We start from the raw sequence: 56,302 nt of genomic DNA, 5'->3' as shown, positions 1-56,302 counted from the left end.
GGGCCCGGCGGCTGCGTCCTGTTGCGAAGTTTTGTGATGCGAAAGCAATTCAAGGACACACAATGATCGACTCGAAGACACACGCCACGCTCACGATCCCCGGCCACGCTGAAGGCGTTCAGTTGCCGGTCTACAAGGGCACCATGGGCCCGGACGTGATCGACATCCGCAAGCTGTACGGCCAGACCGGCATGTTCACCTATGACCCGGGCTTCATGTCCACGGCGTCGTGCAACTCGGCGATCACCTATATCGACGGCGACAAGGGCGAGCTGCTCTATCGCGGCTATCCGATCGACAACCTCGCACAAAACGCCGACTTCCTCGAAAGCTGCTACCTCCTGCTCAAGGGCGAGCTGCCCACGCAACAAGAGAAGGACGAATTCGTAGCCTCGGTGACGAACCACACGATGGTTCACGAGCAGATGCACTTCTTTTTCCGGGGGTTCCGCCGTGACGCACATCCGATGGCGATTCTGGTGGCGGCGGTCGGCGCGCTGTCCGCGTTCTATCACGACTCGCTCGACATCAATAACGCGAAGCATCGCGAGGTGTCGGCGATCCGCATGATCGCGAAGCTGCCCACGCTCGTCGCCATGGCGTACAAGTACACGATCGGCCAGCCGTTCGTGTACCCGCAGAACGACCTCTCGTACAGCGCGAACTTCATGCGCATGATGTTCTCGGCGCCGAGCGAAGAGTACAAGGTCAACGACGTGCTCGTGCGCGCGCTCGACCGCATCCTCATCCTGCACGCCGACCACGAGCAGAACGCTTCGACCTCGACGGTGCGTCTCGCGGGTTCGTCGGGCGCGAACCCGTTCGCGTGTATCGCGGCCGGTATCGCTTGCCTGTGGGGCCCGGCGCACGGCGGCGCGAACGAAGCCGCTCTGAACATGCTCGAAGAAATCGGCTCGGTCGATAACATCCCGAAGTTCATCGAGCAGGTGAAGGACAAGAACTCGGGCGTGAAGCTGATGGGCTTCGGCCACCGCGTGTACAAGAACTATGACCCGCGCGCGAAGCTCATGCGCGAGACGTGCTACGAGGTGCTCAACGAACTGGGCCTGCACGACGACCCGCTCTTCAAGCTCGCGATGGCGCTCGAAAAGATCGCGCTGGAAGACGAATACTTCGTGTCGCGCAAGCTGTACCCGAACGTCGACTTCTACTCGGGCATCGTGCAGCGCGCGCTGGGCATCCCGACTGCGATGTTCACGTGTATCTTCGCGATGGCGCGCACGGTGGGCTGGATCGCGCAGTGGAATGAGATGATCGCCGACCCCGAGCAGAAGATCGGCCGTCCGCGTCAGCTCTTCATCGGCGAAGCGCCGCGTGAGGCCAAGCCGATTTCGCAACGCTGATCCTCACGGCGCGCGCCGCTCCTGGCGCGCGTGCATTGCCTCCACGGGCGCCCGCACGTTCGATCGTGCCGGCGCCCGCAATTTTTTCCGCGCACGTTCCTTGCTCAGGCCGGGATTTGCCACCGATTTCGCGCGTACTCTTCCGATATCCGTCGCATATTCTTCGCGCATTCGCCGCCAACGTGTGCGCCGAAGCCACTACAATCAACCGCAAGCGAACCGTACCGTAACCCTTTGCATGGGACCCAGGAGGCACGCAATGCAGGATCCTGAAACACTCGGTGGCGTCACGCGCTCAAGCGGCGTGGATCATCCCGGGCAAGACGCGCGAGAACCCGACGGCGCGTTCATCACGCCCGAAACGCCCGAGATCGCAAGCGCCGACCAGCATGTGCTGAAGTCGGGCGGCACCTTCATCGTCAACGATCCGCTCGGCGACATCACCGGCATCGACGACGGCCTCTTCGTCAACGACACGCGTGTGCTCTCGTCGCTGCGCCTCACTTTCGGCGGGCGCGTGCCCTCGCTGCTCTCGGGCAGCGTGAGCAGCGACAACGCCGTGTTCACGGCGCACCTCACCAATCGTCCGCTGCCGCCGCTCGGCGGCACCACCACGCCCGAAGGCGTGATTCACGTGCAGCGCGAGCGCGTGCTCTCGGGCACGATGCTGACCGAGGCCATCGAACTTACGAACTACGGCACCGAAGACGCCGTGGTGCCGCTCTCCATCTCGTTCGCGAGCGACTTCCGCGACATGTTCGAAGTGCGCGGCTTGAAGCGCGAAAAACGCGGCACGCTCATGCCGCCGCGCGTGGAAGACGGCGAGGTGCGGCTCGAATACATCGGCCTCGACAAGGTCGCGCGCCGCGTGCGTATCGAGTTCTCGCCCACGCCCAGCAAACTGCTTGCCGATCGCGCCGACTTCACGGTCGATCTGCCCGCGCAGGCCTGCGTCTCGATCTATCTCACGGTGGCGATCGAAGTCGAGGCCTTGCCCGACGCCGCGCCCGGCACGCAGAGCGCGGGCATCTTCCAGCCGCCCCATTGCCTCGCGAACTCGGAGGAGCAGCGCGTGGGCCGCGCCGCCGTGCGCGCCGCGCTGGTCGACTCGCACATCGTGATGCGCGAACGCCGCCGCGCGGCGGCGCGCCTGCGTTCGAGCAATCCGCTCTTCAACGCGTGGATCAATCGATCGATCGCCGATCTGGGCCTGCTCACCACCGACCTGCCGACCGGCCCGTATCCGTACGCGGGCATTCCGTGGTTCTCCACGCCGTTCGGCCGCGACGCGGTCATCACCTCGCTGCAGACGCTGTGGCTCACGCCCGCGCTCGCGCGCGGCGTGCTGCGCTTTCTCGCGGAGCATCAGGCACGCGAGGACTCGGCGTTTCGTGACGCCGCGGTCGGCAAGATCATGCACGAGATGCGCAAGAGCGAAATGGCCGCCACGGGCGAAGTGCCGTTCGCGCTCTACTACGGCGGCGTGGACACCACGCCGCTCTTCGTCGTGCTGGCGGGCGCTTACGTCGAACGCACGGGCGACGTCTCGCTGATCGACGAGTTGTGGCCCGCGCTCGAGCGCGCAACGGCCTGGGTCGCAGGTGTGTGCGACCGCAACAAACTCGGTTTGCTCGACTACCGTCGCGAATCGGAAGGCGGCCTTGCAAACCAGGGCTGGAAGGACAGCCACGACTCGGTGTTCCATGCGGACGGCCGTTTCCCCGATGGCCCGATCGCGCTCGTCGAAGTGCAGGCGTATGCGAGCGCGGCGTTCGAAACGATGTCGCGTTTCGCCACGCATCGCGGCCAGGTGGAAGACGCGGCGCGCTACGCCGCGCGCGCCGCGAAAATCCGCCGCTGCGTGGAAGAGAAGTTCTGGATGCCGGAGTCGGAGTTCTATGGCATTGCGCTAGACGGTCACGGCGAACTCTGCCGAGTGCTGGCGTCGAACGCAGGGCATCTGCTTGCGTTCGGGCTGCCCCAGGAGGAGCGCGGCCGCGCCGTGGCGGAAGTGCTCGAATCGGCGCTGTTCCACACGGGCTGGGGCGTGCGTACGCTTGCGGCGGGACAGGCGCGTTTCAACCCCATGGCGTACCACAACGGCTCGGTCTGGCCGCACGACAACGCGCTGTGCGCGCGCGGTCTCGCGCGTTATGGCCGCAAGGCGGCGGCGGTGCGTTTGCTGCAGGCGCTGTTCGAGGCCGCAGTGACGTTCGACATGCGTCTGCCCGAACTCTTCTGCGGTTTCCCGCGCCGGCGCGGCGAGCCGCCCACGGCGTATCCGGTGGCCTGCCTGCCGCAAGCCTGGGCCGCGGGCTCGCCGTTCATGATGCTCGAGGCGTGTCTTGGCGTAACGATCGACGCGTCGCGCAACGAGGTGCGCGTCGAGCAGCCCATGCTGCCCGAAGGCATCGACTGGCTCGAAGTGGGCGATCTGCGTGTGGGCAACAAAACGGTGACGCTCATGTTCCGCCGCGTGGACGGCAAGGTCGTGGCATCGGCTGATCGCAGCGATGTGAAGGTGGTGGCGCTGCTGTGAGTGTTGGCGCGGGCTTTCAGGGCCCGCGCTTGCTCATCGATCGATACGCTGCAGTGTGAACTGCGGCGCGACGTAACCCGTTTCGACGCCCATCGTGTTGAAAATGCGCGGGGCGTCGAATTTACTTAGTTGTGCAAGCTGTTGCGTCGTGCCGATGCCCAGTTGCCTCAGCACTTCCACGACGGTTGCGTGGAGGGCGGTCAGATCGCCGTCCTCGATCTTCACTGCGATACCCAATGCCGGGCCGCCCGTATGCGCAGCGGTCGCCGCGCTCGCGCGCACGCCAATCGCATAACTGCCCGCCGCGCCCAGCTTGCCGACGAGCGCACCTTCGAACGCGCTCATGAGCGCCGTGCAGAAGCGGCCTTCGCCCGCCACGAGTTCAGGATACGACGTCATCGCGCGATAGATGCGGGCGAGCGCCTGCGAGCGCGAGTCGGTCGAAGCATTCGTATGATCCTGCGCATCGGCGAGTTTTACGAAAAGGCGCGCGAGCCGGTCGAGCGGGAAGGCCGGCGTGGGCAGATTGCAGCCGTCGATGCCCCACTCGACGCCCGCTTCCGGAAGATCGCAGACCTCGGCCACGACGCGCTTCACATGCTGCTGCAAGGGATGCGAAGGCAGATGGTAATCGGCCAGCGCCGCACCGATGGAGCGCGCGCCCGCGAGCATGCCCGCGTGCTTGCCCGAGCAGTTGCTGCACACCGCGCCCGGCGTGAAGTCGCGCTTGATCCAGGCCTTGTACACGGCGTCGGAGATTGGCGCATGGCCGCCGCAACGCAGGTCCGATTCCGAGGCGGACACCTTGGCGAGCATCGCGCGCGCACGTTCGATATGGCGGTCCTCACTGCTATGTGAGGCGCACATGAGCGCGAGATCGGCGTCGTCGAATTTAAAGCGCTCGAGCGCGCCTGTTTCGAGCACGGCGAGCGCCTGCGCGGGCTTGGCCGCCGAGCGCACGAGCGTCACGCGATGCGGGTCGCCGAACGCGTAGAGCAGGCGGCCCTGGGCGTCGACCACGGCGATATGGGCGACATGCGTGGTTTCGATGACACCGCCGCGCAGGACTTTTACGGCCGGTTGGGGAGCGCTCGTCGTCATGGTTCGTCTGCCTTGGTTCTCGGATGGGATCGTGGTGCGCGATCGATGTGCGATTCTAATCCGCGCATTAGCGTTAGCGCATTTGCCGCGCCACGCGGCACGCCGCGAGATCCCATGCGCCGCTGCCGACTGTTTTCAGCAGTATGGGCGTGCCATCCTGCTTCGCGCCGTCCGCCACGGCGGAGCCGATCGTGCGCACATTCGCCCAGTCGATGCCGGCTTGCAGCAGGTCGCCGGCTTCTTCGCGCGCGGCTGCCATGTCGTCCACGAACACGCGACTCGCGCGCACCGTTTCCTGCGCGATTTCGGCAGCGTCCGGCGTGAAGGCGCCAACGCCGATCACAAGCCGGTCCTGGCGCGCGGGGGCGTCGTACACGGGCGTCTTGCTCGTGGTCGCGGCGATGGCCACATCGACTTCGTCTGGCACCGCGCCGTGCGCGGGCGTCACGTGCACGCCAGACCGCGCAAAATGGGCGCGGAATGCGTCTTCGGACGCTTCGGTGCGGCCCTTCACGTAGAGCGTCGCCGCCGGATAAAGCTGGCCGATCGCCTCGGCATGAAAACGCGCCTGCTGCCCGGTGCCGATCACCAGAAACGCGCGCGGCGCGCCTGGGTGAAAGAGGCGCACGCCCAGCATGGAGAGCGCCGCGGTACGCCGCCCGGTCACGGTCGGGCCGTCGAGAAGGAACTCGGGTTGGCCCGTCGCGCCGTTGCACACCGTCACCGCGCCGAAGATGGTCGGCATGCCGAGCGCCGTATTGGCCGGGCACACGCTCACGAGCTTGTGGATGGCGATGTCGTCGGCGCTGGCGGGCATCGAGAGCATGACGCCGTTGCCCTTGAGCGGCACGCCCGTACGCACGGGCGCGTGAATGCGGCCCGCGTCGTGGTCCTGCGCGGCGGTGGCGAGGGCGTCGAGCAGCGCGCCGAAGTCGAGCAGGCGCGCCGTGGCGGCTGCGTCGTAAATCGCTATGGACTCCATCGAATGTTCTCTCCTGGTGAGTGGTTCGTGGGGCCGCGTGAATTGCGGCCCGGCCTCAAAATCGGTCGATGCGAAACGGTGCGAGATCGACGGCAGGTGCGTCGCGGACGATCAATTGTGCGACGAGTTCGCCGGTGAGCGGTCCGAGCGTGAGGCCCAGATGCTGGTGGCCGGTCGCGACGAACACATTCCGCGCGCCGGACATCTCGCCGATCATCGGCAGATAGTCGGGCAGCGTGGGGCGCTCGCCGTACCAGCGGCTCGCGACCTGGGGAGCGCGCTCGCCGGGAAAGAGCGTCTGGAATTGCTTGGCGAGCAGGTCGGCGCGACGCCAGTCGGGCGCGCCGCGCGCGCCGAGTTCGACGGTGCCGGCAAGCCGGATGCCTTGCGCCATTGGATTGCAGGTGAAGCCGCGCTCGACGAAGCTCACGGGCACGCGCAGCGTGTCTTGCGAAGGCGCGGCGAGCTGTACGTGATAGCCACGCTCGTTGGTCAGCGGAATCTTTGCGCCGAGTTGCTGTGCGAGATCGGCGCTGCGCGAGCCGGCTGCGATCAGCACCTTTGCGGCTGTGTGCGCTTCGCCGTTCAGCGTGACGACGACGCGGCCATCGGGCAGGGCGCGCAACGCATCGACGGCGGCGCTCGTGAAGCTCGCGCCCGCCGCGAGCGCGGCCTCGAAAATGCGCTCGACGACCCGTTGCGGATTCGTGACCGAAGCCATGCCGGGAAAGTAGCGCGCGTGGCTGATACGCGGCGTGAGCGACGGCAGATAGTCGCGCCGCACCTGCTCAGCCGTGAGATTCTCGTAGCGCACGCCGTGCCGGTCGAGCAGGTCGAGCTGCGCGCGTTCCGTTGCGTGCGCAACGGGTTGCTCGAACACGTAGAGCGAGCCGATGTCGCGAAAGAGTTCAGCGGCGATGCGCTGATTCAGCAGACGGCGCCAGGCTTGCGCCGCGCCGGTCACGAGGCTGGCGAGCGCGCGCGTATTGCGCCGGAAGCGCGGGCGCTGCGCCTGCGCGGCGAACTCCAGCACCCACGGCGCCATGCGCGGCAGGCTGCGTTTGCGCAGGCGCAGCGGGCTGTCGCGGCGCAGCAGCATGCGGGGGATGCCCGCCATCGTCTCCGGGCTCGCAAGCGGCGCGACATGGTCGACCGCGATCAGTCCCGCGTTGCCGAACGAGCAGCCCGAGCCGGGCGGCGCGCTGTCGACGATACGCACGCGCATACCGCGCTGCGCCAGGTTGAGCGCGGCGCAGGCCCCGATGATGCCCGCACCGATGACGACGACGTCTTCCATGTCAGTCTCGCGACGAAGAGGTGATTTCGTCCGATGCTAACCCAACTATTTCCTATAGGAAACTTTTTTCTGATCGTATATTCTGCGTGCTCGACCCGTGGATCAGCCCTGGTCCTGCGAGGCGTTGTAGGCGCTCGCCTGCTCGAGCAGCCACGCGCGGAACAGTTCCAGTGGCTTGCCGTGGCTGAGTTCGGTGGGATAGACGAAGTAGTAGCCGCCATCGGCAATAGCGGGGGCCTCGAACGGAATCACGACGCCAAACCGTTCGAGCTGGCCTTCCACGAAGAACTTCGGTACTAGCGCGACGCCGAGCCCGGCGGCGGCCGCTGCAATCAGCATCGTGTGCAGTTCGTAGCGCACGCCGTGCATGGTGGCGTTGTCTTCCACGCCGAGGTCGGAGAACCAGCGCGTCCATGCGTCGGGTCGCGTGGTGGAGTGCAGCAGCGGGTAAGCGAGCAATTCATGCGCCTTCTTGATAGGGCGCGCGATTAGCGACGGCGAACAGACGGGCACCACCTCCTCGCCGAACAGAAAGTCGGACGACGTACCGGGCCAGGTGGGCTTGCCGTAGTGGATGGCGGCTTCGAAATGCGATTCCTCGAACGAAAACGTTTCGGTGCGCACGCCCATGTTCACGCGCACGTCGGGCGTGCGGTCGTAGAAGTCCTTGAGGCGTGGAATCAGCCATTCGGAGGCGAAGGTCGGCAGCACGGCGAGTTCCAGATAACCGCCGCCGCTGCCGTGGGCAATGATGGAGAGCGTGTCGCGATCCAGATTTTCGAGCGCACGGCGCACCTGGGTGCTATAAAGCCGGCCCGCGCGCGTGAGCACGACGCGCTGCTTGGCGCGCACGAAGAGGCGCACGCCGAGATTCGACTCGAGCGTGGCGATCTGGCGCGATACCGCGCTTTCGGTGAGGAACAGCTCTTTGGCGGCGTGCGTGAAGCTCTCGTGCCGCGCCGCGGCTTCGAAGGCTGTGAGCGCGCCGATGTTTGGGATCTTGAACTTGCGCATGTTGATTCCGGAAACTCATCAAGTAACAATTTAATCTCGCTTTACGGGGGGCGCAACCATTCGAATAATGCGTTTCACGTATAGCTGGCCAATGCCGATGGCCAGAGGCCCGTTTGATGACCGCTGCCGGCGGTCGTTTCCTGTGAGATTGGTGATGCGCAATTCGAACGTAGAACGCTTGTTGTCCGCGCTGCTTGGCCGCGAGAAAACCGAAACCCTCTTTGCAACGCTCAACTTTCCTTCGATGCTCGAAGACTGGGAAAGCGGCATCGTCACGCGCGCCGAACTCGCTCAGGCGATGAACATGGCGCTATTCGAAGATCTGCTCGCGCGCTCGCCCAACGGCCGCACCTACACGAACGACACGGTGGCGCAGGGCGGCGCGGTGTACTTCGACCATGGCGCGTTGCGCACGGTGCGCTGGGCGCAAAGCGGCGCGTTGCCGCCCGGCGAAGCGGCGTTCACGCGTATCCTGCGTCCGCTAGGCTTTCGCCTGAACGGCCGCTATCCGCTGGACAAACTCGGCATGACCGGACGCGCCTATGCCCACGAAGACGCGCCCGACGAGATCGCACAGTTCTTCGTGAGCGAACTGCACCCCGAGCGCTTTTCGGCGGCGTTCCAGCAAGCCGTCACAAACGTGGTGGGCGCCTCGAAAGATCCGCTCACGCCGCTGGCCATCGCGCAGCTCTCCGAACTCGAACGCGACGGTTCGCTGCCGCTCGATGCGGCGCTGCAACTGCTGCCCGTGATCGTCGGAGCGTTCGCGCGACAGCATGATGCCCCCTCTCTTTCGGACTACGAGACGTTGCTGGAGGAGTCCGCGGAAATGGCGTGGATCGCAACGGAAGGCAACGCCTTCAATCACGCGACCGACCGCGTGGAAGACGTATTCAAGCTTTCGGACGACGAGAAGGCCAAGGGGCGCCCGATGAAACCCAGCGTCGAGACCTCGCGCTCGGGCCGCGTGTTTCAGACGGCGTATCGCGCCGATATCGTGGCGCGCGAATTCCGCGCGGCCGACGGCCAGCGCGTGACGCGCGAAGTGCCCGGCTCGTTCTACGAGTTCATTACGCGCAAGCGCACGTTCGATCAAGCCACGCGGAGCTGGCAGACCGATTTGCGCTTCGATGCGGGCAATGCCACCGGCATTTTCAAAATGACCGCGAACGCGGCGTAAGCACGACGGATCACACGCCCGGCGCGCCTTCCTGCGTGTCCGGGTGCGGTTCGTTGATGAGCCAGAGGACTTCCGCGTCCACTTCGCTCGTCGAAACGGCCGCATGCCCCGTGCGGCTGTCGAAGTAGAGGCTGTCGCCGGCTTCGAGATGTGTTGGTGCGTAAAGCTCGGAGTAGAGGCAAACCGAGCCGCTCAATACGAAGAGAAATTCTTCGCCTTCATGCCGGCCCCATTCGGTGAACTCGTCCAGCGAGTGTGCCGTCACGCGGATGCGAAACGGGTGCATCGCCTTGTGCGCGAGTTCCGTTGCCAGCAACTCCATCTGATAGCAGCCCGCCGCATGCTGCTGCCCGCCGCCCTTGCGGGTGAGCGCGCGGCGTCCGCTCGCGCGCGGCCTGGGCGCCGAGCCGAACAGTTCGCCGAGATCGATCTTCAGGCCGTGAACGATCTTCTGCAGCACGTCGAACGTTGGCGACATGACGCCGTTTTCCACTTTCGAGAGCGTGGAGCGCGACACGCCGCATACGCGGCTGGCGGCCTCGAGCGTGTAATCGTGCTTCAGCCGGGCTGCCTTGACGCGCTTGCCCAGTTCCGCCGAAGCATTCTCGGCGGGCTTGAGGGATGGGGTTTCCATTCGGGAACTCAGGGTGTTCGCGGGGGTGTTCGTATCGTACTCTATGTTTCCGATCATAACATTTGCGTTCTTTGTGGCGTTCGCATGCGTCATGTCGAACTTAAGAAGCATTGCTAAATAAATTGGCCGCGCGGAAGTTGATGATTTCTCACGCAAACCCAGACGGCACAAGGCAGGGCGTCGGCACGATCCGCTCTTGCATGACATCCACACGCAAGCGGGCCTGGCCGCGCTATCGGGTATCTCCCAATGCCTGCGAGGGCGCGCTACGCGTTGCCGTATTCCCCGCGCGGGCGGGCTTGATGAGAAAAGCGCATTACGTGGTGATTAGATTTCGTTTGATGCCTGCGAAAGCGCTGCCGACAATCCGTTCACGTCCCGCCGCCCGGCATCGCGCGGCGCGAGACGAATCCAGTGCACCGAAGGTCCGCGCGACCACTCGGAACGCAACGTGCCGGCTTCAGCTACCGAAGGAATATCGCATGCATGCTCGTTTCCCCGCTTCTCGTCGTGGCTGCGCGATCGCAGCGTCGTTGATGTTGGTTGCCGGCGCGGTGAGCGCGCAGGAAATGGTCGTGAAGATCGGCGTGGCCAGCCCGCTCACGGGCGGCGGCGCGGCGTATGGCAAGGACATCGAGAACGGCGTGCGCATGGCCGTGGACGAAGCCAACGCCGCGCATCCCACCATCGGCGGCAAGCCGGTCAAGTTCGTGATCGACTCGCAGGATGACCAGAGCGATCCGCGCATTGGCGTGCAGGTCGCGCAGCAACTCGTGGACGACAACGTGGCCGTCGTAATCGGCCACTTCAATTCGGGCACGACGCTGCCGGCCTCGAAGATCTATGCGAAGGCGGGCATTCCGATGATCACGCCGGCTGCCACCAATCCGGCCATCACGCAGAGCGGCTCCCCGACCATCTACCGCGTGATCGCAACCGACTCGCAAAACGCCGGCAATGCGGGCAATTACGCGGCGACGGTCACGAAGGCGAAGCGCATTGCCATCATCGACGACCGCACGGCCTTCGGTCAGGGCGAAGCCGACGAGTTCGAGAAGGCCGTGAAGGCGAGCGGCGCCACGATCGTCGCGCGCGAGTTCACGAACGACAAGGCCGTGGATTTCAGCGCCCAGCTCACGAGCATCAAGCGCACGAATCCGGATCTCGTGTTCTTCGGCGGCCTCGACGCGCAGGCGGCCATGATCGTCAAGCGCATGCGCCAGCTTGGCCTGAAGGCGCAATTCCTCGCGGGCGGCGGCGTGATGGACGCGAACTTCATCAAACTCGCCGGCGATTCCGCCGATGGCGCATCGGTGTGGGAATACGGCCAGCCGCTCGGCACGCTGCCCAAAGGCAAGAACTTCGAGGCGAAGTTCAAGCAGAAGTACGGCATCGACATGCTCGCCTACGCGCCGTTCGCCTACGACGCGGCATGGGTCGCCATCTCGGCGATGGAGAAGGCGGGCTCGGCGACTCCGGCGCAGTTCAACGCCGCACTAAAGGCCACGAACTACGACGGTATTACGGGCAAGATCGCATTTAACGCGCAGGGCGACCTGAAGAGCCCGAGTTCGACGCTGTATCAGGTCAAGAACGTGGCGTGGGTGCCGGTCACGACGCGCACCGCGGACTGACCTCGCAAACCCGTTGCTACCTTGAAGGGCGCCGCGTCTGTCGGCGCCCAATGCATTGTTTCCAATTGGAAATGGCTGGTGCGCGCGCAGGTCAGGCGCATGCCGCCTGGATGGCCGAAAGCCCGGCGGATGCGATACACGCGGCATGGCGAATATCCAGTGGATTTTCGTGTTGTCGCCGCAAAATTGCGCGTGTATAGTTTCCTAAAGTAGCAATGTTTCGTATCGGAAATTTTTAAGGGATTCTACCTATGAAAGCCTCCACCATCCTCTCGGATCTCGGTATTTCCCAGCTCGCGGAAGCGGGCGACATCGCCGTGCATTCGCCGATCAACGGTGAACTGATCGGCCGCGTCGCGAGCCAGTCGGCGGCCGACGTCGACGCCGTGCTCTCGAAGGCACAGGAGGCGTTCAAGACCTGGCGCAACGTGCCCGCGCCGCGCCGCGGCGAACTCGTGCGCCTGCTCGGCAACAAGCTGCGCGAACAGAAGCGCGCGCTCGGCAGCCTCGTCTCGCTGGAAACCGGCAAGATCTTCCAGGAAGGCCTGGGCGAAGTGCAGGAAATGATCGACATCTGCGACTTTGCGGTCGGCCTCTCGCGTCAGCTCTACGGTCTCACGATCGCTTCGGAGCGTCCCGGTCACCGCATGGCAGAAACGTGGCATCCGATGGGCGTGTGTACCGTCATTTCCGCGTTCAATTTCCCGGTCGCCGTGTGGTCGTGGAACGCCGCGCTCGCGCTCGTGTGCGGTAACGCCGTTGTCTGGAAGCCGTCGGAAAAAACGCCGCTTACCGCTGTTGCCGTCAACAAGATCATGCAGGACGTGTTGAAGGAATTCGGCGATGCGCCCGAAGGCCTCACGGCGCTGGTCGTTGGCGGCCGCGAAGTGGGTGCGAAGCTCGTGGCGGATCCGCGTTCGAACATCGTGAGCGCAACGGGCAGCACTGAAATGGGCCGCACGGTCGGCGTGGAAGTCGCGCGCCGCTTCGGTCGCTCGCTGCTCGAACTGGGCGGCAACAACGCAGGCATCGTTTCGGCGACCGCCGACCTCGAACTTGCACTGCGCGGCATCCTGTTTTCGGCAGTCGGCACGGCGGGCCAACGCTGCACGTCGCTGCGCCGCCTCTTCGTGCACGAGAGCGTGTACGACAAGGCAGTCGAGCGCCTGAAGACGCTGTACGGCAAGGTCGTGATCGGCAATCCGCTGGAGCAGGGCACGCTGATGGGGCCGCTAATCGACGAGCAGTCGTTCGCTCGCATGCAATCGGCGCTCGAGCAGGCAAAGCGCGAGGGCGGCAAGGTGTTCGGCGGCGAGCGCCACGCGGTGGCTGGCAATGAAAAGGGCTTCTACGTGCGCCCGGCGATCGTCGAGATGCCGTCGCAAACCGACGTTGTCCTGAAGGAAACTTTCGCGCCGATTCTCTACGTGCTCAAGTACAGCGATTTCGGCGACGCCATCGAGGCGAACAACGCAGCCCACCACGGCCTTTCGTCGTGCGTGTTCACGACGGACCTGCGCGAGAGCGAGCGCTTCACGTCGGCCTCGGGCAGCGATTGCGGCATTGCGAACGTCAACATCGGGCCGAGCGGCGCGGAGATCGGCGGCGCGTTCGGCGGCGAAAAGGAAACGGGCGGCGGCCGCGAGTCGGGCTCCGACGCGTGGAAGGCCTATATGCGCCGCGCGACCAACACGGTCAATTATTCGTCGGCGCTGCCGCTCGCGCAGGGCATCGATTTCAACGTCGAATAAGCGCGTTTGACGCAGGTGACCGGGGGCATCGTGCGCCCGGTCGATGGATCGATTCGCGCAAACCAAAACAATGCGCGCCGCAGTTATCCGCAATCTGGAGCAAGTCGTGAGTTCTCAAGTCGTTATCGTTGGCGGCGGGGTCATCGGTAGTTCAATTGCTTACTTTCTGCGCGCAGCCGATCCAACGGTTTCCGTGACCGTGTTCGAGCGCGACCCGAGTTATGCGCGCTCGTCGTCGGCGCTTTCGGCCGCGTCGATCCGGCAGCAGTTTTCCACGCCGTTGTCGATCCAGATGTCGCTGTTCGGCATCGAGTTTCTGCGCGGCATTGGCGAGCGGCTCGAAGTGAACGGCAGCCGTCCGTCGATCGATCTGCACGAGGGCGGTTATCTTTTCCTCGCCACCGAAGCGGGCGACGCGACGCTGCGCGAGAATCACGCGCTGCAAACGAGCCTTGGCGCAGACATCGAACTCATGTCCAGCGATGCGCTGCACGCGAAGTTTCCCTGGCTCAACGTCGAGGATCTCGCAAGCGGCGCATATGGCCGCAGCGGCGAGGGCTGGTTCGACGGCTATGGCCTCGTACAGGCGCTGCGCAAGAAGGCGCAATCGCTCGGCGCGCGCTATGTCGCTGCCGATGTGACCGGCGTGGTGCGCAGTGGCCGCAAGGTCACGCACGTGATCGCAAGCGACGGCGAACGCCATGCATGCGATACGGTAGTCAACGCAGCCGGTGCGTGGGCGCGCAAGCTCGCGGAAATGATGGACATCGACATTCCGGTTTATGCGCGCCGCCGCAGTATTTTCAACGTGTCGTCGCCAGCGCGCCTCGCCGCGTGCCCGTTGCTGATCGATCCGTCTGGCGTGTATTTCCGCCCCGAGGGCAACACGTACATCACCGGAACGTCGCCGAGCGCGGAGAACGACCCCAACGATCTGCCGCTCGACGAAGTCGATCACGCCATCTTCGACGATGTGATCTGGCCCACGCTTGCGCACCGCGTGCCGGGGTTCGAAGCGCTGCGCGTGGAGAACTGCTGGTCCGGCTATTACGAGTACAACGTGCTCGACCAGAACGCCATCATTGGTTATCACCCGGCCATCGACAACTGCGTGTTTGCCAATGGTTTTAGCGGGCACGGTCTGCAGCAGGGGCCGGCAACGGGGCGCGGCGTGAGCGAGTTGATTCTCAACGGCAGGTACACCACGCTCGATCTGTCTTCGCTCGACTGGTCGCGCGTGCTGGAGAACCGGCCTATCGTTGAAAAGAACGTCGTGTGACGGCGGCCGGTCTGGCTGCGCAATAAAAAAAAGCCCGTGATTTCACGGGCTTTTTTATTGCCTGATTGCTTGCGGGCTTGATGAGAAAACCGCATGACGTGGTGATTAGATTTCGTTTGATAGACGCGTGAGGGCTGACCACAATCGAAGCTTGTCCGTTGCCGCGCTTAACCGCCCTCGACTCCATGCCTGCCATGTACGATTTCACCGCTCCCTTTCAGCATCCCGCTGGTTCGCCCATTCGCGAACTTTTCAAGTACCTGGGAGAGCCAGGTATGATTTCCTTTGCTGGCGGCTATCCGGCCAGCGACCTGTTCGATGCCGATGGACTGCAGGCGGCAGCGGCCCAGGCATGGCGGGCTTCCACGCGCTGCCTTCAATATGGCCCGACCGACGGCTTGCCCGAATTGAAAACGCAACTCCTCGCGCTGATGGCGCGCCGTGGCGTGACCTGCGCTCCTGAGGAAATGCTCGTTACCACCGGATCGCAGCAAGGCCTCGACCTCTTGTTGCGCGTGCTGCTTAATCCGGGCGACACGGCATTGACCGAGCAGCCCGCCTATCCGGCCACGCTGCAGGCGCTGAGACTCCAGCAAGCGCATGTCGTAACCGTGCCTGTAGACGGCGACGGTCTCGACGTGGACCAACTCGCCGCGCGTCTCGCTTCAGGCGCGATTGTCCGGCCCAAGCTGCTGTACACGGTGCCGACCTTCGCCAATCCCACCGGCGCCACGCTCACGCGCGAGCGGCGCATTGCGCTCTTGCGTCTTGCTGTTCAATACCGCTTCGTGATCGTCGAAGACGATCCGTACGGCGATCTGCGCTTCGCGGGCAACGCGGTGCCGTCGATGCTCGCGCTGGCAAGCGAAGTGCCGGGCGCGCGTGATTGGGTCGTGCACTTTTCGAGTCTTTCGAAAGTCGTCGCGCCTGGTTTGCGCGTAGGCTGGACCATTGCGCCCGCCGAAATCGCGCGGCGCTGCGTGATCGCCAAGCAGACCGTCGACCTGTGCAGCACACCGTGGACCCAGGCGATCGCCGCGCATTATCTGGAAGCGGGCTCGCTCGAACGGCATCTTCCGCACATCACGCAAGCGTATCGGCGCAAATGCGAAGCGCTGTGCGATGGCTTGCGCGCGCAATTCGGCGGCGAAATCGCATTTCATCAGCCCGAAGGCGGCATGTTCGTGTGGGCGCGGATTCCGGGTGTGGCGATCGATGCGCTCTTGCCAAACGCGATTGCGAACAAGGTGATTTTCGTGCCCGGCAAGGCGTTTTTCGCTGACGAGCCGGACCCCGCTTCGCTGCGTCTTTCGTTCGCTGCGCCTAACGTGGATGAGATTCGCGAAGGCGTGGCGCGTTTGAAGCGGGCCACGCATGCCACGCGAACGTCGGACGTGACGTCGGCGCCTGTTTGAAGTGCGCGCGGCTCAAGAGCGAATCAAGCGACGCGCGTTTTCCGTTGCGCAACCGACTGCGCAAGCTCGACGAAGCGCTCGATACATGTCGACGTAAACGGCTCGATCCACGAGACAGTCTGGTCGAGCGCGGGCGCGTCGCTTAACGGCACATAGGTCACGCCCGAGCGCTGCAACGCCATCGTGAAGGCCGGCACGATGGCGACGCCGCGCTCGGCTGCGACGAGCGATATCAGCGCCGCAGTCTGCGAAGCGGTCGGCCCGATGCGCGGCTCCACACCTGATTGCGCGCACAACGAATCAAGCGCCGCAGTCAGCGCTGACCCATAACCCGGCGGAAAGATCAGGAACGTCTCCTCGCGAAGCTCGGCAAAGTCGATCGACTTCTTGCGCGCATGCGCGCTGCCGCTCGGCACTGCGGCGACGAGCGGTTCGTGCGCGATCACGAGCGAGCACAAGCCATCTTCCTGCGCATTCACTGCCGACCAGCCAAAGCCGACATCGAGTGCGCCCTCAACGATTTGCCGAAGCTGACTCGCGGTCGCGACCTCACGAAACGTCAGCTCTACCTCGGGCAGCGCGCGGCCCGCATTGCGCACGATTTCCGCGAACGCATCGGACATCGGAATCGAACTCGTGTAGCCAATCGCGATGCGGCCTGTCACACCCTGCGCGAGCTTGCGCGCGGTGGCTTGCGCCTCGCCAGCGGCATGAAGCACGCCGCGCGCTCGCTCGAGGAACAATATGCCTTCGGGCGTGAGCTTGACGGCGCGTGTCGAACGCTCGAAAAGGCGAATGCCGAGTTCGGCTTCGAGCGCTGCGATATGACGCGTCAGCGGCGGCTGCGCAATGTTCAGGCGCACGGCGGCGCGCCCGAAGTGCAGTTCTTCGGCGACGGTGACGAAATAGTGGAGGCGGCGCAGGTCGAGCATTCTTGTTCTGGCGGTATCAATCGCGACGAAAACGGTATTGGCGCGCGCAGCGGCCAATCCTCAGACTGTCGATTGAACCAGACAGGGCGTCAAGCGTGAAAGACAAATCCATTCGTGCCGCGTTCTTCCTGTGCGGCTTCGCGGCCTTCATCAATCTCTACGCCACGCAAGGCATTCTGCGCGAGCTTGCCGCCACGTTCGGCGTGAGCGCGGAACGTGCCGGGCAGGGCGTGAGCGCGACCACGCTGGCTGTCGCCATTATCGCGCCGTTCGTCGGCACCCTGGCGGCACGTTTCGACAGGCGCAGTGTGATTGTTGCCGCCGCGCTCGCATCGGCGCTGCCTGTTGTCTGGTCCGCGCATGCGTCAGGTTTTGCGTCGTTTCTCGCGGCCCGCTTCGTCGCTGGCGTGCTGATGCCGTTCATTTTCGCCATGTCGATTTCGTACATCGGCGAACGCTATCAACGCGAGCACGCGACCGAAGTGAGTGCGATCTTCGTGGCCGGCACCACGCTCGGCGGCTTCGCGGGGCGTTTCGTCACCAACCTGCTCACGTCGATGCTCGGCTGGCGTCACGCGCTCGACATCGTAGCGGTGCTTAGCTTCGCGACAGGTCTCGCGATCTACGCGAGCCTGCCCGCATCGGGGGCCGTGCGCGCGGAAGGCCGTTGCGCGACGGCGGCGCAATGGAAACTCGCGATGCGCGGCCCGGTGCTCGCCTCATTCGCCGTGGGCGCATGCGTGCTCGCCTCTCAGGTCGCGACGTTCACCTTCGTGGGCTTGCGGCTTACGCGAGCGCCATTCGACTTCTCGACGGCTGGCATCGGCGCGATTTATGCCGTGTTCCTCGTGGCCGTGGTCGTCACGCCCCTCTCGGGCCGTATGGCCCGGCACCGGGGGCCACGCGACCTCGCGCTCGCAGCGGTTGCTCTCGCCATTGCGGGCAGCCTCCTGACGCTGCCCGACAGCGTCGGTGCGATTCTCGTCGGCCTCGCGCTCGGCTCGACGGCGGTTTTCGTCGAGCAGGCCTGCGCCAACGCGTTCGTTTCCCATGCGGCCGCCGGGGCCCGGACGACGGCGATCGGGATTTACCTCTCCTGCTACTACTTCGGCGGCAGCCTCGGCTCCGTGCTGCCGATTCCCGCATGGCATCGCTGGGGCTGGATGGGGTGCGTGGCGTTCGTCGTGGCCGCTCAGGCGACGGTCGGGTTGCTTGTGTTCGTGTTCTGGCGGCCCGAGCGAGTCGGGGGACGACCCAACGCGCTTGGAGCGCCAGGGCAATCGCCTGGTTGACAGCCCAAATATTGGCTTCCTATTATGCATACATCGTTGCACACAATAAGATATGCAGGAATGTGTGACGTAAACGTCGTGCATATACGGGATTACCCTTATTGGAGAGGTCATCATGGTTCGGTTGTCTCGCATTACCCGTCAAGCTTTCGTCGGCCTTGTTGCAGTGAGTTGCGTGCTCGCGAGCGCGTCGTCCCGTGCGGAGGACGCGAGCGCCTGGCAAAGCGTGAAGAAAGCAGGTGTTCTGCGCTGCGGCGCAGCGGTCGCGCCCCCATACGTCATGCGCGACGCGAAAACCGGCGCGTACAGCGGCTTCTTCTCGGACCTGTGCCGCGACTTTGGACAGAACGTTCTCAAGGTCAAGGTTGAATTCGTCGATACGTCGTGGGACAACATCGTCGCGGGCCTGCAATCCGACAAGTGGGACCTCTCGCTGGCGCTGAACGACACGCCTGAGCGGGAGAAGGCGATCTCGTTCTCGGTGCCCGCCACCGACTACAACGTTTCGCTGGTCTACAACAAGAACAACCCGAAGATTCCGAAAGGCGCACACAGCATCGCCGAGATCGACAAGCCTGGTGTGACCGTTGCGGTCATGTCGGGCACCTCCCAGGACAAGGCGATTTCCGCAGCTATCAAGCAAGCGCAAATCATGCGTCTGCCGGGCAACGACGAGACGCGTCTCGCCTTGATGTCCAGACGCGCGGATCTGCTCGCGGACGCGAATATCACCAACATGCTGCTGACGGAGGAGCATCCGGAGTGGGCAGTTGCCATTCAGCCGAATCCGCCGCTAGCGGAGCAACCCGTTTCGTTTGGCGTACGCAAGGAAACGTCGAAGGCCGATCTCGCCGTGCTCAACGACTTTCTGAACGCGCAGGTCAAATCGGGCGCGGTCAATCGTCTGATCAAGACGTCGGTTCAGGCGATGCTCGTAACCAGCAAGTAATCGTTTTGGCACTGCGCAGCACGCGTGAGACTTTCGGCATCAATCTGGATAACTAACATTTTCAATAAGCTCTGAAGCATCCTGCCGATAGAGGGCCGCAGCGCGTGCGCGCGCAGCGGCCCTTTTTGCATTTTTGATGCCTTTCGCATTCCCCAATCTTCCGCGTCCCAGTGTTTTCCCTGGAAATCCCGCATCTCTCATTGACGGTCGATTTTTGGGCTTCTAATATGTGTACAACGTTGCACACAAATAGATGCGCAAGATTGTGTGTCATTGGCGAAGAGGTGGCGGAGCGAGGCGCTCTGGGCCGACCAACAAAGCAGATTCGATTCACATATCGCGCGCTTCGGCACGCGCCCCGCTGGAGAGATTTCATGTTGTCTATGCGAACCATGGCTGCCCAACCCGACATTGCACCGACCGTCCTGAACTTTTCACCGTCGACGACCGGCGAGTTCGTCCAGTTCGAGAACGTCTACAAGCGCTACGGCGAAAACCTCGTCGTCATGGACCGCATGAGTCTCGACATGCGTGCAGACGACAGGCTGGTGATCATCGGCCCGAGCGGCAGCGGCAAGAGTTCGCTCCTGCGCGTGATGATGGGCCTCGAGGGCATACAGGGCGGACAAATCGGTTTTCAGGGCAAGCCGTACATCTACGGCGAGGACTCCGGCCGCTCGAAGCGTATCGACGCGAAGCTGCAAAAGCAGATCGGCATGGTTTTTCAGCACTACACACTGTTTCCGCATCTCTCCGTTTTGGGAAACCTCATCCTTGCGCCGGTGAAAGTCGGAGGCCTTTCGAAGGCCCAGGCCACTGAGCGCGCTCGGATGTATCTGGCGCGCCTGGGTCTGGAGAGCAAGCTTCACGCGTACCCGAGTCAACTATCCGGTGGTCAGAAACAGCGCGTCGCGATTGCGCGGGCGCTCATGCTCGAACCGAAGCTGATGCTCTTCGACGAAGTGACTTCGGCTCTCGACCCGGAAATGGTCATTGAAGTGCAGAACGTGATGCTCCAGCTTGCCGAGCAGAAAATGGCGATGATCATCGTGACGCACGACATGCATTTTGCTCGCGATATCGCCACGCGCGTCGTGTTCTGCGCGGGCGGGAAAATCGTGGAGCAGGGCGCGCCAGACGAGATGTTCAAGTGTCCGAAGGAAGCTCGCACGCGCGAGTTCCTCGAGAAAGTTTTGCATCTCGACTGAGGCCGGCCATGAACTACCAGTTTGATTTCCACTTCCTGGACGGCAGCCTCGGGTCCCTGCTCGCCGGGCTGAGGGTGACGGTCGAGCTCGCCCTCGCGTCCAACATCATGGGCCTCGTGCTCGGCTTTCTCCTGTGCCTTCTGGTCATGAGCCGTTGGACTGTCGTGCGCTGGCCCGCGCAGCTCTTCATAGAGTTCTTTCGTTGCACGCCTGCGCTGCTGCAAATCGTGTGGTTCTTTTACTGCATTCCGATGATGGTCGATGTGTTCATCGACCCGATCGTGATGGGCGTCCTCGCGCTCGGGCTGAATCTCACGGCCTTCAACGCAGAGGCATACAGGGCCGGCGTGCAATCCGTCCCGAAAGAGCACCTCGACGCATGCGTCGCGCTCGGCCTGAAGCCGTGGCAGCGCACCTTTTACGTGGTGCTGCCGCAAGCGCTTCGCAGTGCGATGCCCGTTCTCATGACCAATGGCATTGGGAGCCTTCAGCAAAGCGCGCTCGTCGCCATCGTCGCTGTGGCGGATCTCATGTACGTGGGCAAGAGCCTCGCGACTCAAGCGTATCGTCCGCTCGAAACGTATACGGTCGTAGCGCTCATCTACTTCGCGCTTTCCCTCCCGATCGCGCGGCTCGTTCATGTGATCGAGCGTCGCCAGGAACTGGCCCATCAGCGCTAAGGAGAAAACCATGAACCTCGATTTCGCCTCGGTGCTGCCGTACTGGCTGGTCCTGCTCAAAGGTTTGGGGCTCACGCTGGCGTTCACGAGCAGTTGCGCCGTTATTGGCAGTCTCGCCGGCTTCGTGTTGAGCCTGCTACGCATGTCTCCATCGCGGTGGATGAAAGCGGCAACGACGCTGTACGTCGAATTCTTCCGCGGAACGCCGCTTCTCATTCAGCTTTTCTGGGTGTACTTCTGTTTCCCGGTCGTGTTCAGGACTCCGATTCCGCCTTACCTCTCGGTCGTCATTTCGCTGACGCTGTATATGGCGGCCATCACGAGCGAGACGTTCCGCGGCGCGCTGAAGTCGATTTCCTCGGAGCAGCATGATGCGTGCATCGCGCTCAGTCTGTCTGCGCAGGCCAAGATTCTCTACGTGATCTTTCCGCAAGCGCTGTTGCGCGCCATTCCGCCGTTGCTCTCCAACGTCGTGAGCCTGTTCAAGGAAAGCGCGCTCATTTCGTCCGTTGGCGTTGCCGATCTCATGTTCGTCGGACAGAACATTTCGACCAGCACGGCTCGGCCAGTCGAATTCCTGACCACGGTTGCGATGATTTATTTCCTTGTCGCTTTCCCGTTGACCCGTCTGGTCGGCGTGGTCGAGACAAAGTTTCTCAGGCGCTTTGCCTACTAAACCCCAACCAATCCTTCGTGAAGCGGAGATTCAAATGCAGATGAAAGGTATCCTGCCGGCGCTCGTTACGCCGTTCAATGCGTCCGGTGCCGTTGACCACGACACCCTTGCGAACATCCTCGAGTTTCAGCTGAAGGCCGGGGTCACCGGCTTTGTGCCGCTCGGCTCGACGGGCGAATATTACGCGCTGACGCACGACGAGCGCCGCGCGATCCTCAAGACGGTGCGCGAAGTCGTGGACGGGCGCGGCACGCTCATTGGTGGCGCGAACGGCTCGTGCACGCGCGAAGTGATCGAGCAGACGCGGCTCGTGCGTGATGCCGGCTACACGAACGTCCTCATTGCGCCCCCGTACTATGCGCTGCCGTCCCAGGAAGAACTGATTGCCCATTACGCGGCGATTCTCGAAGCGGTGCCGGACGTGAACGTGATTCTCTATAACTATCCCGTGCGTACGAACGTGGAAGTCGGCTTCGGCGTTCTCGATGCGTTCAAGGATCATCCGCGCGTCGTCGGCATCAAGGAAAGCAGCGGCAATCTGCTACGCGCCATCGAAATCGGCGAGAAGTACAAGGATCACTACCAGCTTTCGTGCGGTTCGGACGATCAGGCGCTCGACTTTTTTCTTTGGGGCGCATCGAGCTGGATTTGCGGGCCGGCGAATTGTTTCGTCAAGCCGGTCGTCGACTTCTACAATAAATTCGAAGCCGGCGATATTCGCGGTGCGCAAAATGTCATGCGCTCGCTTTTCCCTGTCATGGCCACGATGGAAGCGGGCAAGTTCGTGCAGAAGGTGAAGTACGGCTGCGAACTGGCTGGCTTCAAGGTCGGCGCCGCGCGTATGCCGCTGCTGCCGCTGACCGACGAAGAAAAGGCCGCTTTCCGCGCGGTATTCGAAGCCGCTCAGGCCTAACCCGCACGCCGGCGTCGTCGCGGCGCCGGCGCACACATTCCGGTGGGAAGTCGAGAATGACGAGACATAGCTTCAAGTGCATCGAAGGTCACACGGAAGGCATGCCGGTTCGCATGGTCATCGAGGGCGCGCCGTCGCTTGACGGGCGCACGATGGCCGAGCGGCGCGAGGACTTCGTCAGGCGATACGACTGGATTCGCCGTGCGCTCATGCTGGAGCCGCGCGGCCACTCGCACATGTCGGGCACGCTGTTGTATCCGCCGGTTTCCGCCAATGCCGATATGAGCCTGCTCTTCATCGAGACCTCGGGGTGCCTTCCGATGTGCGGACACGCGTCCATCGGTTCGATATCGTTCGCGCTGGAAGCCGGTCTGGTGAAGCCGAAAGCGCCCGGCACGGTGGTTGTCGATGTGCCCGCCGGGCAACTTACTGCGCGCTATGAACGGGACGCAAACCACGTGACTTCGGTGCGATTCACGAATGTGCCGAGTTTCCTGCTCCATCGAGACGTGGAAGTCGTGCATCCGAAGTTGGGCAGGCTTGTGCTCGACATTGCCTATGGCGGCAACTTCTATCCGATTGTGGAAGTTCAGCCGAATTTCCCCGGTTGCGAACATTTCAGCCCGCAACAGTTGCTCGAATGGGGCCGCGAAATGCAGGCGCTCCTGAATGAAGCCATGCAGGTCGTTCATCCGGACAATCCGCTCATTCGCGGCGTGAAGCACTGTATGTGGACCGGCGCGCCGCTTTCGGGCGACGCGGACGCACGCGCCGTGGTCATTGCCGGCGAGAGCCTGATCGACCGCTCGCCCTGCGGGACAGGCACCTCTGCGCGCGTTGCGCAACGCTACGCGCGTGGGCTACTCGAAAAGGGACAGGCTTTCACACATCAAAGTCTGATTGGCAGTTGCTTCATCGGGCGCGTCGAGTCGACGACACGGCTCGACAGCGGTCTAGACGCCGTTCGCCCCAGCGTGGAAGGGCGCGCCTGGATCACCGGCCGATCGGAGCACTACGTTGACGACAACCAACCATATGCACTGGGCTTCGACCTTCAGGAGTTCGCCAAGTGAGCGCCGTACCTCTTGAATCCGCAACTATTGAACGGAGCGCCGCGCCACGCGAGCCGGCCGTCGTCATTGGCGGCGGTATCGTCGGCGTGTGCTGCGCGCTCTATTTGCAGCGCAGCGGCTATCGGGTCACGCTCATCGATCCCGAAGCGCCTGGCAATAGCACGGCGAAATGGAGTTGCGGGCAGATGGCGGTGAGCGAAGTCATTCCGCTCTCCAAGCCCGGCATTCTCATGAAGGTTCCCGGCTGGCTCATGGACCAGAAGGGGCCGTTGGCGCTGCGACCGAGTGCGTTGCCTGGCATCATCCCGTGGTTTTTTCGCTTTCTCATGTGCGCGCGACCCGCGAAGATCGTCGATATCGCAAACGCCATGGCGACGCTCACGCATGACGTCTACGCGGATTACGCGCCGCTGCTCGACGCCTGCGAGGACAAGGCGCTCATGGGCGAGCGACCCATCCTGGAAGTCTTCGACGACCCGAAAGGGATCGAGCACGAGCAGCAGCATCTGGCGTTGCGTCAGTCACTCGGATTCAAGGCGCAACGGTTGAACGCCAAAGATATCGGCGATCTCGAACCGGCGCTCGCGGGCAAGTTTTCTCATGGGCTTCTCTTCGCGGACTGGCGATCTGTGAGCGATACCATGGGATTCATCGCCGCGCTTACCGAGAGTTTCATTGCACGCGGCGGCAGACGGATCAGAACGGAAGCCAGTCGAATCGACGAGGCAAACGGCAAGGCAACTGGCGTCACGCTTGCAAATGGCGAACGTGTGGAAGCCCGGCACGTGGTGATCGCCGCCGGCACAGGCGCGCGGCGCTTTTTCGGTTCTCTCGGCGTGAGCGTGCCGCTCGAGGGCATTGCGGGGTATCAGGCCGTTATTACCGACCCGGGCGTGGAGATCCGCCACTCGACCATCTACGCCGATGGCGGATTTTGCTTCACGCCAATGACGCGCGGCCTGCAAATCGGCGGCACCATCGAATTCGCGGGACAGGGCGCCGCGCCCAACTTCAAGCGCGCCGATATCATTCTGGAGAAAGCGAAGCGCGTGCTGCCCGAACTGCGCACCGCGAACGTCGAATATGGCGTGGGCTATCGTCCCTTCCTGCCGGACACGAAGCCGGTGATCGACCGCTCGCGCAGGCTCGACAATGCCTTTATGGCTTTCGGCCACGGGCAGCTCGGCCTTACCCTCGGCGCGACGACAGGACGACTGATCGCCGACATGGTTGCGGGCCGCCCGACCAAACAGGATCTCGCGCCGTTCAGCGCGTATCGGTTCTAGTGGAACGCGTTGAACGAGACGCTCATCACATTGCGCAAACCAATATTGGGTGGAATATGAAATCGTACGAAAAGCTCTTTATCGATGGCCGCTGGGTCGCGCCGGTGCGCAACGGCAGCTTCGAAACGGTCGATCCGTGCAGCGAGCAAGTCATTGCGAAGGTTGCGGCCGCAACGGCAGAAGACGTCGATCTTGCCGTCAAGGCCGCGCGCAAGGCGTTCGACGACGGCCCGTGGCCGCGTATGAGCGGCGCCGAGCGCGCGGCGGTTCTGCGCCGCATCGGCAAGGGTATTCGCGACCGGCTTCCGGAATTGGCCGAAATCGAAGTGCGCGACAACGGCAAGCCGCTGCCGGAGGCGCTGTGGGATCTTGGTGATGCGGCGGGTTGTTTCGACTTCTATGCGGACCTCGCCGAGAAATTCGATGAGCATGCCGAAACAACCGTAACGCTCCCCGATGACCGCTTCAGCTCCGTTGCGCGCAAGGAACCCGTTGGCGTGGCTGGCGCCGTCATTCCCTGGAACTTTCCGCTGCTGATGGCCGCGTGGAAAGTGGCGCCTGCACTGGCCGCAGGGTGCACGATGGTCCTCAAACCCTCCGAGCTTACGCCGCTTACGGCGCTCGAGCTTGCGGACATCGCGGCGGCAGCGGACCTGCCGCCGGGAGTGCTGAATGTCATCACGGGCTTCGGGCAGGACGCCGGCGCACCGCTGAGCGAACATCCGGGAATCGACAAGCTTGCGTTCACGGGCAGCGTGCCGACCGGAAGCCGCATCATGCAGGCGGCCGCGCGAGACATCAAGAACGTCAGTCTCGAACTGGGCGGAAAGTCGCCGTTCATCGTCTTCGACGACAGCGATATCGATGCGGCTGTCGAATGGATCATGTTCGGCATATTCTGGAATCAGGGCGAGGTGTGCTCCGCCACGTCGCGTGTGCTAGTGCAGCGCGGCATCTATGCAAAGCTGGTCGAACGCCTGAAGGAGGAGGCGCAAAAGATCACGATCGGCAGCGGATTGCAGGACGGAGTGCTGCTTGGGCCGATTGTCAGCAAGGGCCAGTACGACAAAGTGCGGCACGCCGTTGAGCGTGGCGTGGAAGAAGGGGCGCGGCTTGTTACCGGCGGTGGCCGGCCAAAGCATCTCGAGAAGGGCTATTTCATGGAGCCTGTTGTTTTCGCCGACGTGCCCGAGAGCAGCTGGGTCTGGAACGAGGAGATTTTTGGCCCGGTTGTTTGCATCCGGCCCTTCGACGACGAAGTCGAAGCCATACGTTCTGCCAACGATTCACGTTTCGGCCTGGGCGCCGCCGTGATGTCGCGCGACAACGAGCGGTGCGAGCGCGTTGCGCGCAAGCTGCGAGCCGGTATTGTCTGGATCAACTGTTCGCAGCCGACTTTCACCCAGGCGCCTTGGGGCGGCTACAAGCAGAGCGGCATCGGGCGGGAACTGGGCGAGTGGGGCTTGAACAACTACCTCGAAACGAAGCAGATTACGCGCTACGAAAGCGACCAGCCGTGGGGCTGGTACATCAAGTAAGGCAGGTCGAACATGCGCTGGAAAAAGACACTTCAACTCGTGGATGTGCACTGCGAGGGCGAGATCGGCAAAGTCATCACCGGGGGCGTCGTGGGCATCCCGGGTGAGTCCATGCTCGACAAGATGAACTACATCAACGAGGTGGACGACAGCCTGCGCAGGCTCGTCATGCTCGAACCGCGAGGCTGCCTCCAGATGTCGGTCAATCTCCTGTTGCCGCCAACGCGCCCCGAGGCCCACGCGGGCTTCATCGTGCTGCAGGCGGACAAGGCTCACCCGATGTCCGGAAGCAATGCAATCTGCGTCGTGACTGCCCTGCTCGAACTCGGCATGGTCGATATGAAGGAGCCCGAAACGACCGTTGTACTCGACACGCCCGCGGGCCTCGTGACGGCTCGCGCAACGTGCCGGGACGGCCGCTGCACGGGCGTTGCGCTCGACATGGTGCCTTCGTTCGTCGAGCGGCTCGACTACGGCATCGACACAGCGCAGTTCGGGACGATTCGCGCGGATATCGCGTTTGGCGGCGTCTATTACGCGCTCATCGACGTCGCACAGGTCGGGCTGACCATCGCTCCGGAGAACGCACGCTCGCTCGCTGAACTGGGTGTGTCGCTGAAGAACGTGATCAATCGGCAGATCGAGATTCAGCATCCGCTCTACCCGCAGATCAACGAAGTCGCCTATGTCATGTTTCGCCACCGTGTGAGCGACGACCTGTATCAGACGTGCACGACGCTGCCTCCCGGACGCGTGGACCGCTCGCCGTGCGGCACCGGAAGCTCGGCGAACCTGGCGACGCTTGCCGCCCGCGGTTTGGCCGATGTCGGCACGAAATTGAAATCGCGCTCGACAATTGGGGGCGAATTCTCCGTGGAATTGCGCGGTAAAACGGAAGTGGGCGGACGCCCCGCCGTATTGCCGCGCGTTCAGGGCCGCGCGTGGGTGTACGGCATCCAGCAGATCGGGGTTGACCCGGATGATCCACTGGCGGCTGGATTCATGCTCAGCGATACGTGGGGCGCGGGATTTCCGAAGGTCTGAGGCGAGGGGCGGGCAATGTTAAACTCCAAGGCACGCCCGCTTTACCGGGCCCACGACGACGGCGGGAAGACCATGAGCAAAGCGACCAACGAGGCAGAGGCGGGTGTGCGCCGCCATGGCGGACGATACATCTACGAAGAGCTGCGCAGACAGATTCTCACGCTGCAACTCAAGCCGGGTGCGCCGCTGGACGAAGTCTCGCTCGCGGAGCAATTCGGCCTTTCGCGCTCGCCCGTTCGCGACGCGCTCGCAAGGCTCATCAGCGAGGGGTTGGTGACGATTCTTCCCAATCGCACGACGCTCGTGACGCCGCTGGAAATCGAGGAATTTCCCAAGTACGTGTCGGCGCTCGACCTCATCCAGCGCGCGGTGACCCGGCTTGCCGCACTTCACCGCACGCAAGAGGACCTCGCTATTCTCAAGAAGGCCGACGCCGCATATATGAAAGCGGTTGAGAGCGGCGACGCCGAGGCGTTGACCGAGCGGAACAAGCAGTTGCACATGGCCATTGCGCATGCGGCGAACAATCCGTATTTCGTGGGGTATTACGAACGACTGCTGGGTGAAGGTCAACGTCTCACGCATCTTCACTTCGATTACACGGTGACCTCGCCTCACGCAACCAAGCTGGGGAATGATCATAGCGAGATCATCGACGCCATTGCGCGCAAGGACGCCGATCTGGCCGAGAAACTCGCCCACGAACACACCATGCTGTTCCAGAAGCGGTTCCTCGATTACATGCGCCAGAACATGACGGAATCGATCGCCATTGTTTGAGTCACGACGTCGACGTGGCCTATACACTGTGATCTCCGCCATGCAAGTGCGATAGGAGTAACCGTGGAATTGACCGACTTCGACACGCTGACCTTTGACTGCTACGGCACATTGATTGACTGGGAAAGCGGCATCTTCGCTGGCCTTAACCCACTAATCGAACGGGCACGGACGCCGCTTTCAAGAGACCAGGTCCTGGAGGCGCACGCGCGACACGAGTCGTCGCAGCAGAAATACACGCCAGCCAGGCGATACCAGGAACTGCTGCCCATCGTCTACAAGCGATTGGCCGAGGAATGGGGACTCTCGTTCACGCACGAAGAGTGCGTGGAGTATGGACGTTCAGTGCGGAACTGGCCGGCATTCGAGGACACCGTAGCCGCGCTGCAGTACCTGAAGAAGCACTATAAGCTGGTGATTCTCTCCAATGTCGACAATGAGACGTTCAGCTACAGCAATGCAAGGTTGCAGGTAGCGTTCGACGCGATTTTCACGGCGGAAGATATCGGCTCGTACAAGCCGTCGCCGCGAAACTTCGAATACATGCTGGAGAAGCTGGGCGAGCGTGGCATCAAGAAGGAAAAAATCCTGCACACCGCCGAAAGTCTCTTCCACGACCACAAGCCTGCCAGTGAGTTCGGTTTGGCGTCGTGCTGGATCTACCGCCGTCATTCGCAGCCGGGCTTTGGCGCGACAATGAATCCCGGATGGCAGCCGAATGTCGCCTTCCGCTTCAACAGCATGGCGGACTTTGCGAAGGCGCACCAGGAAGCACTGGCGAAAAAGTCAGTCTGAATTCCCCCAATTCGCAATCACTGCAACGATGCCTAAGCCTTCCGAACAAGAATCGCTGAGAGCACGTCTTGCGCAGGCTCGCCGGCTGCTGGCACTTGCGCAATCGGGTTTGCACTACTCGACGAGTCCCTTCGACACGGAAAGGTACGCCGAAATCGCAGACATCGCGCATCGGCAAATCGCGGAAATGGCCTCCATGCAAACAGGCGATGTCGCCGCGCTCTTTACTCCCGAGACGGGATACGCGAATCCTAAACTCGATGTTCGGTGCGCCGTATTTAATCAAGCCGGCCAAATCCTTCTCGTGCGAGAAGCCGTCGATGGATTATGGTCTCTGCCCGGAGGCTGGGCAGACATAGGCGTTTCGCCCGCTGAAAACGCGGTAAAAGAGGTTCGTGAAGAAAGCGGATACACGGTGAGTATCATTCGACTGCTGGCCGTGTGGGATATGCTCAAACACGGCCATCCGCCTTCCGTGTTTCACATCTGGAAGCTGGTCTTTCTTGGGGAAATCGTTCGAGCGGGCGAGATATCCGGAGCCGAAACCGACGCCGCTCAATTCTTCGATGTCGATGACCTTCCGGCCTTGTCGGAAGGGCGAATTCTGCCGGAGCAAATTCGTCGACTGGACGAACTGCGCAATAACAGTAACGTCGAATTCGACTGAAGATTTTCAGGCAGCGCCTGTGTGCTCTGCGCTTACAGTTGCCAAACGACTGCCGGCAAATGGGTCCTGCCGCCAGTCCACGGCTGGCGCCTTGGCCGGCTGCGGTTCGGCCGCTTCGCCGATTGCAAAATGCTCGAGCGACTGCCCCGCGCTAGTCGCCTGCACCACCCACCGCGGGGCGTCGCCTTTTCCGTCCCACGTGTGGCCTGCCGCGTCCCGGTAACGAGCGGCTCGCAATTGCGCGGCATCCGCAGCAATTGAGGCAGCAATATCGTCGGGTTCGATTCCAAATTCGGCCATCCGGCGGCGCAGATAGGCCACGATGCTTTCGCGTTTTCGTTCGTCCATTTCTAGTTGTGCTTCGCTCTGAATGCAACTCTAGAGCAGAATATAGCGCAAGTCGCGTGCCGCCAGGATATCACAGCTTAAAAGGGCGTTCCCGGCGGCACTAGCGAAAGTCCCAGCCGGAAATCAGGTGTTCAACTTCTGGGAGCGGGCGGCTTCGTGTTGTGCGGCCCTTTCCTCCGCATTCTTCTTCGCAACGTGATGGCCCACGATGCACCCGCCGACGGCGCCAACAACGGCGTGGTGGCCCGCGTAATGTCCGGCTACGCCACCCACGACAGCGCCTTTCAGGCAGCCGGCGGCGTGTGCTGTTCCGGCTGCCGCCAGTCCTAAAGTGGCAGCCGCAGCAAGCGTCCTGATTCGATTATTGACGTTCATGATAATCACTTGTGTGAAATTCTAGCTTCGGAACCGGCTCAATGGCCCCAGCGACCATTGTCGTGCCACTCGCGCTCACGCCATTGGTGTTCGCGCCGTTCGTGGTCTCGCCATTCGTGTTCCCGCCACTCACGCGCGCGCCAGTCATCGTCGCCGCGCCAGGCGACCGCGACCGGAGGAGGCGCATACACAGCCGGCGGCGGAGCGACATAGACCGGCTGAGCCGGGGCATAGGCGGCGCCAGGCAGGCCGATCCCCAGAGCCACATCTACGTGCGCAAACGCTGCGCTCGACGCTGCCAGTGCGGCTGCGCCCAGTACCACGCCGAGAATCGTCTTTTTCATGTCTTTACTCCTTCGCACGTGTCGTGCGTTTCTGGTAAGCACGGTTCGGAGTGTAGGCGGCGGGATCGGACACAGGTGCAACGGCGGTGCGAGTTTCGTAACGGCGCGTTATTTCGGGTGAGTCCAAAAGGGCTCCATCGACGGGTTCGAATGAGCAAAAAAAAGCGCGGACGCTCATTCAGAGCGATCCGCGCTAACTGGTACCACGAGGAGGAAACGTTTACCGCACGAGGAATCCGTAAGTCAGCGGGTCGCGCTCGTCCACGATCCAGGTGGCGAAGCCGCAAACAAACGCGTTGCCTTCGACTTCCGGAATCACTGCCTTGAAGTCGCCGACTGTCGTTTCGCTGAGCACCCGTCCTTTGAAAACGGTGCCGATAATGGACTCGTTCACAAGGGTCTCGCCCTTGCCGAGTTCGCCACGCAGATAGAGCTGAGCGACGCGTCCGCCGGTGCCGGAACCAGTGGGTGAGCGGTCCACTTCGCGGTCCGCGAACACGCAGCAATTGGCTTGCGTCGAGCCTTCGTGACGCGGTGCGTTGGCAATGATGGTTCCGTAAATGTGATTGATTTCCGGAATGTCCGGATGCTCGACGGGGTATGCCTTGTTCGCGGCTTCCTTCACTTCGGCGCCGAATCGAATGAGTTCCTCGACCGACGACTCGCGCACTGCGAGGCCGTGCGGTTGGCCGTCGGTATAGAAATAAAACGCGCCGCCGAAAGCGATGTCGCCCTTCACCGTACCGAAGGACGGTGTCTCGACGCTCACATCGCGCTTCCAGATGAACGACGGGACATTGACGAATCGCACGTTGCCGGCGTGTTCGCCATCCCACTGCACGAATGCTTCGATGAAACCGCATGGGGCGTCAATACCGACACGCGTTTCCGGAACCTGGCGTTGAACCCAGCCAAGCTCGACCGCTGCGGTGGACAGCGCGATCACGCCATGTCCGCAGTGGTCGCTATAGCCTTCGTTGTGGAGAAAGATGATGCCAAAGTCGGCGCTCGGGCTGACCGGTTCGGTCAGATAGCCACCGTACATATCCGCGTGACCGCGCGGCTCGAACATCAACGCGGTGCGGATTTCGTCGGCGTTTTCCTTGAGCCACGCGCGGCGCTTCACGATCGTGTCGCCGGGGAGGCGAGGCAGTCCACTGGTGACGATGCGAAACGCCTCGCCGCCGGTATGCACTTCGACAGTCGAAATGGTGCGAGTAGTCTTCATGATGTTTTTACGCTATTGATTCACTGACCGTAGGGCACCGGCAGGCCGTCCTTGATGATGTAGACAGTTGTAGGCGCGCCCACCAGGTCGCCGTTTGCATCGAAGGAGTAAGTTCCTGCGACGCCCTTATAGTTGGTCTTGGCCAGTTGGGCGACAAGTTTCGCTTTATCGGTGGTGGTGCCGGCCTTGACCATCGCGTCGGCGAGCAGTTTCACGCCGTCGTAGTAGTTGACGGCATAGACCTGCGTATCCGTGTGGTAGGCGTCCTTGTACTTCTTGAGGAAGTCACGGCCAGCGGCGGTCTTGTCCAGCGCGACGCCACCCTGCGCGCAATACACGATAGACGCCGCTTCGCCCGCAACCTTGCCCATGTCGGCCGAGCAGATGCCATCGCCACCCAGCAGCTTGGCGCGCAGTCCGCGCGCGCGCATCTGCTTGGCCATCGGCGCGCCCTGTGCCGCGTATCCGCCGAAGAAGATCACGTCCGGATTCTTGGCCTTGATGGCGGTGAGAATGCCCAGGAAGTCAGTCGCCGCCGAGTTGGTGAATTGCTGGTCGACAATCTGGATGCCGTTGGCTTTCGCCTCTTTGATGAACTGCTCCGCCACACCTTGTCCGTACGCCGTACGGTCGTCGATGACCGCTGCGGTCTTCGCCTTCAGCGTTTTTGCAGCGAACTGGCCCATCGTCCCGCCCAACTGCTCGTCGCTTGCGCCAATGCGGAAGATGGTCTTGAAGCCTTGTTTCGTCAGCGCCGGGTTGGACGCCACGGGGAGAATCGGGATGCCGGCGGCGTTATAGACACGCGATGCGGGAATCGCCACGCCGGAGTTGTACGGGCCCATGACGGCAACCACGCCGCCGTCAACCAGCTTTTGCGCGACCTGGACGCCGACCTTCGGGTCCGCCTGATCGTCTTCCGAATCCAGTTTGAAGGTTACTTTCTTGCCGTCGACCGTCACGCCGCTCTTGTTCAGTTCGTCGATGGCGAGACGGGCGCCATTCTCGTTGTCCTTGCCGTTCGGCGCTTGCGGGCCCGTAAGCGGCGCGGAGTGACCGATGGTGACGACAGTTTGAGCATGGGCGGTGAAGCTGAAGCCGGCGGCCGTCAGGACGGCCAGGGTTGTGACGATGCGGCGCATGATGTCTCCAGATTATTGGACTGCCAGGCGAAATCGAACTTGAGCGACTGCTGTGGCGGCGCGGCGCCGTCACCAACGACATTTAGCGCAGGGCGTCGCGTGCGACCCGGCACGCCGCCAGGTCCCATGCAGCACAGCCTACGCTTTTAAACAGAATGGGTTTCGTTGTCCTGAAGTCCCCGGCGAGGGCTGCGGCCAGCGGGGAAACGGCGTTCCAGTCTACGTTGGCCAGGATGAAGTCTCCGGCCTCGTGCTTTGCGCCGACGGGGTCATCGACCACCAGGGCACTCGCGTTGACAGTCTCGCTCGCAATTTCCGCCGCATCGGGTGTGAACGCGCCAACGCCCACGACCAGGCGGCCCGTGCGGGCACGCTCCGTATACACCGGCGTCTTGCTGGTGGTCAGGGTGATGACGACATCTGCGCTTTCCGGAATGGCGGCGTCGGCAAGCGCGGTGAGATTCGGCGCTACCGGGCGATTGCGTGCAACGAATTCGTCCGCAGCGGCCTTCGAACTGCCCGTTGCCCGCAACTGCGCTTCCGGGAAAATGGCGGCGAGGGCTTCGGCGTGATTGGCTGCCTGCTTGCCGGTTCCGATAATGACGATTTCCCGAGGCGGTGCTGGGTGCAGGGTCTGGATGCCGAGTGCGGTCACCGCAGCGGTGCGGCGCCCCGTTACGGTCGGCCCGTCAAGGACGAAACGCATTTCGCCCGTGAACGCATCGTATGCGACGACCTGACCGTGAATGGTCGGCAACTGTCGACTGGCGTTGGCCGGGCAGACATTGACCAGCTTGTGAATTGCGATGTCGGGCGCGCTCGCCGGCATGGACAACATCAAGCCGCCTTCCTGCATGGGAATGGCGAGCCGCTCGGGGCTCACCACCTTGCCCGCGCTGTATTCGACGATGGTCTCGGCCAGCACGCGCACGAGAAGGCGGTAGTCGAGCAGCGAAGCCGTCGCTGCCGCGTCGAAATTCTGGATGTCGGGTGAGGTCATTCGGAAGCCTTGGATTTGGGTCTCAGATGCCGATGCAGTTAGCCAGACAAGTCTCTGGCTCCAGGTCGCCCAATTTCGTTGGGCTCGGTGTGGAACGAATCTATACCACTACTGGGTGAATGGCAAGCCAATTTACGTATATTTGGCGCTATCGTGGCCTTTCTATAGACCAAAATGCGTTACAAAGGTGATTGGATCGTGAAAATTGGTTCGCTGACGTCCCGACTCTCGCGGCTTCTACAAGGGCTAACCATTGCGGGTAGCAAGAGGTGGTCGCAAAAGTGGTATATTTTTGGAACCACCGCACCGCGCACTGAGAACCCACGATGGCATCCGCTCGATTCGAACTTGAAGGCAACTTTCGACCACTGCAGATATACGAACAGGTGTCGGAAAAGATCCGGGGCGAAATCCGCAGCGGTCGATTCCTGCCGGACGCCCGGCTGCCGTCCGAGCGCGAGCTGGCCACGCTCTTTGGCGTAGGGCGGCCCGCCGTGCGCGAAGCGATCGGGGCATTGCAGAACGAAGGCCTGGTCGTGACGAAGCCCAACTCGGGCACTTACGTGGCCTCTGCGGCCAACCAGATCCTTGCCATGGCCCCGAGCGCAGAAACCGCGACCGGCGAATCCGCGTCGGACTTCAGCCCGTCGGCCACGCTCGATGTACGCCTGATTCTCGAGCCCGCAATTGCACGGCGAGCGGCGGCACGCAAGCAACGAGACCGACTGGCCGAGCACTATCTGGACCAGATGGAAACGTTGACGGACGTTGCGACGCCCGAGGAGCGGGCGCTGTGGAACAACAGCGACAGGCTATTTCATCGTCAACTGGCGGTGATGACAGGCGATGTGCTGCTGGCGAAGCTCGCAGAAGAAATCGCATCGACCATGGACCAGTCGCTGTGGAAACGGCTCAAGGATGATGGGATTTACGACCCGGCGCGCATTCGGCTCTACGTTGCTGAGCATCGGCTCATTTACGAAGCCATTGTCTGCGGCGACGCCGATGCGGCGGCGTTCTATGTCGAGCAGCATATTCATCGGGTGCAAAGAGATATCACGCCGCAATAAATGCTTTTCCAGCGGCGATGGCGCGCGATGCCAGTCGCCGCTCTGTATTTGCAGATGTCCCATATGCGTCGCACGCATATCTCTGCTCGCCCCAACATCTGCCCACGATTGTCAATGTGCCCCAAAGTGTTTTCCGCGCAGCATGGCGCGGGCGCGCTACGTGTTGATCCGCCCCGATCAGCATGTCGCGTGGCGCGGTGATGCGTGGCCCGAGGACGGCGTCGCCCTGTTGCGTCGCGTGACGGGAAAACGCCGCTGCGAGTGAAGGCAAGCCATGCATGGCTGATGAACGAGTCCTTCGCCCGCGCAAAAAAGGCGCCCTTCGTCGGACAGGACTATCGACCGGGTACGCTTGAACAGGTACCCGGCTATTTCAGCAAAGTCCCTGAAGTCTTCGCTCACCTGACATAAGGAACGGGCAATCCGTTTCGAATGACATACACGGTTGTTGGCGCGCCCTTTAGATTGCCTTCGCCATCGAACGAGTACGTGCCGGCGATCCCCTTGTATTGTTCGTTCGCCAGCTGTGCGATCAGTTTGCTTTTGTCACTCGTTGTCCCTGCTTTCGTCATGGCATCGGCCAACATTTTGACGCCATCGTAGTAGTTGACCGCGTAAACTTGCATGTCCGTATGGTAGGTGTCCTTGTACTTCTTAATGAATTTCCTGCCTTCCTCGGTCTGGTCCAGGGCGGTCCCGCCTTGAGAGCAGTAGACAATCGATGCCGCATCGCCAGCCACTTTGCCCATGTCGGCTGTACAGATGGCGTCTCCTCCAAGTAACTTCGCTTTCAGACCACGCTGCCGCATCTGTTTAACCATCGGCGCGGCTTGAGAGGCGTAGCCGCCGAAGAAAATCACGTCGGGGTTCCTGGCTTTGAGCGCCGTGAGAATGCCGAGGAAATCGACTGCCTGGCCGTTGGTGAATTGCTTGTCGACAATTTCCAGGCCGTTTGCTTTGGCCGATTCCTCAAACTGTTCCGCGATTCCCTGCCCATACGCAGAACGGTCGTCGATGATGGCAACCGTTTTGGCTTTCAACTCCCTGGCTGCAAAGTCTCCCATCGTCCCGCCAAGTTGGGCGTCGCTGGCGCCGATCCGGAAAATGTTCTTGAAGCCTTGCTTCGTAATCGCGGGGTTTGAAGCGACAGGCAGGAGAGGAACCCCCGCATTGTTGTAGACCCGAGACGCAGGAATCGCCACGCCTGAGTTGTACGGCCCCAAGACAGCGACGACGTTGCGGTCAATGAAGTTTTGCGCAACCTGAACGCCTGTTTTGGGGTCGGCCTGATCATCTTGTGACTCCAGCTTGAAAGTCACCTTCTTGCCTGCTATCAGCACTCCTTTTTTATTCAGTTCATCGATAGCCAGCCGCGCGCCATATTCATTGTCCTTGCCGTTTGCCGCTTGCGGCCCCGTTAGCGGGGCCGAGTGCCCGATGACGACAACTTCCTGTGCCATTGACGGCAGCGCTAGAGCGACCGATGTGCAGGCCGTCGCGCCAAGAATAATGAATTTACGCATGATTTGTCTCCAAACAATAGTCAGTTTTATCGATACGCTGCAGTCTGTGCTTCTCAGCTAAATAAAACGTCACCTGGCCGCCGGCATGTCGAACTCGCTGCTTTTTCGATGCCCGCCGATCAGCTTCAATAAATCGCGTAGATCTTGCGAACGGGCTCCAGTACATCCCAGCGCCCCGTCCAACCGGGCGGCAAGATCACGAGGTCGCCACCGACGATCTCGGTCACTTCACCCGTCGAGTCATCGGTGAGTCTCGCGCGGCCGGAGATGATGTACGTAAATTCGGTGTCGGGGCGGTTGATCACTGGCCAGCCTCCTGGCTGACATTCCCAAATCCCCAGATTGCCAACCGCCTCGGGTGCAACAGTCTTGACAGCAATCTGGGGATCGCCGCTATCGGCCCCGGCGCGCTGACCGGCTGAGGCGAGTCGGGCCGAAGCAATATCGGCGGCTTTGACGATGGTGAACTGCGTCATGTATCACTCCTTTTTCAATGCGCACCCGTCAGCTTTTCGAGGACTCGTGCTGTACGCGATGGCTGGTTGGTTACACGCTCTTCAAAATCACTGAAGCCCGCCGCTGTGAGACCGCCGTTGACGCCAATCCAGCGAAAAGGCTCGGGCTCCCACGCCGGTGAGCGATGGTTGACCACGGGCAACTGGTTGATCTCCTCATTGCGATCGAGAATCAGATTGCGCAAGATGCGGCCGGCGAGGTTACTCGTTGCGACGCCATCGCCGACGTAATTTCCCGCCCAGGCAATACGCGCGTCTTTGTCCATGCTCACAGTCGGACACCAGTCTCGCGACACGCCGAGCGCGCCGCCCCAGCGATGCGTGATGCGGGCATCGGCCAGGTCGGGAAAGAACTCGAGCATCGCGGCGTGGATGTTGGCATGTACCTTGTCGACCAGATCATCCTCCGGTGCAATTCGGGAGCCGAACCGGTATGGGGCGCCACGACCACCAAACACCAGTCGGCCTTCCGCCGTCACCTGTCCGTAAACCCTCAGGTGGCGCATGTCATTGAAAGCGAGTCGATGATCGAGCCTTAGCCGCTGGCGAAGCTCCCGAGGCAGTGGCTCTGTTGCCAGCACCAGCGAGTAGAGTGGAATGACGGAGCGACTGCTCTCCGGGAGCTGGCAGGAAAATGCCTCCGTTGCACGCACAACCGTTCTCGCCTTGACGCTGCCATGCGCCGTGCTCACCTGTCCCGGCGCGATGTGGAGCGCGGCTGTTTTTTCGAAAATTCGCGCGCCCATTGCTTCCACAACGGCTGCCAGTCCACGCACCAGCTTGCCAGGATGGATCAGCGCGCAGTGTTCGGTGTAAAGGCCGCCCAGCACATGCTGGGCTCCGATTCGCGTAGAAGCTTCCTTGGCACTGAGCGCGCGCCATTGATCCGGCAATCCAAAGCGAGCCGAAGCATCGACTGATGCTTGAATTCGATTGAATTGGGGCTGGCTCCGTGCAAGGGAAAGAAAGCCTTGCTTTGCATAGTCGGCATCGATGCCTTCAAGATTGAGCACGCGCCCAATCTCGTTCACTGTATCGTTCATCGCTGCCTGCAAATGCAATGCCGCGGCGTGCGAATACATTTGCGCCACGCGTTCGAGCGAGATCGGAAATATCGCCGACGCCCAGCCACCGTTGCGGCCAGAAGCGCCGAAGCCAACCGCTTCGCGCTCCAGCAGAACAACGTTTAGCGATGGCTGCGCCTTCAGCAGATAGTACGCAGTCCATAACCCTGTATAACCTGCGCCGACGATCACGACATCGGCCTGCTCTTCGCGGTCCAGCATGTTCCGCGCGCGCGAGGTCTCATGCCACAGCGGGCGGTTTGGAAGCTGCGTCAGTTCTTGTGCGGATGGCATCCGTCTCTCCTACCAATCCAGGTTCTTGTTCATGCAATCCGGGGGGCGCATTTCCCGCCTGCGACGATTACCGTGCAGGCGCGAGGTGTAGGTTGATTCGTCGATTCCGGCGTCAGGTGCGACTTGCTGCCGATGGTGTCGCTGTCCGCGACTGCTTTCGCTTGGCCTTGACGCAGAACGCCGGGTAGGAGGCCAGGATGACGACCAGTGCGATGATGCTTTGCAGAAGGCTGATCTGGGTCTTCGGATCCAGCGCCATGCTGACCAGTACGGCGACGATGGTGAGAGTCACGAGGAGCGGCAGCCACGGATGGCCCCACATACGCAGCTTCAGCACGCCGCGACGTTCCCATTCGCCTCTCAGCTTGAGTTGTGACAGGCAGATCATCAGATAGACGAACAGAAACACCGCACCCGACGAGTTGATCAGGAACAGGAAGACCGTATCGGGCCAGAGCGCCGCGATCACCACACAGCCATATCCGACAAGTGTCGAAACGATGACTCCCAGGGCAGGTACGCCGCGTCCATTGACACGTCCCACCCACTTCGGTGCCTCGTTGTTCGAACTGAGAACCAGGAGCAGACGCGACGATGTATAGAGTCCAGCGTTGAGCACGGACAGCACGGCCACGAGGATGACGGCTGTCAATACGGTTGCGGCGCCCGGGATGCCGATCTTCTCGAGCGTCGCCACGAACGGGGATTGGCCTGGCACGATGTCTGTCCACGGCTGAGCAACGACAATGAAGAACGCCGAAAGAACGAAAAAGATCAGGATGCGGGCCATCACCGTGTTGACTGCACGGCGAACGTTGCGCTCAGGATGCTCGGATTCGGCAGCGGCAATGGTCGCGACTTCCACGCCTGTCATGGAGAAGATCACGACCACGACGCCTGTGAACAGCTTGCCCACGCCTTTGGGAAAGAAGCCGCCGTGTGCGGTCAGATTGGAGAACGTTGCTGTCGATCCCGGCCAGCAATGGAAGACGTAGGCGCCCGCGATGATCAGGAAAGCGGCAATGGCTACGATCTTGACGCCAGCGAACCAGTATTCAGCTTCACCGAACGATTTGACGGACAACAGATTGAGCGCCGTCATCATCACCATCAGCCCTAGCGAGATGATCCAGACGGGAAGGGTGGGCAACCATGCATGAATGGTTTGCCCGCCTACGACGGCCTCGAACCCGACCACGATCACCCAGAAATACCAGTACAGCCATCCCATCGCATAGCCGGCGACATCGCCGTAAGCGAGGCGCGCATAGTCCACAAATGAACCCTTCATGGGTTGAGCCGCCGCCATTTCGCCCAACATGCGCATGATCAGGGCGACGATCAACCCGGTGATGGCGTAGGTGATGAACGCGCCGGGTCCGGTCGATGCAATGACTGCGCTAGACCCTACGAACAAGCCTGCTCCGATTACCCCTCCGAGCGCCAGCATACTGATGTGCCGGGTTTTCAGAGCGTGTTTCAGCCGCGGATCGAGCTCCGTCTGGATAGGCATGGGTTGTCTCCTGGGAACGAAATGTGTCTTTTGTTACCTCCATTAAAAGCAAAGCGCGCGGGCCAGGCTATGCGCAAAATTTCGTTTTGAGGGACGGCTCTTATACAAATGTATGACTATCCGTCTGATGATTTCAAAGTGGCGTCAGACAACAGATTGGCCGCCTTACCAGCCTGAAGGGCCAGCCACAACCGCGTGATTCCGTCGGTTGTGGTCGGCTTGACGCCGGTGAGCTGCTCGATCTGTTTCAGGCGGTAGACAAGGGTCTGGCGGTGGATCGCCAGGTGGAAGGCGGCGGATTTCCAGTTGCCGTCGTTCTCGAGAAACGTCATGAGCGTCGAGAGCAGGGCGGTACCGTGGACGCGGTCGTACTCGATCACGGGACCGAGATAGCGGCCAACCAACGCGCTCGCCTCGGCAAGCGACCTCGGCATCGTGATGTAGCCGGTTTCGACTTCTCCGTAGCGCACGAGATCCTTCCCGACTTCTTGTGCCTGTGCCAGCGCGAGGCGCGCCTGGCGCACGCTCTCGCGAAAGCCGGCTGCCTCCGTGACGGGCCCGCTGATACCGACCACGGTGCCCCTGCCCAAGCCGCACCGCAGGCATTCCAGCGTGTCGACGTGATCCTGAGCCAGCGCGAGCAACACGTCATCGTCGAGCAGCAAGGGCGTGCTGGCGTGCAAAGGCGGCGCATGGTGGATCTCGGCTACGCTCCATGGCCCTTGCTTTCCGGGAGCGATCGCGAGTACGACGAGTGTGCCCGTCAACCCGCGGCGCTCCAGCATGGGGCGAAAGGAAAACTCAGCTTCGCCCTTCAACAGGTTGCGCAAGAGCGCCGCGCCTTCATCTCGCAGGTTGTCGCGGTCGATCATCATCCGCTCCAGTTCGATCTCGAGCAGGCCGAGAAGAGAGCGCACCAGCAGCGGATCCTGCAACGCTTGCGCGTCGCGACGGTGAATGACCAGGTCCGCTTTCGCCCGGCCACCGATAGCGACGCGTTCTACAAAGACCGGGTTGGTCTCGACAGAAGAGGGCAAGGGACTTGAGGAAACGATGATCGAGCCGCTGCGGGCATCTTCGATTGCCAGCCCGAGTCGCAGCCGATCCGATAGAACGGTCAGTCGTCCGGCCATGTCCGGCACTTCGCGCAGTGCGCTCGCATAAGTCTCGAACAGTTGTTCGCTGGCCCTGAAGCGGTCGCGCTGGGCTTGTAGCACACTCTCGATCACATGCTTCGACAACTGCACGAATTCAAGCTCGAAGCTCCCTTCCAGCACCGGGAACATAAGTCGGTCTGCCGCATCGAGCATCTCGCGTGACAGTTCCGGCGCATCGGCCTGGCGTGCGACGACCAAAGCACTTGCATTGCTGCGCGCCAGCTTCTCCAGCCAGATAATCTGGTCCGAAGCATTGCGCGGCACCCCCACACCCGTCGTCATGACCAGGTTGCCGGCGGCAATCCATCTCCAGGGATCGGGAAGGTCAACGGCATGGGCCCAAGTGATTGTCCGCGCCAGTCCGGACAAGCCAGCAAGTGCCGTTAGTTTCAGGGATTGGGTATCGAGTAACTCCTGGACGGTAATCATCACTTGCACTTGATAGGTAGATAGAGGAGATGATTTGAACGCCTTCAAAAATCACGTTGACCGTCGTCGGCATCCGGTGTATCAGGCCGTCACTTTGAAGCGGACCAAGCCTGAACCGGTTAAGCATGCCACGATGCCGAGGTGCGAGCCTATGGTCATTATCAGGCGACGTTGCGGTCTCCTCGCATGCCGACTGGTCGGAATCGTCGGCGCTACAGACTTGACCACGACTACACCGACCGACAACACAGTCCAACTGCGTGCTGCCGCGGGTCTACCGTGAAATCACGAGTTGAGAATGTTTGTCGGGGAAGGTCCGCAAATGACTTGGCGTCGGCGCGAGTGTGGACTATCCTGGGTGCAGGATAATGCAAGGAGTGGCGCGATGGACACAACTCGATCCTGGCTGGATCCGAGGGAGGCGCACCCGCTGTGATCGGGAAACGGCGCCGGCTTTCTGGAGAAGAAACGATCCGCTTTCCACAGCAGCGGAGCGTCGTTTTGCCAATGGATGATTCTCTGCATTCAACGTTTCGCTGTTTGTGAATATGAACCGCGTGTCGAAAGACAGGAGAATGGTAAACGGAGACGGTCGCATCGCCAGCGGCCATTGTGTGGGGGCAGTCGTGAGTCAGGAAAACGCATTGGCTGGCGCAATGGCAACCAGCTTGAGTGCCAGTAGCGGTGATCGCGAGGGTTCGCAGATTCCAGCAATCGCGCCGGCGCATACCGCGCTTCTCGTCATGCACTATCAGACCGACATTCTCGGGCTCTTTCCATCGGTCGCGCCGGCTTTGCTTGCCAATACGCGCAAGCTTTGCGACGCGGCGCGGACCAAGGGCGTCAGCCTTTATTTCGCCAACCTCCGCTTCAGTCCAGGCTATCCGGAAGTCAGCCCATTGAACAAGAATGGGCAGGGAATCAAGCAACTCGGTCTCTTCGTCCACGACCAGACGTCGCCGGAGTTGGGCGCGCGGGCTTGCGAACCGGTCATCGTCGCGCACAGGGCCAGTGTGTTCTTCGGCACCGACTTGCAAGCACGACTTGTCGCACAAGGTGTCGACTCGCTGATCATGGTCGGCATTGCATCGACTGGCGTTGTACTGTCGTCGGTCGCGTATGCGAGCGACGCAGACTTCCGTCTGTACACGGTCAAGGATTGCTGCTACGACCCAGATCAGGTGGTACATGAACATCTGTTCTCCACCGCTTTCGATTCGCGCACCACGGTACTCTCGCTCGCGGACGCCTTGCTGCTGCTCGCCTAGACGGAATTTGACATCGCAATCCTTAAAGTCAGAAAAGGGCAATCGGCTAGAGCGAGTCGATCCATGAGGCCACGGCGGCGTTCACGTCATCTTTGCGGTCCAGCATGATCCAGTGACCCGCTTCGGACCATGCCTGCACTTTCGACTTCGGATGGGAGAACCACGGCCGCATGCGGTCGGCCTGAACCGGATCGACACAGAGGTGATAGAAGGGGACCGTGATGCCTGCGCAGAATTTCGCGCTCGCACTCCCGATGCCTACCTGATCGGCACCGAAGAACAAGGGAGCAAACGATTCCCGGATGACGTGCGGGGGCAACGCATGAAGCCCGCTAGCGTGGCGGCGCTTGTGGGCCGGATCGGTCGCGGGTCCGTACACGCTTCCGAACAAGGCCGTGACCACACCGCGCGGATCGTCCGAATTCAGGTCGTTTGCAGTTCTCTCGAAGACTTCAGCGGCTTCGTCCGAAAATCCGAGCGCACCGTCAAGGGAGACGACTGCGTTGACCAGGTCCGGCCGGCGCGCCGCGAGGCGCACTGCTATCTGGCCGCCCATCGAATGTCCGATGATGATGAATGGCTTATTCGCGTAGCGTGTCGTAATCAACGCCTCGATGTCGGCGACGTAGTGCTCTGGAGAATAAGCGCCGGACGGCATGACTTCGGACTCTCCGTGTCCCCGCAGGTCGACTGAAACGACGTGATAGTGGCTCTCGAAGAAGGGGAGTTGACCTGTCCAGTCTCGAGAGTCGCAGGTCCAGCCGTGCAAGAACATCAGGTTCTTTCCTGTGCCGACATCTCTTGCAGAAAGTCGTGCGGTGGGTATGGGCGGTGTAGCCGTTGCGATGACGAAATCGGCTATATCGATGGATGATGAATTATTCTGTACTGCTACCATTTTATGATCTCCGTGGTGATCGAGCCGATTGGGGCTTTGCGCTGCAGCGGACCTCAAATCCGACGCGCGGCGCGAAGCAATTTGCGTGATACCTATGGTATACGTTGGAAATCTACGGTCAATTACGCACCACGAAGTGCGTAGATATACAGGAGGATATCTGCATGGCTTGCAAAGTAGACGCGGTGTTCTTTGCGGATTGTGCTGCCCGCTCATTCTTTGATCAGGTGGCCAACAAGTGGTCGGTGATGATCCTCACACTGCTCGCGGAGCAACCAACCCGTTTCAACGAAATCAAGCGGCGGCTTGAAGGCATCACCCATAAGGCGCTCACGCAGGCGCTGCGGCGTCTCGAGCGCAATGGTCTGATTGCGCGCGAAGTGATCAATTCCTCGCCGGTAGCTGTCGAATATTCGATTACCGAACTAGGGCGTACGCTGCAGGTGCCGTTTGGCGCCGTATATGAGTGGTCGATCAAGCATCTGGAGGAGATCGAGCGTGCTCGGGATGCCTACGACAAAATGGAAAGTAGGTGATGCAACCAGGCACAGGCGCGAAATCGTGCTCATCATTTCGCTCTACTTCAAGTGCCATGATTGTTCCCTCGCGTATTGCTGTCTCACTGCCCGGACGCAGATCTAACGAATTCGGCCAGATCGCGATTGAAGCGATCGGGCTCCTCGATGAAAGGCGCATGCCCGGACTCGGCGTACACCTTGCTGACGACCCGAGGACTCATTGCGCTTGCGCGCGCCAGCGCAGCGGGTGTGTTGACTAGCGCATCGCGACCGCCGTAGATGAAGAGCAAAGGTACGCGCGCCTGGCTAAGCCCTTTGGCCGCGAATACCGTCATCGTCGGGATTGCCTTTTGCATGTCCCACGACGCCATCGCAGCGTTGGCGAGCAGACGGTCGAACGTTTCAGCGTCTGGCCGCCGGTTGAAGCACAGGCCAACGAACGTCCGCTCGCCGTCGAGATGGGTTTTCAGGTCGGGAGAAGTCATGTCCCGATAGACTTCGGGATGACTGACGATCTGTTCGGGCGTAAGTTCGACCACGCCATCTACATATACGGCACCTGCGATGTCGTGGTCGCCATACATTGCAAGGTAATTCGATATCACAACGCCCCCGAGCGACCAGCCGACCAGGATGGGTTTCCTGGCGTGCGAACCCGCGATGACCGCTGCGAGATCGTCGGCCCAGTGGCGTCCGTCGTGATACGACTCGGCACCCGAAGGTTTATCCGAAAGCCCATGGCCGCGCAGATCGTACGTAATGATGCGGAATTGGCGCAATTCATTGCTCTGGGCTTGCGCGGCCCAGTTCAGGCGGCTGCCGAGCAGGCCGTGAATCAGAATAACCGGAGTACCGTTAGGGTTACCGCTTTCCTGGACGGCCAGCCTCACACCGTCTTTGGAAGTAACCGTATAGTCAGCAGGGGCCGCGTGCGCGTCTGGTGCGCCTGCAAACAGTGTCGCTGCCGTGATCGCGAGAAGCGGCAGCAGGGTGAACAATCGGGTGAACATCGTGCATTCCTCGATAGTGAACAGTGCACCCAGTCTCAACCCTCACATTGGTGTGAGAGTCAAGTGAATCGTGCTACTCTGTTTTTCATGAACACGATGCCTTCAGAAGAATTGTTGTCGATCGGCGAGCTTTCGCAGCGCACCGGCGCGAGCGTTCGATCGATCCGGCATTACGACGAGCACGGTCTGCTCGCCACGGTTCGTGCGAGCAATGGCTATCGCATGTTTCCCGTTAAGGTGGTCACGCAGGTCAGGCAGATTCAGCGAATGATCGCGACAGGTTTCACCATCGAGGACATTCGCAGTTTTCCGGACTGTATGCTGTTGATCGAAGGGGCGCGTTCGTGTGACCAGATCACCGAAGTCCAGCGGCAACGGCTGGAAACGATCGATCGCCAGATCGCCGATCTCGAGAAGCGTCGTGCGAGGCTCATCAAAACCTTGTCGGAGGGAACGTTCCCGCCTGTTGATTGAGGCGAGACTGCATATCCCGGCTGGAGGAAGCGATCTCGCAGGATTGTGCAAGACAACGAGATTAATGGACTAACGCAGGAACGCGTCGCCGCCCCATCATTGCTCGAACATTATCGACAATGAGGATGCAACGATGGCAGCTTTTCCAAAAGACTCAGTATGGTTCGTTACGGGAAGCTCGTCCGGGTTAGGGCTTGAGGTCGCAAAGCTGGCGCTGGCGCGCGGATGGCGAGTTGTATTGGCGGCAAGAAAGCCCGAAGCATTGGCCGACCTTGCGAAGCAATATCCAGAGCGTGCCATGACGGTCCATCTGGACGTCACGCACTCCGCGTCGATTGCCGAAGCCGTTGAAGCCGCGCAGACAAGGTTCGGTCACATCGACGTGCTTGTGAACGCGGCGGGCGACGGCTATCTCGCGGCAATCGAGGAGGGCGAAGAAGATGCCATTCGCGCTCAGTTCGAAACCAACGTCTTCGGCCTGCTGGCAGTCACCCGGAACGTGTTGCCAGGGATGAGGACTCGCCGTCGCGGCCATATCGTGAACTTCTCTTCGCTTGGCGGGTTGGTTGCTTTCGCGGCGACCGGCTACTACCACGCAACCAAGTTTGCTGTGGAAGCGCTATCCGAATCACTGTCCCACGAAGTCAAGCCACTGGGCATTGCGGTGACGATCGTCGAGCCCGGTGCTTTTCGCACAGACTGGGCCGGTCGCTCGATGATTGCCTCGAGTACGGTTATCGACGACTATGCGCAAACGGCTGGCAAGCGACGCGAGGCGACAACGACCAGTTCAGGGCGTCAGGCGGGCGACCCGGTCAAGGGGGCGGCAGCCCTGATCGCAGCGATGGAATCGGAAACGCCGCCGCTGCGTCTGCTCCTCGGAAAATCCGCACTGGACGTCGCACTCAAGCGCCTCGACGCTCTGCGCACGAATTTTGAAACGTGGCGCGAACTGTCCGAAGGAACCGACTTTCCTGCGGCTTAACCGGTCCGGAAAGCGAACAGGCTGAAATCGACGGCAAGTTTCGTTGGCGTGGTTGGCGCGGGAAGATTGGAGATGGTTGCTCGCGCATCGATAGCGGCACGAAATCGTTCAAGTCAATATGCCTGTTGGCCGTTCCAAAAATGCAGATACCGCGGCTTTCAGCTCCTGATGCAGGAAAAGACGGCGCTCTGGGAGCGGCTCGCGTGTTGCCACGTTTGCCCGTGGACGGTGAATCGGCGTTCCGCTGCATCCGCTTGCCCAACTTTACCAACTGGAATACGGGTAAGCTGGCGGAGTGCGTGGGGAGGGCGTTGTCATCCAAAGCGTTGTCCCGCTCACGTTGGCCGAGGCTTGAGGCTGCCGTTTTCTTGCGTACCATCCGGCGCCGTGCCCCGAATATCGTACGTTGCGAATCTGCTATTGCATGGACAATTACTACGAATCCACCGTTTCTCGCCGTCCCTACCCGCAACTGACCGGCAAGGTTGATACGCAGGTCTGTATCGTTGGCGGCGGCCTCGCCGGCTTGAATACTGCGCTCGGACTCGTCGAGCGCGGCGTGCGCGATGTCGTGGTGCTCGACGCCGAGCGCGTCGGCTTTGGCGCATCCGGCCGTAACGGTGGCTTCGTGTTCGGCGGTTACAGCCTCGATAACGCCGACCTGCTGCGCGCGCTCGGACGCAGCCAGGCGCAGCACCTGTACCGGCTCACGGTGGACGCGGTGGAACTGATTCGCGCGCGCATCTCGCGCTACGGAATCGATTGCGAGATCGTCGACCGCGGCGTCGTGCTCGCGAACTGGTTCGACGATCCGTCGCGGCTTGAAGGAGTGCGCACGCTCATGAAGCGTGACTTTGGCGTTGACTGGGAGCCGCTCGCAAAGAATACGTTGCGAGCGCAATTGAAGACCAGCCGCTATCACGGTGGCCTGTTCGAGCCCAACGCTTTTCATTTTCATCCGCTGAAATACGTGCTTGGCATCGCGAATGCCGCCACAGGAGGTGGCGTGCGTATCCATGAGCAGTCTCCAGTGCGCGCGATCGAACGGGACGGAGCGGGCTTCGTCGTGCGCACGCCCCATGGCACCGTGTCAGCGAAAGATGTCGTGTTCGCCGGTGGTGGCTATGCGCGCGGCGTCGCGCCGCGCATCGAGCGCGCGGTATTGCCGATCGCGACCTACGTGATCGCAACCGAGCCGCTTGGCGCGCGCCTGGCCGATGCGATCGACGCGCCCTATGCGGTCTACGACACGCGCTTCGCGTTCGACTACTATCGGCCGCTGCAGGACACGCGCATTCTGTGGGGTGGCAGGATCTCGGTGCTCGACCGCGGCCCGCACGCCATCGCGCGGCTGCTCAAGCGCGATCTTGCACACGTGTATCCGCAACTGGCTGAGGTGAAGATCGAGCACGCGTGGGGCGGTTTGATGAGCTACGCGCGGCACAAGATGCCGCAAATCGGTCGCGACGCTGACGGCGTATGGCATGCCATCGCATTCGGCGGACACGGCATGGCGCCCACCACGGTCGCAGGCGAGACACTTGCCGATGCAATAGCGCTGGGCATGCCAGTGCCCGAAGGTTTCTCCGCTTTCAACCTGACCCGCACGTTCGGCCTCGCGGGCCTTGCCGCCGCGCAGCTGACGTACACTGCCTTCCAGATGCGCGACGCGCTCGCGGCATACCGCCGCTGAGCGCCGTGTCATCCGCCTGGTGTCCTCAAGGACGACCGACTCGCGAAGGCCGCCTAATTCCCGACCTTTTCCGATTCAACCACGATGTCCAGCACGTAAGCAACCGATGGTCCGTCGGCAGGCGGTGTCTTCACGGTATAGCGCTGTACGCGCAGTACGTTGCGCATTCCTGGGGTGTGGGTATAGCCCTCGATCTCCTGATTCAGCGGTTGCCATTCACCCGGTGTTCCGGTTGGCAAACCCTGCTCGTCGAAATGGCGTTCGCGCACGAGCAAACATTGCTTGTCTGGAATCAGCGGATGGTTGCACGGTACGGTCTGTGCGGCTACTTCGAGGAACCTGGTTTCTCCGGGGCCGCCGAAACGCGTCTGTGCGGTGGGCAAGCCGCCAAACGTCAACGTGTCGCCACTTTCGGTAACCAGTTGCATGCGCGGGGTATCGCCACGGGCCAGCAGGCTCACGCTGAGGGTGCCATGCAGGCGCTGCGCAATAGCATTGTCGAGCGCGGCGAGCGCGGCGTCCGGGCAGGCCATCATGGTGCTCGTCATCTGGCCAACCTGGAGCTGTCCTTTCTTGACGCTGAAACTGGCTCCCATGTTGTTGCAGCTATTCACCACGTTTAACCGGTCGGCGCTGAAGTCCAGTTGCACGGGCTTGTCTGTCCGGACAAACAACGCATCGATTCGCTTGCCTTTGCTATCGAATGCGTCGTTGAGTTGCCAGTGGTACTGACTGAGGATGCTTGAGCCGATCGCCGACGCCGCGCCGGTTGCGGCGGCAGTCGACGCAACCGGTGATGGAACCGGGTTTTTCGCGTCAGGTATCTGCGAGCAGGCGGCGAGGGCGAGCGGCAGCAGTAGCATGTGGCATTTCACGGCGGCACCTCTACGGATTCGGCGAGTGTTTCAAGCGGATTGTACGCACTAACCTTACCACCTTCAGACGAGCACGCTCCAGTCAGTCACTTCGATTGAATAGCCGCGACACATTGTGGCGACGACCGAGCGCGGCGATCGTCTCGTGCGGGCGCACGATGCGAAAGGCATAGAGCCATCCATTTCCGACGGTTGGGTGGTCGCGGCTCCAACGGCAGGTATCAGAGTGGACCGGCCATACCTTGGGACGAGTAGCATCTCTTCTGCCGCAGAGATCTGCATCCAGATCCCGCCCACCTTAAGCTACCGTCCGGCTATGGGATCTGAGAAAGACTTCGCTTCGCCTTCAGTAGTTGAATCAGCAACTGATCGCGCTGGCGAAGCATTTCTGAAAAATCATATGAGTGAAGTTCCGCTTCGACACCGCTCGCAATAGACTCTATGTAGTCGTCTGTCTCGGGATACATGCCAAGGTCTCTGGCCCACTCACGCTGGGCCGCACCCAGATGCTGCAGCACATGCGTGATGCCACCGGATCCTCCAGAAGCGTGAAGGTTGAGAAACGGACCGAGCAGCGCCCACCGCAGGCCTGGGCCGTAGGAGATCGCCGCGTCGACATCCTCCACAGAGACGACCCCGCGCTGTACAAGACTGATGGCTTCTTGCCATATCGCCACTTGCAGGCGGTTGGCGATATGACCTTTGACTTCTTTGGCAATCCTGATGACCTTCTTGCCCGTTGAGGAATAGAACGCCATAGTCTTCGCGACGTTTTCGGGCGATGTAAGTCTGCCGCCGCCGACCTCTACCAGCGGCATGATGTGGGACGGATTGAATGGATGCCCCAGGACGATTCGTTCCGGGTGCTGCGCGCCTGCCTGAACGTCGCTGATTGCCAGCCCCGACGACGACGACGCGATGATCGTGTCCGCCCTTGCCGCCGATTCGATGCTCACGATCACCGCGTGTTTGACATCCAGACGCTCGGGGGCGCTTTCTTGAATGAAATCGGCGTTGCGCACCGCCGAGCCCACATCAGTCGTGAATGTCAGCTTGTCCCGCGAGGCGCCTTCTGCCAGCCCGAGCCTCTCGACTACAGGCCAACTATCGTCGATCCAGTTGCGCAGGCGCGACTCCGCCCCCTGGCCGGGATCCGTCGCTGTGACGGCAAAACCTTGAGCCAGGAAGTGTGTCGCCCAACCTGCGCCAATGACACCGGTGCCGACGACGGCGACGTTGACGTCTCGCGTTTTCATTGCCTAACCCTCCTGACAGGCCGCGTGGATTGTTTCGCGCAACGGCCGCAGTCCAATGATCTCCCGTGCTTCAGCCGGCGTGGCGGGCTCATAGCCCATCTCGCGTACCAGGCGAACAAGCCGTTCGACCAGTTGCACATTGGTGGCCAGCTGACCCTGCCGGTAGTAGAGGTTGTCTTCGAGCCCGACGCGTACGTGCCCTCCCAGCAACAGCGAGTTCATCGCTGCGGGCAACTGTGCCGCGCCAATGGCGCTGACGTTGAACACCGTGTTGCGGGGCAGATAGTCGACCATCGTCTGCAACAACCGGGGCGTGTAGGGCAGTGCTCCCTGGAACGCATTGGCGCCGATCACGATATTGATAAAGTGCGGCGCGTCGTCGAGCCCTTCATTAATGGCACGCTGAACATCCTGGACGATGTCGGCGAGGCCGAACACCTCCCACTCGGGCTTGATGCCGCGTTCTTTCATCATCTGAGCGATCTGCCGGATTCGGGAGGGCGGCGTCGCCACCAGAATTTCCTTGCCGCCGAAACTGGCAATCACGGTCTGCGCATCGAGCGTGCACATCTCGACGCCGTCACCCTGCATGCCCTTCAGTCGCTCTTCCCACTGGATTTCCCACAGCCCGTTGTCGAGTTCGCGAACCATGTCGCCGTTGATGCCGCCACCGGTGGAGTTGTTCAGGATGATGTCGCATTTGTCCCGAATCAGCCGGTTGATATGGCTATAGATCGCCGGATCGCAGGTGGCCTCATCGTCGGGACGTCGCGCATGCACGGCAACGACACTGGCGCCTGCGTTAAAGCAGCGGTAGGTATCGTCTGCGATCTCCTGCGGCTGTGTCGGCAGGTTCGGGTTCATTGTCTTGCTGGCCATGCCGCCGGTCGGCGCGACGGTCACAATGACTTTGGGCTTGCTCATGATGGTTGACTCCAGGGGGTGATTTGGATCGAATGGATCGAGGTAACGGGATTGGCTAGTGCGTGTTCACGCCCTCGCCGGGGCCGACCCGGACTGCGCGCTTTGGCAGGCCCAGCAGGATCGTGAGACCGCCAACGCTGACCACCGCGGTCAGGGCAAGCAGACCCATCTGGATGCTGCCGGTCGCCCCCTTGATCCAGCCGATCAGCGTCGGGCTGACGAATCCGCCGAGGATGCCCAGCGAGCTGATGACTGCGATGCCGGCTGCAGCCGCATCCCGGCCAAGGTAGGTCGGAGGGATCGACCAGAACAGCGAGGCGCCGCCAAAGATGAAGAACGAGGCCACGCACATCAGGACCATCACCGGTACGACAGCGGTGCCAAGGAAAGAGGTCAAGGCGAGGACCACCACGCCGAGGACCAGGGTGCCCCCGACATGCCAGCGCCGCTCCTTGAAACGATCCGAACTGCGGCTGATGACCAGAACACCAAGCGCGCCGAAGAGATAAGGCACGGCCGTGTACCAGCCGATCGTGGCGATCGGAGCGATGCCAAGCCCTTTGATCATCGTCGGCAACCAGAACGTCAGCGTGTAGACGGCGCAGGCGCAGCAAAAGTAGATGAAGGCCAGCACGTACGTCTTTGGGTCTGCCAGCGCCGTCGTGAGACCGCCGTGGTGTCCGGCCTTGCTTACGCCGCCCTGGTCAGCATCCAGGACCGACTGCACAAGCGCCTTCTCTGCATCGTTCAGCCACGGCGCGCTAGTCGGGCGATCCGGAAGCATGCAATACAGCAGAATCCCCAGCAGGACCGTCGGCAGGCCTTCGACGAGGAACAGCCACTGCCAGCCGTGCATGCCGCCAAAACCCTCCAGACGGCTCATGATCGTTCCCGACAGCGGGCCGCCGAGGACGCCCGTGATTGGCATGCCGAACAGAAACAGACCCGTCACACGGCCGCGGCGCTGGCTCGGATACCAATACGTCAAATAAAGGATGATGCCGGGGAAGAAGCCGGCTTCGAACAAACCGAGCAACAGCCGGATTCCATAGAATTGCCACGGCGCCGTCACGAAGGCGGTGGCCGCGGATGTGAGGCCCCACAGCACCATGATTCGCAGAAAGGTGAGCCGCGCGCCGATCTTCTCGAGCAGCAGATTGCTTGGCACTTCGAATAATAGATAGGTGACGAAGAAAATGCCGGCTCCGAGCCCATATACCGCATCGGAGAAAGCGAGGTCCTGCTTCATCTGCAACTGCGCATAGCCGATGTTGATGCGGTCCAGGAATGCGCAGACGTAGGCGATCAGAATGAGCGGCATCACGCGCCAACTGATCTTTTGAAAGACGGCGTCCTCGACGATGCGGCCTGACGGGCTCTCGACAGGCGCGACTGCGGGGGGCAGCGAATGGGCGCGATTCATTGCGTGTCTCCTGATGTATGACACGCATTATTTCGGGCGAGCGCTAGCGCGACTGTCTATGGCGCGACAGTTCGGGACAGCGTAAACACCGATCCTTCCGGGCACGAGAGCCTCATGTGAAGCTATCCGGCCAAAGCGCTCAGCCCGGGCAAATCGAGCACGACGATGCCGCCGTATTCGGTGCGCACGAGGCCTGCGTTCTTGAAGCGGGTCATGGCCTTATTGCACGTCTGACGCGACACGGCGGCGAGGTTGGCAAGTTCTTCCTGCGAGAGCGACAAATGCGCTGCGCCGCTCGGATTGGACAGCGGCTGCACCATACCCACCAGCGCTCTAGCGACAAGACTATCGGTGTCGAGCAGCCCATGCGCGGCGACGGCGCCCATGAACCAGTGCAGACGCTCGTTGACCTGGAGCAGCAGGAATTCGTTGAACGAGGGCTGCTGCTCGCGAAGCCAGCTGAAGGTCGCGCGGGGAATCTGCGCGACACGGCTGTCGCGCAAGGCGATGAGATCCGACTCGCGCGGCGCGTTGCGAATCAGCGTGCCCTCTCCGAACCAGCTGCCGACCGACTGCCCGCCTAACGTCACAGTTTGTCCATCGCGAGCGGTGATCGACCACTTGATGAGGCCTTCGAGCACGCCGAACCAGGCGTGTTGCCGTTCGCCGTGGTGCCCCAGGGACTGACCGGCTGCGACGGCGCGCTCCGACGCTTCCGTGCGCACGCGGGCCTTCGCCGCTTCATCCAGTCGAGCGAACCACGGCGACTGAGCGAGCAGTTCGTCGAGCGTAAGCGACACCGTGACCATCCGCTTTTGCCTGGTCATTGCCGTCCCTCCGCGTGGAGCGCATCGCAGCCGATGCGAAATGTCGCCGCATCGACAGTGTCGCGCTTGCAAGACGCGCACAATGGCTGGACTGGAAGCAGGAGCATAGATCCGTGAGTAAAGAGACTATCTATCGTATCGACGTGCAATTCGGTGATTGCGACCCGGCGGGAATCGTCTTTTTCCCGAATTTTTCGCGCTGGATGGACGCCGCTTCGCACGATTATTTTATACAGTGCGGCCTGCCTCCATGGCGTGAGATGCAAGCGCTGCCCAATTGCATCGGCGCGCCGCTGCTGGAGATTCATACTCGCTTTCACACCTCGGCGACCTACGGCGAACGTCTGGCGGTGCATACCCGCGTCGAGGCATGGCGCGGCAAAGTGTTCATCCAAAGCCATCGCATCATGCGTAACGATACGCTGATCTGCGAGGGTAACGCGACTCGCGCCTTGTGCATCAAGCAGGACGATGGACGGCTGAAGGCCGTCGGCGTGCCTGAATTCATACGTGCCGCGTGCGAATGAGCGGCGACCCTGATCGAGCCGGAAAGGAGAGTTTCATGACCACATCGAAAGGCCTGCGCGTGCTCGTGACCGCTGGCGCCGGGGGCATTGGGCGCGCGATCACGGAAGCCTTCGTGGCGGCAGGCGCCAGCGTTCACGTTTGCGACATCGACGAAGCCGCGCTTGAACAGATCCAGACGCAATTGCCGGGCGTGACGACATCGGTGTGCGACATCGCCGATCGTGCGTCGGCATCGCGCATGGTCGCAGAAGCCGCGTCCACCCTCGACGGTCTGGACGTCCTGATCAACAACGCGGGCATCGCGGGACCGACCGCGAGTGTCGCGGACATGGATCCGGATGCCTGGGAGGCGGTACTGCGTTTGAATCTCACCGGTACGTTCATGGTCACGCAGCAAGCCATCCCTCATCTGAAGCAATCGCGTGCGGGCGTCATTCTGATCATGTCGTCGCTGGCCGGCCGCTTCGGCTATCCGAATCGCAGCCCATACGCCACGACCAAGTGGGGCCTCATTGGATTCACCAAGACCTTGTCGCGTGAGTTGGGCGAATTTGGCATACGCGTCAACGCGATCTTGCCGGGCGCCGTGGAGGGGCCGCGTATTCAGCAGGTGCTGGCGGGCCGGGCATCAGCCAGTGGCCGCTCCGTCGCGCAGGAAGAGGCGGCAGCGCTCGCCAATCAGTCCATCCAACATTTCGTGGATCCGGCGGATATCGCGGCGCTCGCTGTCTTTCTGGCATCCGATGCCGGACGTTCCATTTCCGGGCAAATGATCCCGATTGATGGCGATTCGCAAAGCGCATCCTGAGATCGGGGTGAACGTCGACGAATGCCTGGATGTGCTCTTGTTCGCGATAGTCACGAAGCCAGTCACGACCGACGCGTCTGCTCGTGGTTTAGTGACTCTCGTTGGCGTGCCGCTCGGGTGATGCTCGCTCATGGACATCAACGTCAGCATCACGGGCCCGTTGAAAATGAGAACCCTCGGATGGCCGCTAATCGTCTGATGTTGTCGGTTAGCGAACATCGGCATAGCACTCAAAAGCGAGCCCCCAAACCCGCCGATCGGCGACCGTCGGTATTGGCCGATGAAACAACAGTCGACGTCGCGAATTGAGCGGCCGTTTCCTGGGTAGAACCGATGCCTGAACGTCCGACCGACGGCGCAGGCGTCTGTCGCCTCATTGCCGCCTGGCGCCCGGCGCGGACGCCCGTAACCGACGCAATGTCGTCATTCGACTCGCTAGTATTTGACTGACCGCCCGTGCGAGTCCAACGGCCGTGCGCGCATGATCGATTGCGGCACGCGGCGTCACCCAACGATCGGCTACGACGCACCGCTGCCCTTAGAAACAATGACCGACGCCAAATTCAAGGTGTCCCCGGTCCGTGGGCAAGATAAGTGCTGCCATGGGATCCGGATGGCTGACATTGTCATTCGCGACAATAATGCGAACGACATTTTTTGGCAGAGCACAGAACTTTCTGCAGCCGGACATGCTCTTCCAGAGAGCCTGCTAAATGAACTGCCCTTCGAGAACTTCCTTTGACGCTGATTGCAGTGTCGTAACAGCTCGCTGACAATGATGCACGCGTGC

Annotated in this window: 54 protein-coding genes; 30 read left to right on the top strand and 24 right to left on the bottom strand. The window is 61.7% G+C overall.

Features of this window, described 5'->3' with window-relative positions:
• The first annotated feature begins 62 nt into the window (after positions 1-62).
• Together gltA and VSR72_RS03845 are read left to right on the top strand one after the other, a co-directional pair.
• The gene (gene gltA, locus VSR72_RS03850; RefSeq protein WP_342951107.1) at positions 63-1,364 is read left to right on the top strand and encodes a citrate synthase; all 1,302 of its coding nucleotides are present in this window, start codon (positions 63-65) and stop codon (positions 1,362-1,364) included.
• A 259-nt stretch (positions 1,365-1,623) separates the two neighbouring features.
• The gene (locus tag VSR72_RS03845) at positions 1,624-3,903 is read left to right on the top strand and encodes an amylo-alpha-1,6-glucosidase (RefSeq protein ID WP_342951106.1); all 2,280 of its coding nucleotides are present in this window, start codon (positions 1,624-1,626) and stop codon (positions 3,901-3,903) included.
• A gap of 33 nt (positions 3,904-3,936) precedes the next feature.
• Here the strand turns inward: VSR72_RS03845 and VSR72_RS03840 are convergent, their stop codons facing one another.
• The 4 genes from VSR72_RS03840 to VSR72_RS03825 form a co-directional block, all read right to left on the bottom strand.
• Positions 3,937-5,004, bottom strand: a complete 1,068-nt coding sequence (locus tag VSR72_RS03840; RefSeq protein WP_342951105.1) for an asparaginase — start codon at positions 5,002-5,004, stop codon at positions 3,937-3,939.
• Between the two features lie 73 nt (positions 5,005-5,077).
• Positions 5,078-5,986 carry a bifunctional Delta(1)-pyrroline-2-carboxylate/Delta(1)-piperideine-2-carboxylate reductase gene (lhpI, locus tag VSR72_RS03835; RefSeq protein ID WP_342951104.1) on the bottom strand — a complete coding sequence of 303 codons (909 nt, stop codon included), beginning with the start codon at positions 5,984-5,986 and terminating at the stop codon, positions 5,078-5,080.
• 55 nt (positions 5,987-6,041) lie between these two features.
• Positions 6,042-7,283 (bottom strand): FAD-binding oxidoreductase, encoded by a 1,242-nt coding sequence (locus tag VSR72_RS03830; protein WP_342951103.1) that lies wholly within the window; start codon positions 7,281-7,283, stop codon positions 6,042-6,044.
• 102 nt (positions 7,284-7,385) lie between these two features.
• Complete coding sequence (locus tag VSR72_RS03825) at positions 7,386-8,297, bottom strand: LysR family transcriptional regulator (RefSeq protein ID WP_342951102.1); 912 nt, start codon at positions 8,295-8,297, stop codon at positions 7,386-7,388.
• Between the two features lie 154 nt (positions 8,298-8,451).
• Here VSR72_RS03825 and VSR72_RS03820 point away from each other — a divergent pair, with 154 nt between their 5' ends.
• Entirely contained in the window at positions 8,452-9,477 is a 1,026-nt protein-coding gene (locus VSR72_RS03820) for a DUF1338 domain-containing protein (RefSeq protein WP_342951101.1), read from the top strand.
• Between the two features lie 10 nt (positions 9,478-9,487).
• Here the strand turns inward: VSR72_RS03820 and VSR72_RS03815 are convergent, their stop codons facing one another.
• Positions 9,488-10,111: an XRE family transcriptional regulator gene (locus tag VSR72_RS03815; RefSeq protein ID WP_342951100.1), complete on the bottom strand. Its 624-nt coding sequence runs from the start codon at positions 10,109-10,111 to the stop codon at positions 9,488-9,490.
• Between the two features lie 536 nt (positions 10,112-10,647).
• Between VSR72_RS03815 and VSR72_RS03810 the strand changes: the two genes are divergently transcribed.
• The 4 genes from VSR72_RS03810 (at position 10,648) to VSR72_RS03795 (ending at position 16,190) form a co-directional block, all read left to right on the top strand.
• Positions 10,648-11,745 carry a branched-chain amino acid ABC transporter substrate-binding protein gene (locus tag VSR72_RS03810; RefSeq protein WP_342951554.1) on the top strand — a complete coding sequence of 366 codons (1,098 nt, stop codon included), beginning with the start codon at positions 10,648-10,650 and terminating at the stop codon, positions 11,743-11,745.
• A 251-nt stretch (positions 11,746-11,996) separates the two neighbouring features.
• Positions 11,997-13,496 (top strand): aldehyde dehydrogenase family protein, encoded by a 1,500-nt coding sequence (locus tag VSR72_RS03805; RefSeq protein WP_342951099.1) that lies wholly within the window; start codon positions 11,997-11,999, stop codon positions 13,494-13,496.
• A gap of 106 nt (positions 13,497-13,602) precedes the next feature.
• Entirely contained in the window at positions 13,603-14,775 is a 1,173-nt protein-coding gene (locus VSR72_RS03800; protein WP_342951098.1) for an FAD-binding oxidoreductase, read from the top strand.
• Between the two features lie 194 nt (positions 14,776-14,969).
• Complete coding sequence (locus VSR72_RS03795; RefSeq protein ID WP_342951097.1) at positions 14,970-16,190, top strand: PLP-dependent aminotransferase family protein; 1,221 nt, start codon at positions 14,970-14,972, stop codon at positions 16,188-16,190.
• Between the two features lie 23 nt (positions 16,191-16,213).
• Here the strand turns inward: VSR72_RS03795 and VSR72_RS03790 are convergent, their stop codons facing one another.
• Positions 16,214-17,122, bottom strand: coding sequence for a LysR substrate-binding domain-containing protein (locus tag VSR72_RS03790; RefSeq protein WP_342951096.1), 909 nt, complete (start codon positions 17,120-17,122; stop codon positions 16,214-16,216).
• Between the two features lie 95 nt (positions 17,123-17,217).
• Here VSR72_RS03790 and VSR72_RS03785 point away from each other — a divergent pair, with 95 nt between their 5' ends.
• The 13 genes from VSR72_RS03785 to VSR72_RS03725 all read left to right on the top strand — a co-directional run bounded on the left by VSR72_RS03785 (position 17,218) and on the right by VSR72_RS03725 (position 30,023).
• Positions 17,218-18,414, top strand: a complete 1,197-nt coding sequence (locus tag VSR72_RS03785) for an MFS transporter (protein ID WP_342951095.1) — start codon at positions 17,218-17,220, stop codon at positions 18,412-18,414.
• Between the two features lie 115 nt (positions 18,415-18,529).
• Positions 18,530-19,363 carry a transporter substrate-binding domain-containing protein gene (locus VSR72_RS03780; protein WP_342951094.1) on the top strand — a complete coding sequence of 278 codons (834 nt, stop codon included), beginning with the start codon at positions 18,530-18,532 and terminating at the stop codon, positions 19,361-19,363.
• A 374-nt stretch (positions 19,364-19,737) separates the two neighbouring features.
• Positions 19,738-20,571: an amino acid ABC transporter ATP-binding protein gene (locus tag VSR72_RS03775; RefSeq protein WP_342951093.1), complete on the top strand. Its 834-nt coding sequence runs from the start codon at positions 19,738-19,740 to the stop codon at positions 20,569-20,571.
• An 8-nt stretch (positions 20,572-20,579) separates the two neighbouring features.
• Positions 20,580-21,251, top strand: coding sequence for an amino acid ABC transporter permease (locus VSR72_RS03770; protein WP_342951092.1), 672 nt, complete (start codon positions 20,580-20,582; stop codon positions 21,249-21,251).
• Positions 21,252-21,261: 10 nt separating this feature from the next.
• A complete protein-coding gene (locus tag VSR72_RS03765; RefSeq protein ID WP_342951091.1) occupies positions 21,262-21,927 on the top strand; it encodes an amino acid ABC transporter permease in 666 nt (221 codons plus the stop codon).
• A 34-nt stretch (positions 21,928-21,961) separates the two neighbouring features.
• Positions 21,962-22,840, top strand: a complete 879-nt coding sequence (gene dapA / locus VSR72_RS03760) for a 4-hydroxy-tetrahydrodipicolinate synthase (protein WP_342951090.1) — start codon at positions 21,962-21,964, stop codon at positions 22,838-22,840.
• A gap of 56 nt (positions 22,841-22,896) precedes the next feature.
• Positions 22,897-23,913, top strand: coding sequence for a 4-hydroxyproline epimerase (locus VSR72_RS03755; RefSeq protein WP_342951089.1), 1,017 nt, complete (start codon positions 22,897-22,899; stop codon positions 23,911-23,913).
• Positions 23,910-25,199, top strand: a complete 1,290-nt coding sequence (locus VSR72_RS03750; RefSeq protein ID WP_342951088.1) for an FAD-dependent oxidoreductase — start codon at positions 23,910-23,912, stop codon at positions 25,197-25,199. Before VSR72_RS03755 ends, VSR72_RS03750 begins: the two co-directional genes overlap by 4 nt.
• A gap of 56 nt (positions 25,200-25,255) precedes the next feature.
• Positions 25,256-26,737: an aldehyde dehydrogenase family protein gene (locus VSR72_RS03745; RefSeq protein ID WP_342951087.1), complete on the top strand. Its 1,482-nt coding sequence runs from the start codon at positions 25,256-25,258 to the stop codon at positions 26,735-26,737.
• A gap of 12 nt (positions 26,738-26,749) precedes the next feature.
• Positions 26,750-27,781: a proline racemase family protein gene (locus VSR72_RS03740; RefSeq protein WP_342951086.1), complete on the top strand. Its 1,032-nt coding sequence runs from the start codon at positions 26,750-26,752 to the stop codon at positions 27,779-27,781.
• Positions 27,782-27,853: 72 nt separating this feature from the next.
• Complete coding sequence (locus tag VSR72_RS03735) at positions 27,854-28,561, top strand: GntR family transcriptional regulator (RefSeq protein WP_342951085.1); 708 nt, start codon at positions 27,854-27,856, stop codon at positions 28,559-28,561.
• Between the two features lie 63 nt (positions 28,562-28,624).
• Positions 28,625-29,356, top strand: a complete 732-nt coding sequence (locus tag VSR72_RS03730; protein ID WP_342951084.1) for a haloacid dehalogenase type II — start codon at positions 28,625-28,627, stop codon at positions 29,354-29,356.
• 28 nt (positions 29,357-29,384) lie between these two features.
• Positions 29,385-30,023 (top strand): NUDIX hydrolase, encoded by a 639-nt coding sequence (locus VSR72_RS03725; protein WP_342951083.1) that lies wholly within the window; start codon positions 29,385-29,387, stop codon positions 30,021-30,023.
• 6 nt (positions 30,024-30,029) lie between these two features.
• On the opposite strand, the gene VSR72_RS03720 is transcribed toward VSR72_RS03725, so the two are convergent.
• From VSR72_RS03720 to lhpI (VSR72_RS03695), 6 genes are all read right to left on the bottom strand, one after another.
• On the bottom strand, positions 30,030-30,371 hold the full coding sequence (locus VSR72_RS03720) for an H-NS family nucleoid-associated regulatory protein (RefSeq protein ID WP_342951082.1): 342 nt from the start codon (positions 30,369-30,371) through the stop codon (positions 30,030-30,032).
• Between the two features lie 123 nt (positions 30,372-30,494).
• The gene (locus VSR72_RS03715; protein ID WP_342951081.1) at positions 30,495-30,746 is read right to left on the bottom strand and encodes a hypothetical protein; all 252 of its coding nucleotides are present in this window, start codon (positions 30,744-30,746) and stop codon (positions 30,495-30,497) included.
• 38 nt (positions 30,747-30,784) lie between these two features.
• On the bottom strand, positions 30,785-31,090 hold the full coding sequence (locus VSR72_RS03710; protein ID WP_342951080.1) for a hypothetical protein: 306 nt from the start codon (positions 31,088-31,090) through the stop codon (positions 30,785-30,787).
• Between the two features lie 220 nt (positions 31,091-31,310).
• Entirely contained in the window at positions 31,311-32,318 is a 1,008-nt protein-coding gene (gene lhpH / locus VSR72_RS03705; RefSeq protein ID WP_342951079.1) for a trans-3-hydroxy-L-proline dehydratase, read from the bottom strand.
• A gap of 20 nt (positions 32,319-32,338) precedes the next feature.
• The gene (locus tag VSR72_RS03700) at positions 32,339-33,460 is read right to left on the bottom strand and encodes a branched-chain amino acid ABC transporter substrate-binding protein (RefSeq protein WP_342951078.1); all 1,122 of its coding nucleotides are present in this window, start codon (positions 33,458-33,460) and stop codon (positions 32,339-32,341) included.
• A gap of 82 nt (positions 33,461-33,542) precedes the next feature.
• The gene (lhpI, locus tag VSR72_RS03695; protein WP_342951077.1) at positions 33,543-34,460 is read right to left on the bottom strand and encodes a bifunctional Delta(1)-pyrroline-2-carboxylate/Delta(1)-piperideine-2-carboxylate reductase; all 918 of its coding nucleotides are present in this window, start codon (positions 34,458-34,460) and stop codon (positions 33,543-33,545) included.
• A gap of 326 nt (positions 34,461-34,786) precedes the next feature.
• Here lhpI (VSR72_RS03695) and VSR72_RS03690 point away from each other — a divergent pair, with 326 nt between their 5' ends.
• The gene (locus tag VSR72_RS03690; RefSeq protein WP_342951076.1) at positions 34,787-35,530 is read left to right on the top strand and encodes a GntR family transcriptional regulator; all 744 of its coding nucleotides are present in this window, start codon (positions 34,787-34,789) and stop codon (positions 35,528-35,530) included.
• Positions 35,466-35,795: a hypothetical protein gene (locus tag VSR72_RS03685; protein WP_342951075.1), complete on the top strand. Its 330-nt coding sequence runs from the start codon at positions 35,466-35,468 to the stop codon at positions 35,793-35,795. The genes VSR72_RS03690 and VSR72_RS03685 overlap by 65 nt, the downstream gene beginning before the upstream one ends.
• A 133-nt stretch (positions 35,796-35,928) precedes the next feature.
• On the opposite strand, the gene VSR72_RS03680 is transcribed toward VSR72_RS03685, so the two are convergent.
• From VSR72_RS03680 to VSR72_RS03660, 5 genes are all read right to left on the bottom strand, one after another.
• Positions 35,929-37,053 (bottom strand): branched-chain amino acid ABC transporter substrate-binding protein, encoded by a 1,125-nt coding sequence (locus VSR72_RS03680; RefSeq protein ID WP_342951074.1) that lies wholly within the window; start codon positions 37,051-37,053, stop codon positions 35,929-35,931.
• Between the two features lie 125 nt (positions 37,054-37,178).
• Positions 37,179-37,529, bottom strand: coding sequence for a cupin domain-containing protein (locus VSR72_RS03675; RefSeq protein WP_342951073.1), 351 nt, complete (start codon positions 37,527-37,529; stop codon positions 37,179-37,181).
• 14 nt (positions 37,530-37,543) lie between these two features.
• Positions 37,544-38,926 (bottom strand): FAD-dependent oxidoreductase, encoded by a 1,383-nt coding sequence (locus tag VSR72_RS03670; protein WP_342951072.1) that lies wholly within the window; start codon positions 38,924-38,926, stop codon positions 37,544-37,546.
• 112 nt (positions 38,927-39,038) lie between these two features.
• A complete protein-coding gene (locus tag VSR72_RS03665; protein WP_342951071.1) occupies positions 39,039-40,439 on the bottom strand; it encodes an amino acid permease in 1,401 nt (466 codons plus the stop codon).
• Positions 40,440-40,555: 116 nt separating this feature from the next.
• Entirely contained in the window at positions 40,556-42,025 is a 1,470-nt protein-coding gene (locus VSR72_RS03660; RefSeq protein ID WP_342951070.1) for a PucR family transcriptional regulator ligand-binding domain-containing protein, read from the bottom strand.
• A gap of 656 nt (positions 42,026-42,681) precedes the next feature.
• Between VSR72_RS03660 and VSR72_RS03655 the strand changes: the two genes are divergently transcribed.
• Positions 42,682-43,293 carry an isochorismatase family cysteine hydrolase gene (locus VSR72_RS03655; RefSeq protein ID WP_342951553.1) on the top strand — a complete coding sequence of 204 codons (612 nt, stop codon included), beginning with the start codon at positions 42,682-42,684 and terminating at the stop codon, positions 43,291-43,293.
• A 46-nt stretch (positions 43,294-43,339) separates the two neighbouring features.
• Here the strand turns inward: VSR72_RS03655 and VSR72_RS03650 are convergent, their stop codons facing one another.
• The gene (locus tag VSR72_RS03650) at positions 43,340-44,191 is read right to left on the bottom strand and encodes an alpha/beta hydrolase (protein ID WP_342951069.1); all 852 of its coding nucleotides are present in this window, start codon (positions 44,189-44,191) and stop codon (positions 43,340-43,342) included.
• A 164-nt stretch (positions 44,192-44,355) separates the two neighbouring features.
• Between VSR72_RS03650 and VSR72_RS03645 the strand changes: the two genes are divergently transcribed.
• Positions 44,356-44,727: a helix-turn-helix domain-containing protein gene (locus VSR72_RS03645; protein WP_342951068.1), complete on the top strand. Its 372-nt coding sequence runs from the start codon at positions 44,356-44,358 to the stop codon at positions 44,725-44,727.
• A gap of 83 nt (positions 44,728-44,810) precedes the next feature.
• On the opposite strand, the gene VSR72_RS03640 is transcribed toward VSR72_RS03645, so the two are convergent.
• Positions 44,811-45,719 (bottom strand): alpha/beta hydrolase, encoded by a 909-nt coding sequence (locus tag VSR72_RS03640; RefSeq protein WP_342951552.1) that lies wholly within the window; start codon positions 45,717-45,719, stop codon positions 44,811-44,813.
• A gap of 87 nt (positions 45,720-45,806) precedes the next feature.
• Here VSR72_RS03640 and VSR72_RS03635 point away from each other — a divergent pair, with 87 nt between their 5' ends.
• From VSR72_RS03635 to VSR72_RS03625, 3 genes are all read left to right on the top strand, one after another.
• Entirely contained in the window at positions 45,807-46,193 is a 387-nt protein-coding gene (locus VSR72_RS03635; protein WP_342951067.1) for a MerR family transcriptional regulator, read from the top strand.
• Between the two features lie 133 nt (positions 46,194-46,326).
• Positions 46,327-47,178: an oxidoreductase gene (locus VSR72_RS03630; RefSeq protein WP_342951066.1), complete on the top strand. Its 852-nt coding sequence runs from the start codon at positions 46,327-46,329 to the stop codon at positions 47,176-47,178.
• A 424-nt stretch (positions 47,179-47,602) separates the two neighbouring features.
• Positions 47,603-48,871, top strand: a complete 1,269-nt coding sequence (locus tag VSR72_RS03625; protein WP_342951065.1) for an FAD-binding oxidoreductase — start codon at positions 47,603-47,605, stop codon at positions 48,869-48,871.
• A gap of 53 nt (positions 48,872-48,924) precedes the next feature.
• Here VSR72_RS03625 and VSR72_RS03620 read toward each other — a convergent pair whose 3' ends face one another.
• The 5 genes from VSR72_RS03620 to VSR72_RS03600 form a co-directional block, all read right to left on the bottom strand.
• Positions 48,925-49,734 carry a DUF4377 domain-containing protein gene (locus VSR72_RS03620; RefSeq protein WP_342951064.1) on the bottom strand — a complete coding sequence of 270 codons (810 nt, stop codon included), beginning with the start codon at positions 49,732-49,734 and terminating at the stop codon, positions 48,925-48,927.
• A 326-nt stretch (positions 49,735-50,060) separates the two neighbouring features.
• On the bottom strand, positions 50,061-51,002 hold the full coding sequence (locus tag VSR72_RS03615; RefSeq protein WP_342951063.1) for a 3-hydroxyacyl-CoA dehydrogenase NAD-binding domain-containing protein: 942 nt from the start codon (positions 51,000-51,002) through the stop codon (positions 50,061-50,063).
• A gap of 3 nt (positions 51,003-51,005) precedes the next feature.
• Positions 51,006-51,926, bottom strand: coding sequence for a 3-keto-5-aminohexanoate cleavage protein (locus tag VSR72_RS03610; RefSeq protein WP_342951062.1), 921 nt, complete (start codon positions 51,924-51,926; stop codon positions 51,006-51,008).
• 55 nt (positions 51,927-51,981) lie between these two features.
• Positions 51,982-53,349, bottom strand: a complete 1,368-nt coding sequence (locus VSR72_RS03605) for an MFS transporter (protein WP_342951061.1) — start codon at positions 53,347-53,349, stop codon at positions 51,982-51,984.
• Positions 53,350-53,471: 122 nt separating this feature from the next.
• Positions 53,472-54,176, bottom strand: coding sequence for a Crp/Fnr family transcriptional regulator (locus tag VSR72_RS03600; RefSeq protein ID WP_342951060.1), 705 nt, complete (start codon positions 54,174-54,176; stop codon positions 53,472-53,474).
• A 113-nt stretch (positions 54,177-54,289) separates the two neighbouring features.
• On the opposite strand from VSR72_RS03600, the gene VSR72_RS03595 reads away from it, so the two are divergent.
• The 3 genes from VSR72_RS03595 (at position 54,290) to VSR72_RS03585 (ending at position 56,254) form a co-directional block, all read left to right on the top strand.
• Positions 54,290-54,703: a thioesterase family protein gene (locus VSR72_RS03595; protein ID WP_342951059.1), complete on the top strand. Its 414-nt coding sequence runs from the start codon at positions 54,290-54,292 to the stop codon at positions 54,701-54,703.
• A gap of 35 nt (positions 54,704-54,738) precedes the next feature.
• Complete coding sequence (locus VSR72_RS03590; RefSeq protein WP_342951058.1) at positions 54,739-55,512, top strand: SDR family oxidoreductase; 774 nt, start codon at positions 54,739-54,741, stop codon at positions 55,510-55,512.
• A gap of 481 nt (positions 55,513-55,993) precedes the next feature.
• Entirely contained in the window at positions 55,994-56,254 is a 261-nt protein-coding gene (locus VSR72_RS03585; RefSeq protein ID WP_342951057.1) for a hypothetical protein, read from the top strand.
• Positions 56,255-56,302: the final 48 nt, after the last annotated feature.

It is taken from the genome of Paraburkholderia sp. JHI869, assembly GCF_038900775.1.
In the GTDB taxonomy this organism is placed as follows: domain Bacteria; phylum Pseudomonadota; class Gammaproteobacteria; order Burkholderiales; family Burkholderiaceae; genus Paraburkholderia.
Note: the sequence above shows the minus strand (reverse complement) of the source record. Positions and strands in the feature narration are given on the sequence as shown.

Excerpts from the sequence above, each read along its gene's own strand:
- gltA (WP_342951107.1), top strand. The coding sequence starts at position 63 with ATGATCGACTCGAAGACACACGCCACGCTCACGATCCCCGGCCACGCT.
- VSR72_RS03845 (WP_342951106.1), top strand. The coding sequence starts at position 1,624 with ATGCAGGATCCTGAAACACTCGGTGGCGTCACGCGCTCAAGCGGCGTG.
- VSR72_RS03840 (WP_342951105.1), bottom strand. The coding sequence starts at position 5,004 with ATGACGACGAGCGCTCCCCAACCGGCCGTAAAAGTCCTGCGCGGCGGT.
- lhpI (WP_342951104.1), bottom strand. The coding sequence starts at position 5,986 with ATGGAGTCCATAGCGATTTACGACGCAGCCGCCACGGCGCGCCTGCTC.
- VSR72_RS03830 (WP_342951103.1), bottom strand. The coding sequence starts at position 7,283 with ATGGAAGACGTCGTCGTCATCGGTGCGGGCATCATCGGGGCCTGCGCC.
- VSR72_RS03825 (WP_342951102.1), bottom strand. The coding sequence starts at position 8,297 with ATGCGCAAGTTCAAGATCCCAAACATCGGCGCGCTCACAGCCTTCGAA.
- VSR72_RS03820 (WP_342951101.1), top strand. The coding sequence starts at position 8,452 with ATGCGCAATTCGAACGTAGAACGCTTGTTGTCCGCGCTGCTTGGCCGC.
- VSR72_RS03815 (WP_342951100.1), bottom strand. The coding sequence starts at position 10,111 with ATGGAAACCCCATCCCTCAAGCCCGCCGAGAATGCTTCGGCGGAACTG.
- VSR72_RS03810 (WP_342951554.1), top strand. The coding sequence starts at position 10,648 with ATGTTGGTTGCCGGCGCGGTGAGCGCGCAGGAAATGGTCGTGAAGATC.
- VSR72_RS03805 (WP_342951099.1), top strand. The coding sequence starts at position 11,997 with ATGAAAGCCTCCACCATCCTCTCGGATCTCGGTATTTCCCAGCTCGCG.
- VSR72_RS03795 (WP_342951097.1), top strand. The coding sequence starts at position 14,970 with ATGTACGATTTCACCGCTCCCTTTCAGCATCCCGCTGGTTCGCCCATT.
- VSR72_RS03790 (WP_342951096.1), bottom strand. The coding sequence starts at position 17,122 with ATGCTCGACCTGCGCCGCCTCCACTATTTCGTCACCGTCGCCGAAGAA.
- VSR72_RS03780 (WP_342951094.1), top strand. The coding sequence starts at position 18,530 with ATGGTTCGGTTGTCTCGCATTACCCGTCAAGCTTTCGTCGGCCTTGTT.
- VSR72_RS03775 (WP_342951093.1), top strand. The coding sequence starts at position 19,738 with ATGTTGTCTATGCGAACCATGGCTGCCCAACCCGACATTGCACCGACC.
- VSR72_RS03770 (WP_342951092.1), top strand. The coding sequence starts at position 20,580 with ATGAACTACCAGTTTGATTTCCACTTCCTGGACGGCAGCCTCGGGTCC.
- VSR72_RS03765 (WP_342951091.1), top strand. The coding sequence starts at position 21,262 with ATGAACCTCGATTTCGCCTCGGTGCTGCCGTACTGGCTGGTCCTGCTC.
- dapA (WP_342951090.1), top strand. The coding sequence starts at position 21,962 with ATGCAGATGAAAGGTATCCTGCCGGCGCTCGTTACGCCGTTCAATGCG.
- VSR72_RS03755 (WP_342951089.1), top strand. The coding sequence starts at position 22,897 with ATGACGAGACATAGCTTCAAGTGCATCGAAGGTCACACGGAAGGCATG.
- VSR72_RS03745 (WP_342951087.1), top strand. The coding sequence starts at position 25,256 with ATGAAATCGTACGAAAAGCTCTTTATCGATGGCCGCTGGGTCGCGCCG.
- VSR72_RS03740 (WP_342951086.1), top strand. The coding sequence starts at position 26,750 with ATGCGCTGGAAAAAGACACTTCAACTCGTGGATGTGCACTGCGAGGGC.
- VSR72_RS03735 (WP_342951085.1), top strand. The coding sequence starts at position 27,854 with ATGAGCAAAGCGACCAACGAGGCAGAGGCGGGTGTGCGCCGCCATGGC.
- VSR72_RS03725 (WP_342951083.1), top strand. The coding sequence starts at position 29,385 with ATGCCTAAGCCTTCCGAACAAGAATCGCTGAGAGCACGTCTTGCGCAG.
- VSR72_RS03720 (WP_342951082.1), bottom strand. The coding sequence starts at position 30,371 with ATGGACGAACGAAAACGCGAAAGCATCGTGGCCTATCTGCGCCGCCGG.
- VSR72_RS03715 (WP_342951081.1), bottom strand. The coding sequence starts at position 30,746 with ATGAACGTCAATAATCGAATCAGGACGCTTGCTGCGGCTGCCACTTTA.
- VSR72_RS03710 (WP_342951080.1), bottom strand. The coding sequence starts at position 31,090 with ATGAAAAAGACGATTCTCGGCGTGGTACTGGGCGCAGCCGCACTGGCA.
- lhpH (WP_342951079.1), bottom strand. The coding sequence starts at position 32,318 with ATGAAGACTACTCGCACCATTTCGACTGTCGAAGTGCATACCGGCGGC.
- VSR72_RS03700 (WP_342951078.1), bottom strand. The coding sequence starts at position 33,460 with ATGCGCCGCATCGTCACAACCCTGGCCGTCCTGACGGCCGCCGGCTTC.
- lhpI (WP_342951077.1), bottom strand. The coding sequence starts at position 34,460 with ATGACCTCACCCGACATCCAGAATTTCGACGCGGCAGCGACGGCTTCG.
- VSR72_RS03690 (WP_342951076.1), top strand. The coding sequence starts at position 34,787 with ATGGCATCCGCTCGATTCGAACTTGAAGGCAACTTTCGACCACTGCAG.
- VSR72_RS03685 (WP_342951075.1), top strand. The coding sequence starts at position 35,466 with ATGCGGCGGCGTTCTATGTCGAGCAGCATATTCATCGGGTGCAAAGAG.
- VSR72_RS03680 (WP_342951074.1), bottom strand. The coding sequence starts at position 37,053 with ATGCGTAAATTCATTATTCTTGGCGCGACGGCCTGCACATCGGTCGCT.
- VSR72_RS03675 (WP_342951073.1), bottom strand. The coding sequence starts at position 37,529 with ATGACGCAGTTCACCATCGTCAAAGCCGCCGATATTGCTTCGGCCCGA.
- VSR72_RS03670 (WP_342951072.1), bottom strand. The coding sequence starts at position 38,926 with ATGCCATCCGCACAAGAACTGACGCAGCTTCCAAACCGCCCGCTGTGG.
- VSR72_RS03665 (WP_342951071.1), bottom strand. The coding sequence starts at position 40,439 with ATGCCTATCCAGACGGAGCTCGATCCGCGGCTGAAACACGCTCTGAAA.
- VSR72_RS03660 (WP_342951070.1), bottom strand. The coding sequence starts at position 42,025 with ATGATTACCGTCCAGGAGTTACTCGATACCCAATCCCTGAAACTAACG.
- VSR72_RS03655 (WP_342951553.1), top strand. The coding sequence starts at position 42,682 with ATGGCAACCAGCTTGAGTGCCAGTAGCGGTGATCGCGAGGGTTCGCAG.
- VSR72_RS03650 (WP_342951069.1), bottom strand. The coding sequence starts at position 44,191 with ATGGTAGCAGTACAGAATAATTCATCATCCATCGATATAGCCGATTTC.
- VSR72_RS03645 (WP_342951068.1), top strand. The coding sequence starts at position 44,356 with ATGGCTTGCAAAGTAGACGCGGTGTTCTTTGCGGATTGTGCTGCCCGC.
- VSR72_RS03640 (WP_342951552.1), bottom strand. The coding sequence starts at position 45,719 with ATGTTCACCCGATTGTTCACCCTGCTGCCGCTTCTCGCGATCACGGCA.
- VSR72_RS03635 (WP_342951067.1), top strand. The coding sequence starts at position 45,807 with ATGAACACGATGCCTTCAGAAGAATTGTTGTCGATCGGCGAGCTTTCG.
- VSR72_RS03630 (WP_342951066.1), top strand. The coding sequence starts at position 46,327 with ATGGCAGCTTTTCCAAAAGACTCAGTATGGTTCGTTACGGGAAGCTCG.
- VSR72_RS03625 (WP_342951065.1), top strand. The coding sequence starts at position 47,603 with ATGGACAATTACTACGAATCCACCGTTTCTCGCCGTCCCTACCCGCAA.
- VSR72_RS03620 (WP_342951064.1), bottom strand. The coding sequence starts at position 49,734 with ATGCTACTGCTGCCGCTCGCCCTCGCCGCCTGCTCGCAGATACCTGAC.
- VSR72_RS03615 (WP_342951063.1), bottom strand. The coding sequence starts at position 51,002 with ATGAAAACGCGAGACGTCAACGTCGCCGTCGTCGGCACCGGTGTCATT.
- VSR72_RS03610 (WP_342951062.1), bottom strand. The coding sequence starts at position 51,926 with ATGAGCAAGCCCAAAGTCATTGTGACCGTCGCGCCGACCGGCGGCATG.
- VSR72_RS03605 (WP_342951061.1), bottom strand. The coding sequence starts at position 53,349 with ATGAATCGCGCCCATTCGCTGCCCCCCGCAGTCGCGCCTGTCGAGAGC.
- VSR72_RS03600 (WP_342951060.1), bottom strand. The coding sequence starts at position 54,176 with ATGACCAGGCAAAAGCGGATGGTCACGGTGTCGCTTACGCTCGACGAA.
- VSR72_RS03590 (WP_342951058.1), top strand. The coding sequence starts at position 54,739 with ATGACCACATCGAAAGGCCTGCGCGTGCTCGTGACCGCTGGCGCCGGG.
- VSR72_RS03585 (WP_342951057.1), top strand. The coding sequence starts at position 55,994 with ATGATCGATTGCGGCACGCGGCGTCACCCAACGATCGGCTACGACGCA.